Origin of the sequence: Hymenobacter sp. BT188 (assembly GCF_014333585.1) — a bacterium.
Classification (GTDB): Bacteria; Bacteroidota; Bacteroidia; order Cytophagales; family Hymenobacteraceae; genus Hymenobacter.
The window spans coordinates 691010-748680 of record NZ_JACSCW010000002.1; the positions used below are offsets into that span (position 1 = coordinate 691010).

General features: G+C 50.5%; 41 protein-coding genes (2 of these 41 running past the window's edge). 18 read left to right on the forward strand and 23 right to left on the reverse strand.

Going from position 1 to position 57671, the window contains the following annotated elements; all coding sequences use genetic code 11:
• A protein-coding gene (locus tag H8B13_RS07075; RefSeq protein WP_187310088.1) for a bifunctional metallophosphatase/5'-nucleotidase crosses the window boundary here: on the forward strand, positions 1-654 show its 3' portion. It extends 267 nt beyond the left edge of the window; the window shows 654 of its 921 coding nt (coding positions 268-921); its start codon lies off the left edge, out of view; the stop codon is at positions 652-654.
• A gap of 140 nt (positions 655-794) precedes the next feature.
• Positions 795-2288: a chromosomal replication initiator protein DnaA gene (dnaA, locus tag H8B13_RS07080; protein ID WP_187310089.1), complete on the forward strand. Its 1494-nt coding sequence runs from the start codon at positions 795-797 to the stop codon at positions 2286-2288.
• 74 nt (positions 2289-2362) lie between these two features.
• Here the strand turns inward: dnaA and H8B13_RS07085 are convergent, their stop codons facing one another.
• Complete coding sequence (locus tag H8B13_RS07085; protein WP_187310090.1) at positions 2363-2851, reverse strand: hypothetical protein; 489 nt, start codon at positions 2849-2851, stop codon at positions 2363-2365.
• A 136-nt stretch (positions 2852-2987) separates the two neighbouring features.
• Positions 2988-3413 (reverse strand): OsmC family peroxiredoxin, encoded by a 426-nt coding sequence (locus H8B13_RS07090; protein ID WP_187310091.1) that lies wholly within the window; start codon positions 3411-3413, stop codon positions 2988-2990.
• A gap of 288 nt (positions 3414-3701) precedes the next feature.
• Here H8B13_RS07090 and H8B13_RS07095 point away from each other — a divergent pair, with 288 nt between their 5' ends.
• The 8 genes from H8B13_RS07095 (at position 3702) to H8B13_RS07130 (ending at position 11691) form a co-directional block, all read left to right on the forward strand.
• The gene (locus H8B13_RS07095; protein WP_187310092.1) at positions 3702-5198 is read left to right on the forward strand and encodes a GH3 auxin-responsive promoter family protein; all 1497 of its coding nucleotides are present in this window, start codon (positions 3702-3704) and stop codon (positions 5196-5198) included.
• Between the two features lie 174 nt (positions 5199-5372).
• Positions 5373-5837 carry a DUF6036 family nucleotidyltransferase gene (locus H8B13_RS07100; RefSeq protein ID WP_187310093.1) on the forward strand — a complete coding sequence of 155 codons (465 nt, stop codon included), beginning with the start codon at positions 5373-5375 and terminating at the stop codon, positions 5835-5837.
• 125 nt (positions 5838-5962) lie between these two features.
• Entirely contained in the window at positions 5963-6391 is a 429-nt protein-coding gene (locus H8B13_RS07105) for a hypothetical protein (protein ID WP_187310094.1), read from the forward strand.
• Positions 6370-6834: a 3-oxoacyl-ACP synthase gene (locus H8B13_RS07110; RefSeq protein ID WP_187310095.1), complete on the forward strand. Its 465-nt coding sequence runs from the start codon at positions 6370-6372 to the stop codon at positions 6832-6834. Before H8B13_RS07105 ends, H8B13_RS07110 begins: the two co-directional genes overlap by 22 nt.
• A 100-nt stretch (positions 6835-6934) precedes the next feature.
• On the forward strand, positions 6935-8098 hold the full coding sequence (locus tag H8B13_RS07115; RefSeq protein ID WP_187310096.1) for a 1-deoxy-D-xylulose-5-phosphate reductoisomerase: 1164 nt from the start codon (positions 6935-6937) through the stop codon (positions 8096-8098).
• Between the two features lie 177 nt (positions 8099-8275).
• On the forward strand, positions 8276-9592 hold the full coding sequence (gene rseP / locus H8B13_RS07120) for an RIP metalloprotease RseP (RefSeq protein WP_187310097.1): 1317 nt from the start codon (positions 8276-8278) through the stop codon (positions 9590-9592).
• Positions 9593-9718: 126 nt separating this feature from the next.
• Positions 9719-10165 carry a DUF6702 family protein gene (locus H8B13_RS07125; protein ID WP_187310098.1) on the forward strand — a complete coding sequence of 149 codons (447 nt, stop codon included), beginning with the start codon at positions 9719-9721 and terminating at the stop codon, positions 10163-10165.
• Positions 10166-10263: 98 nt separating this feature from the next.
• Positions 10264-11691 (forward strand): glycoside hydrolase family 30 protein, encoded by a 1428-nt coding sequence (locus H8B13_RS07130; RefSeq protein ID WP_187310099.1) that lies wholly within the window; start codon positions 10264-10266, stop codon positions 11689-11691.
• A gap of 18 nt (positions 11692-11709) precedes the next feature.
• Here the strand turns inward: H8B13_RS07130 and H8B13_RS07135 are convergent, their stop codons facing one another.
• On the reverse strand, positions 11710-13704 hold the full coding sequence (locus tag H8B13_RS07135; RefSeq protein ID WP_187310100.1) for an OmpA family protein: 1995 nt from the start codon (positions 13702-13704) through the stop codon (positions 11710-11712).
• Between the two features lie 317 nt (positions 13705-14021).
• Between H8B13_RS07135 and lon the strand changes: the two genes are divergently transcribed.
• The 4 genes from lon (at position 14022) to H8B13_RS07155 (ending at position 20189) form a co-directional block, all read left to right on the forward strand.
• Complete coding sequence (gene lon, locus H8B13_RS07140) at positions 14022-16481, forward strand: endopeptidase La (RefSeq protein WP_187310101.1); 2460 nt, start codon at positions 14022-14024, stop codon at positions 16479-16481.
• Positions 16482-16635: 154 nt separating this feature from the next.
• Entirely contained in the window at positions 16636-17709 is a 1074-nt protein-coding gene (porQ, locus tag H8B13_RS07145) for a type IX secretion system protein PorQ (RefSeq protein WP_187310102.1), read from the forward strand.
• A gap of 225 nt (positions 17710-17934) precedes the next feature.
• Complete coding sequence (gene hslU / locus H8B13_RS07150; protein WP_187310103.1) at positions 17935-19350, forward strand: ATP-dependent protease ATPase subunit HslU; 1416 nt, start codon at positions 17935-17937, stop codon at positions 19348-19350.
• Positions 19351-19502: 152 nt separating this feature from the next.
• Positions 19503-20189, forward strand: a complete 687-nt coding sequence (locus H8B13_RS07155) for an SDR family NAD(P)-dependent oxidoreductase (protein ID WP_187310104.1) — start codon at positions 19503-19505, stop codon at positions 20187-20189.
• Between the two features lie 58 nt (positions 20190-20247).
• Here H8B13_RS07155 and H8B13_RS07160 read toward each other — a convergent pair whose 3' ends face one another.
• The 11 genes from H8B13_RS07160 to H8B13_RS07210 all read right to left on the reverse strand — a co-directional run bounded on the left by H8B13_RS07160 (position 20248) and on the right by H8B13_RS07210 (position 42252).
• Entirely contained in the window at positions 20248-20847 is a 600-nt protein-coding gene (locus tag H8B13_RS07160) for a hypothetical protein (protein WP_187310105.1), read from the reverse strand.
• Between the two features lie 31 nt (positions 20848-20878).
• Complete coding sequence (locus tag H8B13_RS07165; RefSeq protein ID WP_187310106.1) at positions 20879-22393, reverse strand: SusD/RagB family nutrient-binding outer membrane lipoprotein; 1515 nt, start codon at positions 22391-22393, stop codon at positions 20879-20881.
• Between the two features lie 9 nt (positions 22394-22402).
• Entirely contained in the window at positions 22403-25579 is a 3177-nt protein-coding gene (locus tag H8B13_RS07170; protein WP_187310107.1) for a SusC/RagA family TonB-linked outer membrane protein, read from the reverse strand.
• A 310-nt stretch (positions 25580-25889) separates the two neighbouring features.
• Positions 25890-27251 carry a RagB/SusD family nutrient uptake outer membrane protein gene (locus tag H8B13_RS07175; protein ID WP_187310108.1) on the reverse strand — a complete coding sequence of 454 codons (1362 nt, stop codon included), beginning with the start codon at positions 27249-27251 and terminating at the stop codon, positions 25890-25892.
• A gap of 22 nt (positions 27252-27273) precedes the next feature.
• Positions 27274-30354, reverse strand: a complete 3081-nt coding sequence (locus tag H8B13_RS07180) for a SusC/RagA family TonB-linked outer membrane protein (protein ID WP_187310109.1) — start codon at positions 30352-30354, stop codon at positions 27274-27276.
• Between the two features lie 347 nt (positions 30355-30701).
• Positions 30702-31139: a hypothetical protein gene (locus tag H8B13_RS07185; protein ID WP_187310110.1), complete on the reverse strand. Its 438-nt coding sequence runs from the start codon at positions 31137-31139 to the stop codon at positions 30702-30704.
• A 72-nt stretch (positions 31140-31211) separates the two neighbouring features.
• On the reverse strand, positions 31212-32702 hold the full coding sequence (locus H8B13_RS07190; RefSeq protein WP_187310111.1) for a SusD/RagB family nutrient-binding outer membrane lipoprotein: 1491 nt from the start codon (positions 32700-32702) through the stop codon (positions 31212-31214).
• Between the two features lie 19 nt (positions 32703-32721).
• The gene (locus tag H8B13_RS07195; RefSeq protein WP_187310112.1) at positions 32722-35871 is read right to left on the reverse strand and encodes a SusC/RagA family TonB-linked outer membrane protein; all 3150 of its coding nucleotides are present in this window, start codon (positions 35869-35871) and stop codon (positions 32722-32724) included.
• 208 nt (positions 35872-36079) lie between these two features.
• Positions 36080-37420, reverse strand: a complete 1341-nt coding sequence (locus H8B13_RS07200) for a c-type cytochrome (RefSeq protein ID WP_222841357.1) — start codon at positions 37418-37420, stop codon at positions 36080-36082.
• A 170-nt stretch (positions 37421-37590) separates the two neighbouring features.
• Complete coding sequence (locus H8B13_RS07205) at positions 37591-39048, reverse strand: SusD/RagB family nutrient-binding outer membrane lipoprotein (RefSeq protein ID WP_187310113.1); 1458 nt, start codon at positions 39046-39048, stop codon at positions 37591-37593.
• A gap of 78 nt (positions 39049-39126) precedes the next feature.
• Complete coding sequence (locus tag H8B13_RS07210) at positions 39127-42252, reverse strand: SusC/RagA family TonB-linked outer membrane protein (RefSeq protein ID WP_187310114.1); 3126 nt, start codon at positions 42250-42252, stop codon at positions 39127-39129.
• A 387-nt stretch (positions 42253-42639) separates the two neighbouring features.
• On the opposite strand from H8B13_RS07210, the gene H8B13_RS07215 reads away from it, so the two are divergent.
• On the forward strand, positions 42640-45639 hold the full coding sequence (locus tag H8B13_RS07215; RefSeq protein ID WP_187310115.1) for a SusC/RagA family TonB-linked outer membrane protein: 3000 nt from the start codon (positions 42640-42642) through the stop codon (positions 45637-45639).
• A gap of 32 nt (positions 45640-45671) precedes the next feature.
• The gene (locus tag H8B13_RS07220) at positions 45672-47087 is read left to right on the forward strand and encodes a RagB/SusD family nutrient uptake outer membrane protein (protein WP_187310116.1); all 1416 of its coding nucleotides are present in this window, start codon (positions 45672-45674) and stop codon (positions 47085-47087) included.
• Positions 47088-47150: 63 nt separating this feature from the next.
• Here the strand turns inward: H8B13_RS07220 and prfB are convergent.
• The 8 genes from prfB to H8B13_RS07260 form a co-directional block, all read right to left on the reverse strand.
• Positions 47151-48228, reverse strand: a protein-coding gene (gene prfB, locus H8B13_RS07225; protein ID WP_187310117.1) for a peptide chain release factor 2 whose coding sequence is annotated in 2 segments (ribosomal slippage) — positions 47151-48176 and positions 48178-48228 — 1077 coding nt in all. Because the reading frame shifts where the segments join, the coding sequence is not laid out codon by codon here.
• 118 nt (positions 48229-48346) lie between these two features.
• Complete coding sequence (locus H8B13_RS07230; protein ID WP_187310118.1) at positions 48347-49411, reverse strand: branched-chain amino acid aminotransferase; 1065 nt, start codon at positions 49409-49411, stop codon at positions 48347-48349.
• Between the two features lie 182 nt (positions 49412-49593).
• On the reverse strand, positions 49594-50142 hold the full coding sequence (locus tag H8B13_RS07235) for a cob(I)yrinic acid a,c-diamide adenosyltransferase (protein WP_187310119.1): 549 nt from the start codon (positions 50140-50142) through the stop codon (positions 49594-49596).
• Positions 50143-50217: 75 nt separating this feature from the next.
• Positions 50218-50946: an ABC transporter ATP-binding protein gene (locus H8B13_RS07240; protein WP_187310120.1), complete on the reverse strand. Its 729-nt coding sequence runs from the start codon at positions 50944-50946 to the stop codon at positions 50218-50220.
• A gap of 15 nt (positions 50947-50961) precedes the next feature.
• The gene (locus H8B13_RS07245) at positions 50962-54018 is read right to left on the reverse strand and encodes a tetratricopeptide repeat protein (protein ID WP_187310121.1); all 3057 of its coding nucleotides are present in this window, start codon (positions 54016-54018) and stop codon (positions 50962-50964) included.
• A 6-nt stretch (positions 54019-54024) separates the two neighbouring features.
• Positions 54025-54312 (reverse strand): Asp-tRNA(Asn)/Glu-tRNA(Gln) amidotransferase subunit GatC, encoded by a 288-nt coding sequence (gene gatC, locus H8B13_RS07250; RefSeq protein ID WP_084446469.1) that lies wholly within the window; start codon positions 54310-54312, stop codon positions 54025-54027.
• A 26-nt stretch (positions 54313-54338) separates the two neighbouring features.
• Positions 54339-55235, reverse strand: a complete 897-nt coding sequence (locus H8B13_RS07255; RefSeq protein ID WP_261990256.1) for a lysophospholipid acyltransferase family protein — start codon at positions 55233-55235, stop codon at positions 54339-54341.
• Positions 55236-55420: 185 nt separating this feature from the next.
• Positions 55421-55999: an NUDIX domain-containing protein gene (locus H8B13_RS07260; protein ID WP_187310122.1), complete on the reverse strand. Its 579-nt coding sequence runs from the start codon at positions 55997-55999 to the stop codon at positions 55421-55423.
• Between the two features lie 418 nt (positions 56000-56417).
• Between H8B13_RS07260 and H8B13_RS07265 the strand changes: the two genes are divergently transcribed.
• Positions 56418-56663 (forward strand): hypothetical protein, encoded by a 246-nt coding sequence (locus H8B13_RS07265; RefSeq protein ID WP_187310123.1) that lies wholly within the window; start codon positions 56418-56420, stop codon positions 56661-56663.
• Positions 56664-56799: 136 nt separating this feature from the next.
• The gene (locus H8B13_RS07270; RefSeq protein ID WP_187310124.1) at positions 56800-57375 is read left to right on the forward strand and encodes a ribonuclease HII; all 576 of its coding nucleotides are present in this window, start codon (positions 56800-56802) and stop codon (positions 57373-57375) included.
• A gap of 32 nt (positions 57376-57407) precedes the next feature.
• Here the strand turns inward: H8B13_RS07270 and H8B13_RS07275 are convergent, their stop codons facing one another.
• On the reverse strand, positions 57408-57671 hold the 3' portion of the coding sequence (locus tag H8B13_RS07275) for a response regulator (RefSeq protein WP_187310125.1). Its footprint extends 183 nt past the window's final position; 264 of the gene's 447 nt are visible here — the last part of the coding sequence; its start codon lies off the right edge, out of view — the gene reads right to left on this strand; its stop codon occupies positions 57408-57410.

Below are 57671 nucleotides of genomic sequence, written 5' to 3' on the forward strand. Positions count from 1 at the left end.
GGTACACCCTATTTCAACTTCTTCGAAGGGGAGCTGGAGTTTAAGCTGATGTCGCAGATGGGCTATGATGCTGGCACGCTCGGTAACCATGATTTTGACAACGGCTTGGAGGGCTTGGTCAAGCAGCTGCCTAACGCGAATTTCCCCTTCCTGATAGCCAACTACGATTTCTCACAAACACCGCTGGCTGGTCGTTTTCAGCCCTATAAAGTCTTCACGAAAGCCGGACACCGGGTTGGGGTCTTTGGGTTGGGCATCGAAATGGCTGGGTTGGTAGCCGATAAAAACTTTGGCAAAACTGTTTATCTCGATCCGATTGCAATAGCTCGTACTACCGTGGCTCGTTTGCGCGACACTGAGCGTTGTGATTTGGTTATTTGCCTGTCGCACTTAGGGTATCAGTATAAAAATGAAAAAGTTGATGATCATAAATTAGCTGCGCAGGTAGCTGGCATCGACTTGATTTTGGGCGGCCACACCCACACCTTCCTTGATGCACCAGTGCCGATTGATGGCCCTAACGGCCACCGGACGCTGATTAACCAAGTCGGCTGGTCTGGAATTAACCTCGGCCGTATAGACTACGAGTTCGAGCGTAAGTCGCGGCGGCCCGTGGTGGCGTCTGCTTCGGTAGTACCCGTGCGAACTGCCTGACAAAAGCAAGGAGTCAAGCGTTTTTTTGTGTCCTGACTTTTCCACATTTTTGTCTCCCCCTAAAAAATCGGGGCCCGGTTGCCCCGTGCTCTGACCCTTGTTTTCTACCCTGCACCCGTTGCTTTTGCCCTCTATTGTTGATGTTGAAGGATTGCCAAACCGTATGGGCTAACTGTCTTCGCGTCATCAAGGCAAACATTGGTGAGCAGAGCTTCCGCACTTGGTTTGAACCCATCGTGCCGGTGCAGCTTCATCATAATGTCCTGATTATTCAGGTGCCCAGCCAGTTCTTTTATGAATGGCTGGAGGAGCATTATGTGGATGTGCTCAAGAAAAGTATCTACCAGGAGCTTGGCCACGAAGGCCGCTTGGAATATAGCATCGTAGTGGATCAGGGCAACGGCCAGTCAAAGCCGCGGACGGTAAATATTCCGACAGCCCGCAAGGCCGCTTATCCTACTCCCGGTAATAATAGCGTTGCCCAGGTAGCAGCTAGCGCCCAGACTGCGTCGGCACGCAACGTGGCCGCGGCCGCTAATGCGCCCGCCAACCCGGACACGCTACGGAACCCATTCGAGGCCGCAAAGGGCATTGATCGGAATTACCTGAAGTCGCAGCTCAACCATACATATTCCTTCGAGAACTATATCGAGGGTGACTGCAACCGTTTGGCCCGCTCGGCGGGTTTGGCTGTTGCCAATAAGCCGGGCACGACGAGCTTCAATCCGCTGATGATTTATGGCGGTGTAGGCTTGGGCAAAACGCATTTAGTGCAAGCCATCGGCAACCACATCAAGGCTACAACGCCTGACAAGTTTGTGCTCTACGTGTCGGCGGAAAAGTTTACGAACCAGTTTATCGAAAGTCTGCGCAGCAACGCGGTGCAGGACTTCGCCAATTTTTACCTGTTGGTGGATACCCTGATTCTGGATGACGTGCAGTTTTTGTCGGGTAAGGATAAAACCCAAGAGATGTTCTTTCACATCTTCAACCACCTGCATCAAGCCGGCCGTCAGATTGTAATGACCTCCGACCGGCCACCGCGCGACCTGAATGGTTTGGAAGACCGGCTGTTATCACGCTTTAAGTGGGGTCTTACGGCCGACTTGCAGAGCCCGGACTTTGAAACCCGGATGGCCATTATTCAGAACAAAATGCAGCAGGATGGCATCGACATCCCGCCGCAGGTAGTGGAATATCTGGCGCACTCCGTGAATACCAACGTGCGTGAGCTGGAAGGCGTGTTGATTTCACTGGTGGCCCAAAGTAGCCTCAACCGCCGCGAGATTGACCTGGAAATGGCCAAGCAGGCGTTGCGTCATATCATTGAGGAAGTAGAAGCCGAGGTGAACCTGGACTTCATTCAGAAGACGGTGGCGGAGTATTTTAGCATTCCGGTTGATTTGCTGAAGGCCAAAACCCGCAAAAAGGAAGTCGTGACGGCGCGGCAGGTGGCGATGTACTTTGCCAAAGAACATACCAGTCACTCGCTCAAAAGCATCGGCCACAACTTCGGCGGCCGCGACCATAGCACGGTTATTCACTCCGTTCAAACCGTGTCAGACCTGATCGATAGCGACAAAAGCTTCCGCAGTACCATTGCAGAGCTACGCAAGAAATTTGCTGGCAAGTAGAACTAACCTTTACATCTATCCTCAAAAAAGCCCCCCAGACGTGTCTGGGGGGCTTTTTTGAGGATAACAAATGGCTAAGCATTCGGCTGAGGCTCACGCAGAGGTACTTGGTGTTGTTCGGCAAAGGTGCGGACCTGGTCGCGCAAGGTGCGCTTACGGCGGGCGCCTCTTACTTCACGCATACTTAAATTATACTGGTCGCCGGCTTTGAGCTTGATGCGAAGCTGTTGGGCCACAAACTCCAGGCTAGCAATATCTTCAGCAGCGAAAGCCTGTTTAGCCCGAAATAAACCGCCCTTGTGCACAATGTAGCCAGGAGTAAACTCCAAGTAGCTCTGAGTACCGAATACGGGCGCATTATGCACCAGCACGTAGCCCAGATAAAATAAGCTAAACACCAGAAATACCCAGTGCAGGAAGTGGAAGTCATTCACGCCATCGTCCGAAAACATGGAAAAGATGGTATAAGCAATCCAGAAGCAGGCAATGAGCACTTGGCCCCAAAATGGAACACGCGATGTATTGGCTGGTTGCAGACGAATGCGGGTAGAAGTAGCGGGCATAGAAAGAACAGATAGTTCGGCAAAAAGCAAAGTAAACTAAAAACCGGCAAGGCTAGGTGCTTTACCGGTTTTTAGTTGCTTCGTAATATTCATCTCATCAGTTGGATGAACCAACAAGCGCTATTGCCAGCAAACGTTACTTCAGGCTTGCACTTAGCGTCATTTCAGGCACAGCTTGCAGGAGCTGCGAAATAGGGCAATTGAGCTTAGCGTCTTCGGCGTGTTTCTGAAAGTCTTCGGGTGAAATGCCCGTTACCTGTCCTTCCGTCGTGATGTGAATCTTGGTGACTTTGGGCTTACCGTCTACCGTATCCATGGTCACCTTCGATTCGGTGTTGAGTTGTTGCACCTGCGCCCCGGCCTTGCTCAGTTGAATGGCTAAGAACATGGTGTAGCAGCCCGCGTGCGCCGCGCCTACCAGCTCTTCCGGGTTTGTGCCTTGCTTGCCTTCAAAACGGCTGCCTACCGAATACGGTGCATTTAGGGCGCCACTTTGAGTAGTGAGCGTACCACTACCTTTCTGGTCGCCGTTCCAAACGGCTTTGCCTGCATGATCTGCCATGATAAGAGATGAGTAAGGGATGAAAAAAATGGGTTATACTTCCTACCAACCTATAAAATGCATATTGGGTTGTGGTTGCGCTTACATTTGAATAATCTGGGGGGCAATTCGCAACCACAACAACAATAGGTATTGTGGCGTTACGCACTGGTATGAGTGCTTTGAGCAAATTAATCCGATAATTTGCCTTTGCTTTACCACCTACGCTATAAAATCTCGTACGTATTTGTCGGTACGACGCGCTGACTTCGTCTACGTAGTTATTTCAGAAATTCTTATTGCTTATCTATGGCCCTCAAGGCCGCTTTTAGTCGTCCCCTCGCTGCACTTCTGCATCATCGCTATCAGCAGTGGCTCCGTCGCCCGGTAGCTACGCAGAAGCGCGTGCTAGCGAGCTTAATCAGTCAGGCTCATTCTACCGCATTTGGCCGCGACCATGAGCTTAGTAGTGTCAGCAAACCTTCTGACTTGGCGAGCCAAGTACCCGTGCGCGACTACGAGGCGCTTAATCCTTATTTCCAGCGAGTACAAGAGGGTGAAGCTAATGTACTATGGCCCGGTCGCCCTCTATACCTTGCTAAGACCAGCGGCACCACCTCGGGCACCAAGTATATTCCAATTACTAGCGCCAGCATCCCCAACCACATCAACGGGGCCCGCGATGCGCTGCTTACTTATGTGCACCACACCGGCAAAGCGCAGTTTCTGGATGGAAAGCTTATGTTTCTGTCCGGGAGTCCGGAGTTGAGCATAGTCAACGGGATTCGGACGGGACGCTTGTCTGGCATTGCCAATCACCATGTGCCGGCTTACCTGCGCCGCAGCCAACTTCCCAGCTACACCACCAATTGCATTGAAGACTGGGAGCAGAAGCTCGACCGTATCGTAGATGAGACGGTTGATCAGCCGATGAGTCTTATTTCGGGGATTCCGCCTTGGGTGCAAATGTATTTCGACCGCCTCGTGCAGCACACGGGCCGTCCTATCAAAGATATATTTCCGGATTTCGACCTCTTCGTGTACGGCGGTGTCAATTTTGAACCCTACCGCACCAAGCTCTTCGAAATCATCGGTCGCCCAGTAGATAGCATTGAACTGTTTCCAGCTTCCGAAGGCTTTCTGGCTTTTCAGGATGAGCCCGGCAATCCCGGTTTGCTGCTCCTGCTCGATGCTGGTATTTTCTTCGAATTCATTCCTGCCGAACGCTTTTTTGAGCCGAATCCGCCCCGCCTCACCATTGCCGACGTGGAGCTTGATAAGCAGTACGCGCTTGTACTCAACTCTAATGCTGGCCTTTGGGGCTACAGCATCGGCGACACGGTGCGCTTTGTGAGCTTAAAGCCCCACCGCGTGGTAGTAAGCGGCCGCATCAAGCATTTCCTGTCGGCCTTCGGCGAACATGTCATTGGCGAAGAAGTAGAGCAAACCCTGCGCGAAGTAATGGCGCGATTCCCGGAGGTGGAAGTTGTCGAGTTCACTGTCGCGCCCCGTGTGAGTACTAACCCTAACGAGCCTTCACAACACGAATGGCTCATAGAGTTTGCCCGCCCACCCCAGGATACTGCCGCTTTCGCCGCTGATCTAGATGCTGGCCTGCGTCGCCGCAATACGTATTATGATGACCTGCTGGGGGGCAATATTTTGGCTCCGCTCCGGCTCACGAGCTTGCCGCAAGGAGCCTTTCAGCGGTACATGAAGAGCTTAGGCAAGCTTGGGGGGCAAAATAAAGTGCCACGGCTGAGTAATGATCGGACAGTGGCTGATGGGCTGGTCGGCGCGGGGTAAAAGCCGTATCTTGAGCTATGATTCGCTTTGACCGTACTGCTACCCGCAAAACCACCTTGCACCACGACCAGGATGCCGATGATGCAGCGTACTGGCAAAGTAAATCAGTAGAGGAACGAATGGAGGCACTGGAGTTTCTGCGGCGTCAGGCGTACGCATTTTATTTTCTTGCTAATGGCACAGGCCAACCAGCTTACCGAGGAATACAAAGAGTTTGTCGAGTTATTAAACGCCAACGAAGTTGAATATCTGATAGTAGGAGCTTACGCAGTAGCTAGATACGGCTACGTAAGGGCTACTGGCGACATTGATGTGTGGGTGAAACCGACACCAGAAAACGCACAACGCGTTATAATTACGCTTCAGCAATTTGGGCTGGGAGGATTAGGCTATACTCTTGGCGATTTTACTGAACCCAATACTATTGTACAATTAGGTGTAGCTCCTTTACGAATTGATCTGCTTACGTCCGTTGATGGTGTTAATTTTGAATCTTGCTATAGTCAGCGGGAAATTAAAGTCTTAGACGAAGTTCCTATCAGCTTCATTAGTTTAAACGATTTACGACAGAACAAAGCAAGTACTGGCCGCCTTAAAGACAAGTTGGATTTGCAAAATCTTGATAAGAACAATCGTTAAGAATAATATGCAAAGAACTTAGTAAGCTTGGGGGCAAAATAAAGTGCCACGCCTGAGCAACGACCGTACGGTGGCTGAAGGGTTGTTAGGTAGTTAATAATATTTGCTGTAGATGCTCCTATTAAATGGGTGACGATTTAATAGTAATCTCTGCAAGTAATTATTACGATGATTACTGCACATTTGATCTTACTGTTTCTACAAGCTGGGTTCGTCAGTCAATAAGCTTTTTGGGTTACACAAATACCTTTGAAGAGTTTGGTAAGTCATTGATGAACTTCCCAAGTAATACTGCGCATGAAATATGGTTTCAAGAGGGGAAGGATGAGGGCTATGGCCCATGGTATTTGTCAATTAAGGCTTACTGTTATAACGATCAAGGGCACACCGCTCTGCATATAATTATTGATAATCAAGAATCTTTGCCCAAAAAATGCAGAGTTGGATTTTCTCTTCTAGCGGAAGGGGCTTCGATAAATAGCTTGGGGCGTAGCTTATTTAATTGGGAAATAAAGCAGCAACAAACCATTGAATGGAAAGCTCAAACCAGCTAATAAAACCTCGTCTCCACGCCGCTTGCCTCGCCTACGTTCAGCAACGAGTTGCTGCTGCTACTCAAGCCATGCAAGCCGCCCAGGAATCGGCTAATTCCGAAACCAAAAGTAGCGCTGGCGACAAGTACGAAACTGGCCGCGCCATGGCCCAGGAGGAGCGCAACCGCAATGCCGTACAGATCCGCGAAGCCCAGAACTTGCAAGCCGAACTAGCGCGCATCAACCCCGAACAAGTCTGCGATACAGTGCGGCCCGGCGCGTTGGTTGAGACGAGTATGGGGGGCTTTTTCATCAGCATTAGTGCTGGTAAGCTTACCGTGGATGGCAAAGATTACTTCGCCGTATCGGCTGTAGCGCCGGTGGCAATGGCGCTAAGCGGGAAGCGGGCAGGAGAGGAGGCAGTATTCAATGGCAAGGCCGTACGAATTGTTAAGGTGCAGTAGAATCTTGTCCGTCAAAGGCGGGCTGCTTCACTGCGTTCGGCATGACCGCCTATTTACTGAAACCGCGGCTTACCTTTGCTAACGCACGTCACCGCTTCGCATGTCCCACCCACCCAAACGTCTCACCCTACTCGGCTCTACTGGCTCCATCGGCACCCAAGCTTTGGACGTGGTGCGCTCACAGCCGGGCCGATTTACTATTTCAGCGCTTTCGGCTCACTCCAATGCTGAGTTATTGATCCAGCAGGCCCTAGAGTTTCAACCAGCCGCTGTTGTTATAGGCGATGAAAAGCACTACCAAACGGTTAAAAGCGCGCTGGCGGGGCAACCAACGGAAGTTTTAGCGGGTATTGCGGCCCTAGAAGAAATAGCAAGTCGCCCCGATACCGACATCGTGCTAACAGCAATGGTTGGCTACGCCGGGTTGCTGCCTACCGTGCGCGCCATTCAGGCTGGCAAAACCATTGCCTTGGCTAATAAAGAAACGTTGGTAGTAGCCGGACAACTTATTACAGGCTTAGTCAAAAAGCATGGCGTGGGTCTGTATCCGGTTGATTCAGAGCACTCAGCTATTTTCCAGTGCTTAATAGGCGAGGAGCGGAATCCGATTGAAAAGATTATTCTCACGGCGTCTGGGGGGCCTTTTCGGGGGCGCAGCATGCAGGAATTGGCTACCGTGACGAAGGCTCAGGCACTCAAGCATCCCAACTGGGATATGGGGGCCAAAATTACCATCGACTCCGCTTCACTGATGAATAAGGGGCTAGAGGTGATTGAAGCTAAGTGGCTGTTTGGGCTGCGCGACGACCAGATTGAAGTAGTGGTGCACCCGCAAAGCATTATTCATTCCTTGGTGCAGTTCGAAGATGGCTCACTGAAAGCCCAGCTTGGCCTGCCCGATATGAAGTTGCCCATCCAATACGCTTTAGGCTATCCCGAGCGTTTGCCCAGCAAATATCCGCGCTTCTCCTTCCTCGATTATCCTCAACTTACCTTCGAACAGCCCGATAAGAGCACGTTTCGCAACCTGCCGCTGGCTTTCGAAGCCATGCGCCGGGGCGGCAATGCGCCCTGTATTCTCAATGCGGCTAATGAAGTTGCGGTCGCTGCTTTCCTGCGCGATGACATCGGCTTTCTACAAATGCCCGACCTGGTAGAAAACTGCCTGTCGAAGGTTTCGTACCTTGCCGAGCCTGCGCTGGATGATTATGTGCAAACCGACCAGGAAACGCGCCGTATGGCGCAGGATTTTTTAAAACATTAACCCAAAACCCCGTGTCATTCTAAGTGCAGTATCGCGGAACGAAGCACTACTACCGCTTCGTTGCAGTCCCATCGGGTTCTGCGTCGTGAGGCTGACTTACGCTTATCTATCGTCTGTTAGACTGACAACAACTAGCGCAGACCACCGATTCTCTTAACTCTGTAAACACAAAAAGCTTTGGATATTCTGATAATGGCCGGGCAGCTCATCTTGGGGCTGACTATTTTAGTGGGTGTGCACGAAATGGGGCATATGCTAACGGCCAAATGGTTTGGAATGCGGGTAGAGAAATTCGCTATCGGCTTTCCACCGAAATTATTCGGCAAAAAATTCGGCGAAACTGAGTACATGATTGGCGCCGTGCCGCTGGGGGGCTTTGTCAAGATTACGGGTATGATCGATGAGTCGCTCGATACGGAAGCGATGAGCCAGGAGCCACAACCGTATGAATTTCGGGCCAAGCCAGCCTGGCAGCGCCTGATTGTGATGCTGGGGGGCATTATTGTAAACGTCCTCACTGGTATCCTCATTTTCACTATTCTGACGGCTAAGTACGGGCAGAGCTATTTGCCAGCTTCGGAGGTGCGCTTTGGCGTGGTTCCCAGCAAGTTGGGGGAGGAGATTGGCTTCCGTAAAGGGGACAAGATTGTAAAAATCAACGGCCGCCCCTTCGAGCAATTCGACGACGTGTACGACCCGGAAGTGGTGATGGGCAACCAGAGCTACTACACCGTGGAGCGCAATGGCCAGCTGCTCGACATCAAGTTGCCCGGCGACTTTATGGACCGCCTGTCCGATAGCCAAAACGATCCGGCGCGCTTCGTAGAGCCGCTTAATCCGTTTGAAGTAGGCGAGGTAGTAGCTGGCCGCGCCGCCGCCAAAGCTGGTTTACAGCCCGGCGACCGTATTCTGCGCGTAGGTGACCGGGAAATTAACTTTTTCCCTGAGCTACAGCAAGCTTTAAAAGACAATGCTGGCAAAGCTACGGCCCTGCTTGTGCAGCGAAATAGCCAGCCTATTACCCTTACCGCCAATGTGGAAGAGGAAGGAACTCTCGGTTTCCTGCCCAAGTCGTTGCTGCAATATTCGACCAAAGACTACAGCTTCATTGAAGCCATTCCGGCTGGCGCTTCGCAGGCGTTTGGCATTGTGAGCAACCAGGTACAGGCGTTTGGTAAGATCTTCCGGGGCGAAGCCTCGGCTAGCAAGTCGCTGGGCGGTCCGATGGCCATTGCCCAAACCTACGGCGGTACCTTCAACTGGATTAAGTTCTGGACCCTGACCGGCATGCTGTCCATGGTGCTGGCCTTCATGAACTTGCTCCCCATTCCGGCCCTTGATGGCGGCCACGTCATGTTCCTGACCTATGAAATGGTATCAGGCCGCAAGCCTTCCGATAAGTTTCTTGAGAACTCTCAGAAGGTAGGTATGGCTTTGCTGCTGAGCCTGATGGTGTTTGTGATCTTCAACGACCTGTTCAAAACGCTGTTTTAGAACTTATTTGTCGTGTATTTACCTAGATAGAACGGAGTCCTGCTTCGTTCTATTTTTGTTTACAACCTCCTGATTATGCGTCATCTACTTGTTTTCTGCGCTTTGTGTCTGCTTAGTTTCGCTGCTATGGCGCATGCCTACCACGCCAGCATCATGGACGTGCAGTACAATCCTAAAAAGCAGCAATTGGAAGTAGCGCTCAAGGTATTTACCGATGATTTTGAGAAAGGCCTGAGCGCTGGCCAGTCAAACATGGTCACTTTCGATAAGCTTTCCCCTGCGCAGGTTTCCAGCCTGACTACGGCGTTGCTCCAGCGTTCGGTGACTTTTGGTACCAAACCCGGCGAAACCCTGCCACTCCGATTCGTTGGTATTGAAAAGGACAAGGACGCACATTGGGTGTACTTCTCCGTAAAAATGCCCCCCAAGGCTGCCACTAGCATTTATCTGCGTCACCGCTTGCTATTGGATACCTTTCAAGACCAGATGAATATCGTGAATTTGGATAGTGGCGGTAAAAAGCAAAGCGCCCTGTTTCGTGTCGGCAATGACGAGCAGAAGTTGACTTTTTAGGCAGCATTTCCGGTTCCAGCCATCGGCTAGAAGGTAGCGAGGTGAACTGGTTTTTGAGTAGTGAATAGTCCAGCTGGTTATTCATTACTTTCACCGATATGCGATCTTCCCTAACCCTGATTTTACTAAGTGCCGGACTTCTGGCCTTTGTTGTTGGTTGTGGTGTTTTACCTAGCTCCAAAAGCGACCGTGCCCATGCCGGCGCAGTGCAGGTGTGGCTTACCAATCCGACGCAATTGGAGCGCTTCGCCGCGCAGCCTGATTTGCCGATAGGAACAACGGTCCCAGCCGATGCTTCCATTATTACCGTTGACGTGCAGCAGCGCTTTCAAACTATGGATGGCTTTGGCTATACGCTCACAGGTGGCAGCGCAATGCTCCTGCACAAAATGGCCCCCAGCGCCCGTGCTAAGCTATTGCGTGAGCTATTTGACACCAAAGGCAATGCTATTGGCATAAGTTATCTACGCCTGAGCATTGGCGCCTCCGACCTCGATGACCGGGTGTTTTCCTACAATGATTTGCCCCCCGGTGAGACTGATCCGACGCTGGCGCGCTTTAGCTTAGCCCCGGATAAGGAGCATCTGATTCCGGTGCTGAAAGAGATTCTGGCCATCAATCCGAGTATTAAGCTACTTGGCTCGCCCTGGTCGCCGCCAACCTGGATGAAAACTAATGGTGACTCCAAAGGCGGCAGTCTCAAACCCGAATGGTATGATGCCTACGCACGCTACTTTGTAAAGTACGTACTGGGCTACGCGGCGGAAGGCATTCGCATCGACGCCATTACGGTACAAAATGAACCTCTGCACCCCGGCAACAACCCCAGCCTGCTCATGCTGCCCGAGCAGCAGGCTAGCTTTATCAAAACCAGCCTCGGTCCGGCATTCAAGCACGCCATGCTCAATACCAAAATCATCATCTACGACCACAACGCCGACAAGCCGGAGTACCCGATTACCGTTCTCAACGACCCAGAAGCCCGAGCTTACATTGATGGCTCGGCTTTTCACTTGTATGGGGGGCAAATTGAGGCGCTAAGCAAAGTACACGCGGCGTACCCCGACAAGCACATTTACTTCACTGAACAATGGGTGGGCTCCAAAACCAAGTTTGCCGATAACTTCGGCTGGCACATCAAAAACCTCGTCATCGGCGCGCCGCGCAACTGGGCGCGTACTGTGCTGGAGTGGAACTTGGCCGCCGACTCTCAGCAAAACCCGCACACGCCCGGCGGCTGCACGGAGTGCCGGGGGGCAATTACCATCGACGGAGATTCGGTGCGGCGCGAAGATGCATATTACATCATCGCCCACGCCAGCAAGTTCGTGCTTCCTGGTTCGGTGCGCGTAGCCTCGTCGGAAGTGGCTGGTTTGCCGAATGTAGCTTTTCGCACGCCAGCCGACAGACTTGTCGTAATAGTTCTGAATGAAGGCACTAAGCCCAAAATCTTCGGTATCCGCCGCGAGGAGCAAACCGTGAGTCATACGCTGCCGGCTGGGGCTGCTGCCACGTATGTGTGGTAGTGGTAGATCAGTTGACAGCTACCAGCCCGCGCCCGCGTCTTTATTCTCTTCGGGCTTAATCAAGCGAAACTCCACTCGACGATTGAACCGACTGTCCTCTTCGGTTTTCTCTTCCCGCAAAGGCTGGGTGCTGCCGTACCCTGTATTATCAATGCGATTAGGTTTCAGCTTGCCCTTCTGCTCAATATAATTACGAATGGCCTGGGCGCGGTCCTGCGATAGGGCAACGTTCACATCAGGGTCGCCGCTGGAGTCAGTATGGCCTGAGATGCTGAGCCGGAACGTGGGATGATCGACCATGTACAACGTAATCTGGTCCAGCGTCTTATGCATGGATGGGAGGATAGCAGATTTACCCTGGTCGAACTCAATATTGCGGAAAATTAGGGGCAGACGGTAGTCAATTGAGTTGGTAAGCAGGCGCATCAACGTGTCGCCTTTCAATTCAAATTGCTTCTCCACGCTGAAAAAATCCGGGCTTTGAATTAGCATTACATAGCGCGAGCCTTCGATCAAATCAAAGTCGAATGAGCCGTCGGGGCGCAGGTATTTACTGGCTACCTCAATGCCGTTATCAGTGTCGATAATGCTGACAATGCCCCCCAGCGGCTTTTTGGTTACTGAGTCGGCCAATACGCCTTCCACGTGTGTTGTGGCCAATGGCTGCGCTTCCATTGGGAGCGGGAAGGAGTAGAGGTCGAGGTTCTTGAGGTCTTTTATCTCCGACCGAGCATAATACAGATTCTTGGAGTCGCCATCAATGGTGAAGTAGTACTCCGAGCCTTTTCCGTTTACCAGTGGGCCCACGTTGCGCGGCTCCTGCCAGCGTCCTTGCACGCGGTAGCTCTTGTAGATATCAAAGTCGCCGTAGTTCAATAATTGCCCCCTGGAGCTGAAATACAGCATATTATACATCGGGTGGTAAAACGGGCTGACCTCACTTTCGCGCGTGTTAATCACAGGGCCCAGGTTCTGGGCTTTGCCCCACTGTCCATTCTTTTGCTTCGCGGTGTACCAGATGTCCGATAAGCCAAAGCCCCCCAGCCGGTCAGAAGCGAAGTAAAGCGTGTCCTCTCCCCGTGATAATGTCGGCTGCGAGTCCCACGACGTTGAGTTCACATTGGCCCCCAAACTCTTGGGCACCGACCATTGCCCATCCTGAAAGGTCGACTGAAACAGGTCGCAGTTGCCGTGGCAGTTTGGGCACTCGCATCGGGCAAAGTAGATGGTGCGACCATCCTTGGTAATACACGCTGACCCCTCATTATAAGGTGAGTTGATAGGCTTAGGCAGCGGTTCAGCATCAGTCCAATAGTCGCCTTCCTTGCGCGACGTGTATAAGTCCTCATCAATCACGGGAGTGGTAATGCCGCGGGTTTTGCGCTTGGAAGAGAATATAAACAAACCTGCTTCCGAATTCAGCGTCGGGCCATAGTCTTCCACGTCGGAGTTAATACCGTCGCCCATGCTCGTATACACTCCCTTGGGTGGGTGAAACGTGACGATATTTTTACGGTATTCAACCAAGTCGTAGTACGTCTTCAGGGGCACGTACAGATCCTGGGTTTTCTGCTCCAGCGAGTCGTAGTAGAGTTGAATTTTGGTAATATCGTGTCGGTGATGTTTGAGCGCCAGGCGGTAGTAAGCTTTGGCGCGCGCCTCATCGCCGGTGCGCTCACAAAGCTGGGCTAAGCGCCAAAGCATCGGGGTATCCTTGGTAAAATTCTGGATACCAAACTGATGCACATACGCTTCGAGCAGCTTGCGGGCCTGCGTCCAGTTTTTGCGCTTCTCCGCTCGCTGAATTTCTTTGAGCGCTTTCTTGTCCTGATAATATGCCACCCGATTTATGTTGGGGAAGCTGGGTGTGGCATCGGGACGTAAGCGTAGCTGGGGGGCTTTTTTGCCCGTAAGCGGCCGTACCTGCAAAGGCTTGTCCGTGGGCTGCTGTCCGTACGTATTCGTAACGGCTAAAAACCAAAGCAGTAAAACCAGACCCGTTAAGCGATGCATACGACGTTTTTTGAACCAAAGAGCCGCTACAATTGCCGCGCCAGAGACCAAAAATAAAAGTTTTTCAATGCAAGTGCTAAGCTTATTATCTGCCTGATTGGCTCGCTGCCTCCCGGTATTTATGCCGATTTGTCGGCGCGGCGCCAATGGGCTTTAGTGGCATAGCACTTGCCAAAGCCGTACCTTCGGACTACCGTTGCCCCTGGGGAGCTACGGAGCGCTGCAATTCTGTCATTCTGGCGCCGCCAGCTTTCCCCTATTGTATTATTATGAGTGAAAATCGCAATTCGCGCCGTCCCAAATCATCCGTTTTGCTAATGGCTGAAGATCCCGCCGAGATGGTGTCCATCATTGCCACTGACCCCGATCAGACTCTTTCCGGGCAGGACGCGCCCGAGGTGCTGCCCTTATTGCCCGTGCGTAATACGGTGCTGTTTCCGGGCGTGGTATTACCCGTCACCGTAACGCGCAAAAAGAGTATTCGCCTAGTGCGCAAAGCGTACCGCGGCAATAAGATTGTGGGCGTTTTGGCCCAAAAGAATACCCAAAGCGACGATCCAACTCTCGCCGAGTTATATGAAGTGGGCACCATGGCCCGGATCCTGAAGCTCTTGGTACTGCCCGATGGCAACACCACTATCATCATCCAAGGCCAAAGCCGATTCAAGGTAGAAGAAGAGCAGCAGGACAGCCCTTATCTGACGGCGCGCGTCAGCTATTTCCCTGAAACGTTTCCCAACAAGACTACCAAAGAGGTGAAAGGCTTGGTGTCGTCGCTGAAAGATGCGGCCGCCAAGATGCTTAAGCTCAACCCTGAAATCCCGCAGGAGGCTCAGGTTGCTCTGGATAATATTGAATCGCCGGCTTTCCTTACCCATTTCCTGTCCTCTAATATCAATGTAGAGGTAGGCTTGAAGCAGAAGCTGCTGGAAATCAACGATGGCGTGGAGCGTGGTACGCGCCTGCTGGAAATGATGCTGAAGGAGATTCAGCTTCTGGAAATCAAGCACGAAATCCAGAACAAGGTTCATACCGACATCGACCAGCAGCAGCGCGACTATTTCCTGCGCCAGCAAATCAAAGTACTTCAGGACGAGCTTGGCTTCGATGGTCCCGACCAGGAGTTAGACAAGTTGCGTGCTCGTGCCAAGGATAAAAAATGGCCCCCAGCCGTTGCTAAGCACTTCACTAAGGAGGTGGATAAGCTAAGCCGTGTGAATCCTGCGGCGGCCGAGTACCCAATGAGCGTAAACTACGTTGAGTTTCTGCTCGATTTGCCCTGGTCGGAGTACACCAAGGATAATTTCAACCTGAATCGCACCCGTAAAATTCTTGATCAGGACCACTATGGCCTGGAAAAGGTGAAGGACCGCATCATTGAGTATCTGGCGGTGCTGAAGCTCAAGCAGGATATGAAGGCACCGATTCTGTGCCTGTATGGTCCTCCCGGTGTGGGCAAAACCTCATTGGGTCGCTCGGTTGCCAAGGCGCTCGGCCGCAAATATGTGCGAATGAGCTTGGGTGGCGTACGCGACGAGGCCGAGATTCGCGGGCACCGCAAAACCTATGTGGGCGCCATGCCGGGCCGCCTTATCTCCCAAATCAAAAAGGCTGGCGCTTCGAATCCGGTTATAATTCTGGATGAGATTGATAAGGTAGGCGCTGACTTCCGCGGCGACCCGCAGTCGGCCCTGTTGGAAGTGCTCGATCCGGAGCAAAACTCCACGTTCACTGACAACTATCTGGAGGTAGAGTATGACCTGTCTAAGGTACTGTTTATCGCCACCGCTAACTCCCTCGATACCATTCACCCGGCCCTGCGCGACCGGATGGAAATCATTGACCTGACAGGCTACACACTGGAGGAAAAAACCCAGATTGCCAAAAAGCACCTCTGGCCGAAAGTACTCCACGAAAACGGCCTGACGCCGAAGGATGTGAGCATTACGCAGCCCGCGTTGCAGCGCGTAATCGATGATTATACCCGTGAGTCGGGGGTGCGTGGCCTGGAGCGCAAGCTTGGATCAGTAGCTCGTAACATTGCCAAGAGCAAAGCCTTGAAAGAGGCGCACGTTGCGGTGCTGGAGCCAAAGGACATCAGCCGCATTCTCGGCGCCGCTACTTTCGACCGGGACCTGTATCAAGACAACGAAACAGCTGGCGTAGTGACGGGCTTAGCCTGGACGTCGGTAGGGGGCGATATTCTCTTTATCGAGAGCCTGTTGAGTCGTGGTCGTGGCAAGGTGACGCTTTCCGGTCAGCTCGGCGACGTGATGAAGGAGTCGGCCGTTACTGCCTTGTCGTATTTGCGCAGCCGCGCCGATTCGTTGGGTATCGACCACCGTCTTTTCGATCAATACGATCTACACATTCACTTTCCGGAAGGTGCCGTTCCCAAAGATGGTCCGAGCGCGGGTATCGCTATTTTCACCAGCATTGCCTCGGTGTTTACGCAGCGTAAAATCCGTTCGCACTTGGCTATGACGGGCGAGATTACCCTGCGCGGCAAAGTATTGCCAGTGGGAGGAATCAAGGAAAAGATTCTGGCTGCCAAGCGCGCCGGCATCCGGGACGTGATTCTCTGCGATAAGAATCGTAAGGACATTCAGGAGATTTCAGCCGAGTATCTCAAGGATCTGACGATTCATTACGCTGCCCGCGTTGATGATGTGCTGAAAGTAGCCTTGCTGGACGAGCTGGTGGCTAATCCAATTAAACTCACAGTGCGCGACGAGCCTGCGCCAGCGCTATATGGCCCAAGTGTAGAGGTATCGTAAGCGAACAAGAAGATCCGTGCTCGCCGGGCGCATCCTTGCAGTAGGTGGAAATACCCCCCCAACGACTGCGTGAATGCACCCGGCGGGCACGGATCTTTCTATTTTACTGCGGTGAAGTGAAGTCGGAGTAGCCTAATCGCAGTATCTTGGAACGATGATTTGTCCATTGGCCTCACGTTTTTCACTTGCCTTATCTGGTTTGGTGCTGGGTGCAGTATTAAACAGCCAGCCAGCGGCAGCCCAAATTGGGGGGCAGCAAGCATTTACCTTCCTGAATTTGCCCCCCAGCGCTAAGCTGGCCGGTTTGGGCGGCGTCAACGTCAGCTCCCGCGATGCTGATGCGACCATGATTTACGGTAACCCCGCCCTGCTCAACGCCGACATGGATGGTCAGCTGGCGCTCGGCTACGTTGATTACCTCTCTGATATCAAGCAGAGTACGGCCGCCTACGTTTTCAATACCAAGTCACTGGGTCGGCTTGGCGTGGGGCTCACGTATCTAAACTACGGCCGATTTGAGCAGTTCGACGCGGCCGGCACAAGTCTGGGCGAATTCTCAGTAAATGAATACGCGCTGGGCGTATCGGATGCCTACACCAGTGGCAATTTTACGCTGGCCGGCACGCTCAAGCTGGCCGTGTCTGGGATTGCCGGCAATCATTCACTGGCTGGGCTGGTCGATGTGGGGGGCATTTTTCAACACCCAACCCAGGACTTTACGGTTGGCCTCACGGTGCGTAATGTAGGCTACCAGCTCCAGCCTTACGCTGGCGCCGCCCGCGAGCCTATGCCGCTCGATGTGCAGCTCGGGGCTTCCTTCAAGCCTGAGTATATGCCCTTGCGCCTCTCCATCACGGCCCACCATCTTCAGCAGTTGGATATTGTGTATCTCGACCCCAACCAGCGCGGGCAGCTCGACGAAAATGGGGTGGAAATTAAGCCGAAAAAGTCGCTGGGCGATAAAATTGCCCGGCACTTTGTAGTGGGGGGCGAATTGTTGTTCAGCAAGAACTTTCATCTGCGGGCAGGCTACAACCACTTGCAGCGCCGCGAGTTGCGCCTTGAAAATACGTCGGCGGGCGCTGGGTTGAGCTTCGGGGCTATGCTGCGCATCAGCGAGTTTCAGCTCGACTATACCCGCGCTTATTACCATGCCTCAGGGGCGGCTAATTACTTTACTGTGGCCCGAAATTTAAGCTCAATTTTCAACAAGAATAGCAGTAATTGATTTCATTATCAATTATTTAACTTACACCCAGAGTCCTCTAGGATGCCGCCTTTTGTGGGCCAATATTGTCAGCTAGCGACACACTTTTCCTATCGTAATTTGTTTGGTAAGTGGAGTCACGTCGATAGCCTAACCGGTAAGCACGACGTATAAGAGTCCCGCTTACGAGCAGCAGCTTACTTCACCACCTGTGGGTTTCACACCGGCCCACCTTTTATTTATCCCATGATCGAATCAGCTTCTTTTCTTACCCCGGCCCAGATAGTGGCCGAACTCGATAAATACATCATTGGCCAGCATGATGCCAAGCGCCATGTGGCCATTGCACTACGCAACCGCTGGCGCCGTCTGCATGCCCCCGCCGATATGCAGCGCGAAATAGTGCCCAACAATATCCTCATGATTGGCTCAACGGGCGTAGGCAAAACAGAAATCGCCCGCCGCCTAGCCAGCATCGCCGATGCGCCCTTCACGAAAGTGGAAGCCTCCAAGTTTACCGAAGTTGGCTACGTAGGCCGCGACGTGGAAAGCATGGTGCGCGATCTGGTGGAGCAGTCGGTGAATATGGTGCGAATGCGCCGCAAGGAGGAGGTAAAAGTGCAGGCCGCTCAGGTGGTAGAAGATATTATTCTGGACGCGCTTATTCCGCCTATTTCCAGCGGCTCTACTACAGTAGCTAAGCCTTCCGTCGGATTTGGTGGTGAGGGGAGCGCAATGCCCGACAGTGACCATGAGCTAAACGAGCGTACCCGCGAGAAATTCCGCCAGAAAATTCGGGCTGGTGAGCTCGATGACCGCAAAATCGACATCAAGGTTCAGCAGAGTAACGCCCCCGGTATTGGGGTAGTAGGCGGACCTGGTGGCATGGATGAAGCCTCGATGGCCGGCCTTCAGGATATGCTAAGCAGCATGATCCCTAAGAAAACCCGCAAGCGTAAAGTCACCATTGCGGAGGCACGTAAGATTCTGCTTGATGAAGAAGCGGCTAAGCTCATCGATATGGATGAGGTGAAGGACGAAGCCATTCGCAACGCCGAAAATGCTGGTATCATCTTCATCGATGAGATTGACAAAGTAGCCAGCCGCAACGGCAAAAGTGGGGGAGGTGGCCCCGATGTAAGCCGTGAGGGCGTGCAGCGCGATTTGCTGCCCATCGTGGAAGGCTCGGCCGTCAGCACCAAGTATGGCGTCATCAACACCGATCATATTCTGTTTATTGCCGCTGGCGCATTCCACGTAGCCAAACCCAGCGACCTGATTCCCGAGTTGCAGGGCCGCTTCCCGATTCGCGTTGAGCTGCAAAGCCTCACCAAAGCTGATTTCTATCGGATTCTAAAAGAGCCTAAGAACGCCCTTACCAAGCAGTACGAGGCACTTCTAATGGCCGAAGAAGTAGAGCTATCCTTTGATGACGCTGCTTTGGAGCGTGTGGCCGAAATTGCTTTTGAGGTGAATGAAGAGGTGGAAAACATTGGAGCCCGCCGCCTGCATACCGTTATGAGTCGCTTGCTTAATGACATTCTGTTTGATGTGCCCGACCGTATCGGCGCCAACGCGCACATCCTAATTACCCGCGAGCTAGTAGAAGAGCGCCTCCGCGACATGGTTCGCAACCGCGATTTGTCGCAGTATATTCTCTGATCATATGTATTGCTGAATAGGCAACATATTGCTTAACTACTACTGTAAAAAAGGCGGCTCCTCAGAGCCGCCTTTTTTATTAGACTTCCTCTGCAACTGGTTTGTCCGTATAAGAATTTCCTCCGACGGTCTCACCTTTACTTTCTATACCAATGCATTATTACATTATCACTGGCGCCAGCCGAGGCTTGGGCAAAGCACTGGCCGAAGAAATACTGCGCCAACCCGATACGACGGTGATAGGAGTATCACGCCACGCTACCATTGAGCACGCCCGTTACCATCACCGGCCCCTCGACTTATCTGATATTTTGGCTGTAGAAGCCAACCTCTTCACAGTATTTGCCCCCCACCCCGATGCATCCAGCATTACGCTGATAAACAATGCGGCAGTGTTAGGCCAGATAGGCTACGTGGGCGAGCTTCCCAATGAGCATTTTACGTTTGCCTTCGACGTGAATCTGGTAGCTCCGGCAATGCTCATGAATACTTTCCTGAGTAATTACGCCGCCATGAACTGCCCTCGCACTATCCTTAACATCAGCAGTGGGGCCGCGCAGCGCGCCGTAGATGGCTGGGCTGCCTATTCGGCCTCCAAAGCTGCCCTCGATACGTTGTCGCGCGCTATTCAGAAGGAGCAGGACTTGCGCGGTACGGGGGTGCGTGTTCAAACTATCTCACCAGGCGTACTCGATACAGGTATGCAGGAGCAGATTCGCGGAACTGACAACCGGCAGTTTAGCGAGGTCGATAAGTTTGTCGCGTTTCATACGGAGGATAAGCTCGCCGACCCGGTAGAAGTCGCCCACAAGATTTTAGCCTCGCTACAGACAAACTAGTCATAAAAAAGCCCCTAGATATGGTCTGGAGGGCTTTTTTATGACCAAGGAAAAGTGCTTAAGGCAAAATACGCACCCGAACTTCTGTTGTTATAATTTCTTGCCCGCTCTCCAACGTGACGAGAAACCAATAGCGAAGTGTAGTTGGATCTCGTTCATTAACTACTGGATTAGCTCCGGTAGTCATTCTCACTGTTGCAGCATCACCTGCAGTGTTAAGACCAGCGTTATACCCAGCTACAGTAGTCAATCGAGTACGGTAAGCTGAATATGCGCTTAAGCTAGTTGAAAAAGTGATTTCATTGCTGCCATTACCTGCAATAGGGCTGGGCGTTCTGGTGGCAGTATTGTAGTTAAGCAGGAAAGCGCCTCCGGTATTTAAGTTAGCCAGCGTATTTCCGGTAGCCACTCGGCTAATTTCTCTTATTGTGCCTCTACCAGCCGGAATCTGTAAAACAATATCAAATTGCCCCCCAGCGGCTACCGAGGTCGTAATGACTGGTACCCGTTCATGGTACTGAGCGTTTTTGACCGTCACCGGAATTTCAGCAATACTATCATCGAGGGGCCCAAGCTTATCACCATAGTCCTTTTCGCAAGAGAAAGTGACTGCCGACAGTATAAGGAGGGCTACAAAGCGGATTATGTTATTTTTCATGACTATCTCGTTTTAAAAAAAGTATCCAACCTTAATTGCTGGCCCACCATACCGGAACCGTAATATTGGGCCGGTCCGCTGGAACCTGGTTCGCATTGGCGGATATTTCCCCATTGGTGTAGAAGAAACGCTGCGGGATAGTTGGACTATCCGAACTGGGGTTTTCTACGGAAGCCAAGCGTGGGAAGCCCGTACGCCGATAGTCATTCCAGGCTTCGTAGCCATTACCAAACAAGGCAATCCATTTCTGGGTAATAATCTGGTTTTGTCTCTTGGTGTTCGAGCCAGAAAGCGTTACCCAACGAGCATTTGCGGGGTTGGCGAGATAAGCATCAATAGCCGCAGCGTCAACGCCCGCCTTTGTCATTGAAGCCCTGATGCCTTGGGTAAATAAGGCCTGGGCATCGCCGCCGGTGCCGAGCAATAGGGCTGCCTCTGCCAAAATAAACTTGGTCTGGAAGTTTGTTAGCATCCGCACGGGTGCGTCGCCACTGTTACCCAAAAGGTAGGGGCCGAGACGCGAACGGTTAGCAAGGGCTGCTACGGCGTTATTGCTGCCATTTTGAAAGCCCGTGAAAGTACCGAAGGCCGTGGTAGTAGCTGCTGCGTTAGCGGGCGACGTGGAGTAAAAGCGCGGTAGGCGCGGATCATTCCGCAGGTTCATGCTATCGATGAAGCGTTGGCTGGCTATCTGATCACCCGGACGGTTTGTGACATTGTAGGAGTAGAAGGGATTTTGATTGCCTACGGTAGTACCAAAAGCCAGCTGAAAGTCGTCCGCATTGTCTGATATGTAATTCGCCGGACCTTTTGCCAATACTTCTCTTATGACGGTGGCCGCCAGGGCTGGCTCCTTCTTGCTTATCTGAAGTGCGAACTTGAGCAGCAGCGTGTTACCAAATTTTCGCCATCTCGGAATGCTGCCTCCGTAGATTAAATCATTGGCGGCAGTTGGCACAACAAGACCCGGTGGCTGATCTAAATCACTAAGGCCCTCCCGCACCAAATCGAATAAGCTTTGGATTTCTAACTGTGAGTTGCCTTTGTAAATGTCCTCCTGTTTGTCAAATCGAGGCTGAAGCTGGGCGGATCCTTTAAGTGCTTGCGAATAAGGCACATCACCCCATATATCTGTCGCTACGGCGAAGTTATATGCTTTCAAAAGCTTAGCGATGCCCGTAAAGGCAGGTCCACTCCGATCACCAGTGTCTATGATATTTTGAGCATCAGCTAAAGCACCAGCATATATGTCGAATTCCCACTCATTATTAAAATCACCCCGAATAGCATAGCGGTCATAGGCCGGAGTCTGAATGCCTTCAGCACCTGCCATATGCTGTACAAATAGCTCACCCACTCGGCCAATCGTATTGCTATTGATGAAAGCCGTACTGGCTTGGAGCGAGCTAAGTACTACACCTGCAGGTACCTCACCTGGGCTATTAGGATCAACATTATCGCCAAAAAACTCGTCTTTATCGCAGCTTGCAGCACCTAGGAATAAAGCTCCTGCTACAGCATAACGGGCAAGAAAGGAATATTTCATTTTCATGGTCTACAAAGTGAAGCGAAGGTTTACACCATATGTGCGGGAGTTCGGCGGTCCCTGCAGGTCAAGGCCCCGAATATTGCCAGCGCCCTGCGTATTGAGTTCGGGGTCAAAATTGGCATTAGGAGCGTAGTAGAAAAGATTACGTCCTGAAAATGAAACATTGACTTCTCCGAATGGGAGGCGCTCCAACACTGGCTTGGGAAGGCTATAACCAAGCGTTACTTCCCGTAGGCGGTATACCGTGGCATCGTACACACCTAGGTCGCTTTGTAAGCCGAATGATCTCCAGTAATCCTGGGCACTTATCTGAATGTTGTTCGGGCGGTAAGACTTACTTCCATCGGCGTTAGTTTCCTCAATAACACCTGGAATAACCCGGGGAAGCTCTCGGTCTCTTGCTGTTTCTTCTAAAGCACCAGCCGATTTATAAAAGTTGTTTGTAAACGAAACTACGTCGCCCCCTTGGTTGGTATCAACCAAGAACGAAAAGGTGAGGCCCTTGTAAGAAAAGGAGTTGTTTAATCCTGCCTGCCAATCATAATTTGGGTCAGCGATGATTTCGCCGGCTACATCAGGCGCAAACAGGCCGGTGGTCGGATTAATCAGGTATTTGCCATCAGGAGAAGTTGGTTTCTTGAAGCCTACAATAACTCCATAAGGCTCCCCAACTACGAAAGAAGGTGTTGTGCCGATGAATGCCCCGCCCGCAATAGCCGATCTTGTTACTCCTTCGATCAGGGAAACAACCTCATTGCGGATACGCGTATAATTTAGAGTAGCGTTCCAGGTGAAATTGTCGCTGCTGATAGGGCTGAACGATACTAAGCCTTCTATACCCTTATTATCTAATCGGCCGGCATTGGCAATGCGGGTTCTATAGCCTGTTGAGGCTGGCGTTGCTAATGGAATGATTTGATCACGGCTTGTCTGATAGAAATAAGTGGCCTCAATACTCAGACGGTTCTTGAAAAACCCAAGGTTGACTCCGCCTTCATAGGAACGAGTGAACTCAGGTTTCAAATCAGGGTTGCCTTGCTGATTTCCTAAAGCAAACCCACCTGCTCCATTGAAGGGGAAGTTTAGGTTGGCAACGTTGTTACCAAAAGCAGCTACCCCATATACAGTTCCTAGATTGTAGGGATCTGTATCACGGCCCACTTCAGCCGCAGCTGCCCTTATTTTACCATATGAGAAAATATCCGATGAGATATTAAAAGCATCGGTAAATACGAACGCAGCGCTAGCTGAAGGATAAAAGAACGTATTGTTCTTCTTCGGTAATGTTGACGATTCGTCTATCCGGCCAGTTAAGGTCAGATACAGATAGTTATTGTAGGCCAGATCCAGCGAGCTATAATAGCCTAATAGGCGACGAAGACTGGTAGTTTCGCCGGTACCATTGGAATAGACGGAGGCAACGGAAGAGTTCTCGAAGCCACTTACAAGTAAGTTGTCAGCTTGCGATGTAATCGATTGGAAGCGACGAGAGTTGATTTGCTGACCAAGCAAAAGAGTAGCATCTAAGCCTTCCATCAGGATACCTTGCTTCTTTAAGGTCGCAATAAAGTCACCGGTGAATTCGCTCCTAAAGAAGACTTGGTCAACTATTTGGCCCGTAGGCACGCGGGCTCCACTCGGAGTAGAGACGTTTTTACGACGATCGGTATAGGTATCTAAGCCCCCCCGGTACAACACATTCAGCCAAGGCGTAATGTCATAGCTTACATTGGCTACGTTGATAAATCGAGTCAGCTTCGAGGTAGTTCGTATATTCTCACGATTCCAGCGAGGGTTATCGGTGCCCGCGAAAAAGACGTTTCTACCTGTAATTGGGTCTTTGTAAGGCAGGCCCATTAAATCATAGCTACGCGGTATACTCACCAGCGACCCGAATGCACTGGCTCCATTACCTATTGCCGAGCCGAGCTGATCAGTTGTAACGAAGTTTATAGAGGCCCCAGCTCTAAGTTTGTTGAGTAGCAAGGTATTACCACCCACATTCACATTCAGGCGGCTCAAATCGTTAAATTCCGATATGCCTTTCTGATCGGTGTTATTAATCCCCAGTACAAAGTTCTGGTCGGCGGTACCGCCACGGATGTTAACACCATTGGTGAGCAGACGACCTGTGCGGAAAAAGTCTTTTATGTTGTCTTCGTATGCTCGGTAAGGTAGTTCACTACCATTACCCAGAATTAAGCCATTAGGTACTGTTTTTGGCCCATCGAAACGAGGCCCCCACGATTGAGTACTACCCGTATTAACATCTCCGAAAGCCGGGTTAGCAGCGGAAGGTAGCGATGTTAAATTAGTGCCATTAAGGCCTTGCCCATATTCATTTTGGAAGTCCTGAATACCATATACTTGCTGAAACGCGAGACCAGAAGTAGCAGTTATCTCTAATTTCTTATTGGCATTGCGGCCTGACTTGGTCGTGATGATAACTGCTCCTGCCGCTGCCCGTGAACCGTATAGAGCGGCGGCAGCCGGACCTTTCAGAATGTTGATGCTCTCGATTGTCTCCGGATCAATATCGAGTGCTCGGTTTGCGGTTTGCGCACCACCCAACGAGCCCAGCGTACCTCCACCACTTGTCCGATCCAGATTATTACTGACTGGAATGCCGTCCACAACAAACAGGGGCTGATTACTACCCTGTAGCGATGTAATCCCTCGGATATTGATGTTTGTGGATGCTCCTGGCAATCCACTGGAATTGGTAATATTAACACCCGATACTTTGCCCTGTAGCGCATTCAAGACGTTGGGCTCTGACTTCTGCGAAATTTGCTCCGCCTTGATTTCCTGCGTGGCAATGCCTAATGAACGTGTTTCCCTCTCAATGCCAAGTGCCGTAACAACTACTTCGCTGAGTTGCTTTGTGTCGCTGGCCAGAGCCACATTTACCTCATTGCCTTGCCCAATTACTACTTCTTGCTGCGTGTAGCCGATAGAGCTGAACACCAAGCTACCCCCGGCAGCCGGTACACCCAATGTGAAGGTGCCATCTGCATTCGTTGAGACGCCATTGGTGGTACCCTTAAGAAGTACCGTTACTCCAGGCAGGCCTTCTCCCGTCTGTCGATCCGTGACCCGCCCTGATATGCTCCGGTCCTGAGCACTCACCTGCCGAAACAGAGTGAGGATGAGTACCATGCTCATCAATAGAATTTTTTTCATTCAGTTGATTGTTGTTAAGTGAGTGAGATAGACTAAGATAACGAATGCTGAAATTATTTAACATGCTTGTAATAAGTGTGTTATGTGAATTTATAAAGCTATTATGAATATTTTTCTAACCCACCAATCAGACGAATAGTACACCTCGACTATAAAAATTATAAGTTTTCTGGTCTTTTCATTTAGTAAACACAAACTGTTAGCTTAACAATTTGTGTTTTACAGGGTAGGCCTTCTTGCTGATAAAGCATAAATAAAAAAGCCCCCCAGCTAAGTAGCTGGGGGGCTTTTTTGAAGAAAATACTAAATCCTAGTAACCAGGGTTCTGAGTTATGTTCGGATTGTTAACCGTTTCCCGGAATGGAATGGGGAAAAGGACACGGTTTGGATCTACAATGCTTAGTGTACTCTGGGCTCGTCCTGTGCGTACCAAATCAAACCAACGATGTCCTTCCATCGCAAGTTCTACCCGGCGCTCTTGGGCAATAGCATCTAATAGTGCTGTTTGAGATAGAGCTACTCTTGGAGCCAGTCCAGCACGCACTCGAACTCTATTTAATAGAGTAAGTGAACCGGTCAAATCACCCAATTGAGCTTTTGCTTCTGCCCCTATAAGCAGGATCTCAGCAAAACGGATAGCACGGTAGTTATCAGTACCTGTACCTGGATCAGTGTATTTGATACCAACCCCTGAGGCAACTGTTCTGCTATTTAATTGGAACGCGCCATTAGAAATAGAGGCATCCTTACGCTGGTCACCAGCTTCGTACGCCGTGGGCAGCGTACTAGCGGGCCCAGTAGGGCTCACTTCGTTCCGGCCACCGTTCGTTCCAGGTAAAAAGAAAAAGGCCAATGAGCTTTGCGTATTGGCATCAAACTGAATTTCCCAAATTGATTCAGCCGAATTCTCAGTTGTGAATACAGTCCGGTAACTAGGTAGCAACTGAAACCGATTGCTGGCAATAATCTGATCAGCAGCAGCGGCTGCGGCTTGCCAATTCTGGCGGTACAACTCTACACGGGCACGAAGCGCAGTAGCAGCCGATTTAGTGGCTCGTCCTACGTTCACTTCCGGCAATGCTGGTTCGGCAGCTGCTAGATCAGCAAGCACTTGCTCGTACACGGCAGCTCGAGGCGTGCGTGCAACGTTCAATGTTGCATCAGGAGTAGAGGTAGGAGTGAGCACTAAGGCTACATCGCCCCAATACCGAGTTGCATCAAAGTGCGCATAAGCCCGCAAGAACAAAGCTTCCGCTACGAATGCATTGCGCTGGTCTTCATTAATGCTAGTTATAGATGGAACCTGAGCAATGACGTTGTTAGCGCGGTTGATGGTGCGATAAATCGCGAAATAGATATCCTGGTTATTAACGTTATCAGTCAGGATATTACGGTTTTTAACCTGGGCGTAAGTCGGGAAGGTACCAATGTGAGCCAAGTTATCCGCAGCCAAGTCGGCAAAAACAGGATAAAGCAGTCCTAGGTAGTTGGCACTAGTTAACGCTCCATAGATGCCAATTACTGCCCCACGAGCACCTTCTAGGTCAGTAAATACATCGTTGCGGTCAACTGAAGTTTGAGGAGTAGGTTCAAGAAAGTCAGAGCAGCTACCTGCACTCAAGCCCAATAGCCCAAGCATTGCTAGTGTTGCTAATTTGGAACGAACGGTCATATAGTCAGAGAAAAAGAACAAGTTAGAGACCCAAGTTAATGCCTACCTGAACGGTGCGGGCTTGTGGGAAAGTCAAGAAATCAGTGCCCAAAGAAGTGTTGCTACCGCTGAAAGTATTGATCTCAGGGTCGAGGCCAGAGTAGTCAGTGAAGGTTAATAGGTTCTGACCTGAAACATAGATACGAGCGGTCTGCAAGCGAGCCAATTTGGTAATGCCTTCAGGAATGTTGTACCCCAATGTCAACGTCTTCAGACGTACGTAAGAGCCATCTTCGAGGAAACGCGTCGAGGTCCGGCGGTTATTGTTGGGGTCACCTTGCGCTGCCCGGGGCATTGTAGTGCTGGGATTGGTAGCCGTCCAACGGTCTCTGACAGCAGCAAGCTGGCCAAACTGGCCATTCATGCCCTCAGCAAACGAGCGAGTGCTGTTATAAATCTCATTGCCGTACTGAAACTGGAAGAAGAAGCCTAAATCAAAACCTTTAAAGCTCAACTGGTTGTTGATGCCGCCGAAGAATTTTGGCTGGGCTGAACCAATAATATCTTGGTCTGCTGCCGTAACAAGACCATCACCATTCAAGTCGCGGAAGCGAATATCGCCAGGGCGAGTGCCTTGAGCCTGATAGAATACAGTTTGGCGACCAGCAGCCTCACGGGCCGCAGCGTTATCAGCATCAATCTCTGCTTGAGTTTGGTAGATGCGGTCAACTTCATAACCATAGAAGCTACCCAGTGGTGAGCCTACCTGCACGCGGTTAGCAAAGCCAGACAAAAAAGGAGCGTTGTTAACCAGCGCCTTCACTTCATTACGAATAAAGGACAGGTTGAAGTTAGTAGTCCAGTTAAACGCCTCACTTTTTATGGTCTGTGAAGTCAACTCAAGCTCCAATCCTTTATTCTCAAGGCTACCAATGTTTTGAGTAACCGAAGCAAAACCAGAAGTTAGCGGCAGTTGACGGTTCAGCAGCAAAGCATCAGCCTGCTTACGAAACACGTTAGCCGAGAACATAAAGCGGCTATCTAAGAAGCCTAAGTCTACGCCAACGTTGACTTCTTTCGACTTTTCCCAAGTCAAGTCACTTACACCGATTTGGGTAGGTACAAGGCCTGCTAGTTGATTATAATTAGCTAAGTTGTCGCCACTTACACCATAAAGGTTGCGCGAAGCAAAGTTGCCAATCTCGAAGTTGCCCGTTTCACCGTAGCCACCACGCAGTTTCAACTCGTTGAGGAAAATCTCTGGAAAGAAAGCCTCTTCCGAAATACGCCAGCTTCCTGAGATTGCAGGGAAGATGCCGTATTTGTTTTGCTCACCAAAGCGTGATGAACCATCACGACGTAAAGAGCCGCTTACTATATAGCGCCCCTTGTAGTCGTAGTTAGCGCGGCCGAAATACGAAAGCAGCGTCCAGAGAGTACCATCCGAAGAAGCTTCAGTTCTGACTGAACCCGCAGCCAAGCGAGTGATTTTGTTCGTAGCGAATCCTGAAACAGTCGTAGTAATACCCTCTTGGGTAGATTTAATAGCGCTTTGACCAGCCAATAAGGTGAGGTTGTGGTCACCAAATGACTTATTAAACGTCAGGGTATTCTCTGTTTGCCAAAGCACATCGTAACGGCTGTTAGCATTGCCCAAGCCGTTGCTGCCTGTAGCCTGCAACAAAGTACTTGGCAAGAATCGATCTTCCTTCAGGTTTAGATAGTCGGCACCTAAAGAAGTGCGGAAGCGTAAGCTCTTAAGGATATCTGCCTCAGCATACACGCTACCAATCAGACGATTGTTACGCGCTTCCAGAATAGGCAAGGTCGCAGCTGCGACGGGGTTCTCAACCGAGGAAAAACGGTCCCGGCCAAAGCTACCGTCGGCATTGTAAATAGGAGTCTGGGCACCCAGTAATACGGCAGCACTCAGGACACCGTAAATGTTGTTGTCATTAGCAATACGGTTGTTGAGTGAACGGCTGCCCGTTACATTCATCCCGATCCGAACACGATCAGAGATCTTGTTGTCAAGATTAAACCTTACGCTGCCACGCTTAAAGCCTGACGCAATGATAATACCTTCCTGATCGAAGTAGCTACCTGTAATCAGGAAACGAGTGCGCTCGTCCCCGCCAGATGCCGTAAGGGTGTAGTTGCTAATGCGAGCTGAACGGAATATTTCATCCTGCCAGTTCGTGTTAGCGCCGGTGAATAAGGATTGTGAGGCTGTTGGGGTAGCGGCTACATATAATGGTGCCTGTCCAACGTTAGCGCGCTGTTCATTAATCAAGTCCTGAGATTCCTGACCAGTAAGAACATCCAAGCGCTTAATGGTTTGCTGAACACCCTGATAAGTATCAAAAGTTATTTTGGTGCGGCCAGCCTGACCACGCTTGGTTGTAATCAGCACAACACCATTGGCAGCCCGGGAGCCATAAATAGCAGCAGCAGCGGCATCTTTCAGAATTTCAATTGAAGCAATATCATTCGGGTTGATATCAGAAAGCGCGTTCAATTGCTGGTTACCAACCCCGATATTAGAATAACTACCGGTATTGATTGGCACACCATCTACTACATAGAGTGGGTCGCTACTAGCGGAGATGGAGTTATTGCCACGGATACGCACCGCAATGCCACCGCCAGGCGTTCCGGAGTTTGCCGTAACCTGAACGCCCGACGCCCGACCTTGTAGAGCCTGATCAACGCCAGCGATGGGCTGACCTTGAAACTCTTTCGCATCAACTGAGGTGATAGCGCCAGTAACAAGCGCCTTAGATTGGCTACCATAGCCGACTACAACTACCTCACTTAGTGCTTTGGTATCGGCTGCCAGCCCTACATTAATTTGGCTATTGGTACCAATTGCCTGTTCTTGGGTAGTATAACCAATAGAACTGAATACCAACGTACCTCCAGTACTAGGGACTGAAAGGGTAAAGCTTCCATCCGAATTAGTTGAAATACCATTACTAGTACCTTTCACAAGGATGGTTACACCTGGCAATCCTTCCCCGGTCTGTCTGTCTGTAACCCTACCAGAGATGCTTCGATCTTGGGCTGTCACCTGCTGCAACAGGGTGACAATGAGCAGAAAGCTCATTAGTAAGATTTTTTTCATGCAATAGATTGATTAATGGAAAAAGGTGAGTGTTGAGCTAAAGTAATTATAAATTAAATGAGATAATATTATCGTAACATGTTTTTAACATGATTTTTTGTAAAAGATATTACATATTATAATAATTATACAAAAATTGTATTTTCAGAGTAAATTAAAATATTTATATGAAAAGGGTTATATATAATAATGCCTTTAGGGATTAAATAGATTGTTGTACTTTATAGACATGATATCATAAAAGCCTGAATCTGAAAGATAACGCTCACAAAAAAGCCCCCTAGAATTTTCTAGGGGGCTTTTTTAAGGGGTAATACACATTTATGTATTACCTCTATAATATTTAACTATTGCACAATCACAGCAGTAAAGTAGCGAGTAGCTACAGTGCCATCTGGCATTGTAGCATCAACTTTAAACGTGTAAGTGTTAGCCGCACGAGTTGAAGTGGGGTTAGTGCCTGCACCTACAACAGTGCCAGTAGCACGCACTGACCTTGCTGGAATATTGAGTGTAGCACTACCGTCAGCTACGGCAAGCGTACCTAGGTCTTTTGTGCCACCCGTGTAAGTGCTTAAAACACGTACAGAGCTGGCACCCGGTGCTGATATTTTTAAGACAATATTACCGGCTACTTTATAGTCGGCTGTGTTCTTGTCGATAAAGTCGTCAAAGACGATTTGAGTAGGAGGGGTAACCCGAAAGTTCTCTTCCTCTTTCTCGCAGCTGGCTAATGTTATTGCTGTTACGAGTAGCAATAGCATGTGATAAATGGTTCTTTTCATGAAAGTAATCTTATTAAAGAGAAGGGAAAGTGCCTCGTGAATAGATATGCTTATTCACGAGGCGACTAATTGCTAGCGACCTGGATCCCAGAAGACTGCTGGAGCCGTCAAGTCTGAACGCTCAGGCGTGTTAGTTGGATTAGCGACACGCTCCAAATCAGAGTAGGGCAGAACTCTAGGTATCTGAGGGAGAACAGCGTTAGCAGCAGGGTTTAGAACAGGATATTTGGTGCGGCGCCAATCCGTCCAAGGTTCTACAGCAACACCAAAGTTAGCTACATACTTCTCCTCTATAATAGCCCGTAGAAGCGCTTCAGCCCCGTTAGATGCAGTATAAGCAGCAATTTGAGCTGGCAAGCCTGCTACATAAGTGTCAATGGCAGTAGTAGCTACTCCTGCCATTTGCATGGAAGTGCGAACACCAGTAGTCAGGGAAGTAGTAGCACTAGCTACGTTACCTGTACGGAAGTAATATTCAGCCAGAATGAAGTGATACTCAGGAGCAATCAACATTCGGATAGGAGCAGCTCCTGTATAGGTAGTTGTAGTACCTACAGTTGTGGCTTCTCCTCGTAGGTAAGTATGCATCCGAGAGAAAGCGGTAGAAGGCGCACCAGATGCTCCTGTGCCATTGCCAGCACCAGTGTACTGACCAGCTACTGGAGAGGCCGTAAAATAAGTAGCACGGCGTGGGTCTGACTTAGTATTCATCAAGCCAACCAATGTTGAACTCGGGAAAAACTGGTTAGGACGGCGACCCTCGAATTGATGAATTGGGTTTTCATTGTTCGAAACGGCGGCAAAATCCATCTGGAAGTTATCAGCTGCTGTGCTGATGAAATTCGTTGGACCCTGTGCAATCAGAGTAGCAATATTGCTAGTGGCAGTGGCTGATACTTTTGGGTAGTAATGTACATACAACCGCAATTTTAGTGTATTAGCAAGCTTCCTCCACTTATTTAGATCACCACCATATATTAGGTCATCAGTGAGGGGAGATAAATCAGAGGCTTTTCCTAGATCCTCAACCCCTGAATCAATAAGGGCTAGAATGCTAGTATACACAGCATCTGATTTATCATATTTAGGCTGTACGTTTCCAGCAAACTTCAGTGCATCTGTAAACGGAATATCACCCCAAGCATCAGTAGTAATGGCAAAGGTGAAAGCCTGCATAATCTTGCTGATACCAGCGTAGCGAGGGCTATTCGTTTGCGTCTGCTCAATGAGCTTCTGCATATCGGACAAGGCACCACCATAAATGTTTGTACGCCAGACGTTGTTCATGTCTGTTGCAGTTACATTGTAACGGTCGTACTCCGCACTCTGTATACCTGCGCCACCCTGACCTGAGAATTGCTGTACAAACAGAGAGCTATAGCGGTGAATATCGGAGCCCATTAAGAAGCCGAGATGACTTTGAGCAGCCACCAGCACGTTAGGTGCAGGAGCAGCTAGCACCGCATTCGGACTCTGGTTCACGTCTAGAAAATCGTCGCAGGCACCCAGCAACCCTAGCATGGCTGTGAATGCGACATATTTAGTAAAGCGGAAAAATCGCATGTTATAAGAATTAAATCAATTAGAAGGTTAGGCGAATCGAAGCGCCATAAGTGCGTGCTTGTGGCAACGCATTAAACTCCAGACCCTGTGAGTTGCTTTGGCCCTGAGCATTTACCTCTGGGTCAATGTGAGGCACATTAGGAGCATACAAGAATACGTTGCGAGCATTAATGCCCAACTCAACGTTACCTAAGAACGTCCGGTCGGTTAGTGCCTTAGGCAGTGAATACGTCAAGGCTACTTCACGCAAGCGGATCCAAGAGGCATCAAATACCACGAACTCTGCTTTGCCAAAACCATAAAGGTCATCGAAGTATTCCTCTGCAGTAATCTGAACATTGTTTGGAGCGAAGCTTCCATCTGCTTGCTGAATCACACCCTTTGTAACATATACATTGTCACGATCGGCGGTTTCTTCTGCTGCACCCTGACGACGCAAGTCACTTACGTTACGAGAGATAATGTCGCCACCATAACGAACGTCCAATAGGGTGTTTAAAGTAAGACCCTTAAAGGTGAACGTGTTTGTGAAACCACCGGTCCAGTCTGGGTTTGGGTCACCTACGATTTTGTTGTCCAAAGCTAGCTGAGTACGACCTTGAGCATTGAGCAACAAGTCACCCTGTGGTGAGCGCTGGAATACGCTGCCAAACAGAACACCATAAGGCTGACCAGCAATCAAGCGAGTACTTGGCGACACGAAACCACCCAAAGTAATTTGCTCTACACCGGGCGCTAACGATACAACTCTGTTACGAATGCGTGACCAGTTGATCGAGTTGCTATAAGTGAAGCTACCTGCTTTTATTGGAGTAGAAGTAACAAGAATTTCTATGCCTTTTGCTTCTGATTTACCAATGTTCTGGAAGATATTAGTGAAACCTGAAGCACCAGCTACTGGTACTTGGAAGATGATGTCTTTACTCTGCTGGTTATAAACAGTGCCTTCGAAGCCTAGGCGACCACCGAAGAAGCTCAGGTCAAGACCACCTTCATAAGTAGTCGTAAATTCTGGACCTAGATCAGGGTTGCCACCTACGTTACCCAAGGATTGACCTAGTTGACCACGGAAAGGGAAATTGATAGCAGGACCAAAGCCATCTGCTGGGTTGTTAGTAGATGCGTAGTAAGTATCTGTAGAATATACTGGAGCCTCACGACCTACAGTAGCAGCAGCACCTCTGATCTTACCCGAAGTGAAGATTTTGTTGTCTTTCAATACAGGAATAGCATCAGTGAATACAACGCTAGCAGATACACCTGGATAGAAGTAAGAGCGATTCTCTCTGCTGAAAGTAGAAGAGTAGTCATTACGACCTGTTAGGCCCAAGAAAGCGAAGTCTTTGTAGCCTACGTTCAGGTCGCCATAAAAGCCAATCAAGCGTGTTGCTGTCTTGTTGCCGAAGGGAATGAATGTTCTAGTGTTGGCGATGTTGTTGAAGCCACGCACTTGAATATCGCTACCCGTTACACCCACATCACTGGTGCGACGTTGGTTAATCTCATTACCCAACAGCAAACGCACATTTAAATCCTCCGTGATGTTCCGGTTCAAAGTGAGGTTCAAATAGGAGCTAAGCTCACGACGGGTGAAAGTCTCATCCAAGATGTTACCTACAACGGTCGGGTTCGTATTAGATATGCTAGTTCCGCGGCTATCGCGGGCGTTTACATATTTAAACTCCTGAGCATAAGTGTCAGTACCGAGTTTGTAGTCCAAAGACAACCAATCAGTGAAATCATAGCCAAGGCTAACGTTACCTACAACACGGTTGATTTCGTCATCGTACGTGTTGTTCTTAATAGTCCACAATGGATTGTCATCATTGCTGTACCACGTGTTAGAAGGAACAAATGTACCTGTAACAGCTGCACCTTGCTGCCCACCGTTTGGCAACTCGAAAGGATACTTGTTTACATCGTAGCTACGGGGCAAGAACCAGGTCCGGAAGAAGGGGTTAGACAACTGGTTGCCTTGAGGAGTACGTTGAGAAACGCTATTAGAGAAAATGACGTTTACGCCAGTACGCAGTTTCTCAGTGAGTTGAGCGTTACCATTAAAGGTAACAGTGTTACGCTTAAGGTCGTTTCTGTCCAGAACGCCTACTTCATGTAGGTTGCCATAGGAAGCGAAATAGCGGGTCCGCTCAGTAGCTCCAGATAGAGAGACGTTATTTTGGAAGTTAGAGCCCGTTTTGAAGATATCTTCAATAACATCAGGGTTAATAGTCAAAGCCTCCTCTTCGCCGCGGAAGTTGGTGATTGTTTGACCAGTTGCACGAGGTCCCCAAGATCCTTGGCTAATTACGTTAAATACGCCACGGTTACCTTGACCATAGATGTTCTGATAATCGGGTAGGCGCCCAACTTTTACCACGTTGTAATTTGAGGTGAAGTTCACCGACTGTTTCTTAGACCCTAGAGTTGCACCTCTCTTAGTAGTAATAAGAATAGCACCTGAAGCAGCACGTGAGCCATAAAGTACGGCAGCAGCTGGCCCCTTCAGGATAGAAACCGTCTCGATGTCATCTTGGTTGATGTCAATAGCGCGGTTAGAGTTTGATACACCACCCTGTAGACCGTTGGTGCCACCGCTGTTGTCGATCGGAATACCATCCACTACGAACAAGGGCTGGTTGCTACCATTGAACGTGGTTAGACCACGAATGAAGATGTTGGAGGATGAACCCACCATGCCGTTAGAGGCCTGAACGCGTACACCAGCTACCTTACCAGCAAGCGAGTTTACAACGTTGGTCTGACGCGCTTGTGTAAGCTCTTCAGCCTGAACCTGGGACACTGAGTAGCCTAGTGATTTCTTTTGAGTTTCCTGACCGAGTGCCGTCACAACTACTTCGCTAAGTTGTTTAGTGTCGCCGGCCAGAGCCACATTTAGCTGAGCATTTGTACCTATCTCACGCTCTAACTGAATATAACCGATAGAACTGAATACAAGAATGCCTCCTGTAGCGGGCACTGTCAAGGTGAAGGTACCATCAGAGTTTGTTGAAATGCCATTGTTAGTGCCTTTTAACAATACTGTGACACCTGGCAATCCTTCCCCTGATTGACGGTCTGTTACCCGTCCCGATACATTTCGGTCTTGAGCCGTGACTTGCTGTAGCAAGGTGAACATGAGCAATATGCTCATGAGTAAGATTCTTTTCATGCAAAAAAGGTTTGGGTAAGAAGAATTGTGAAACTTAACTTTTGCTCCGCTAAAAATAGCGACGAAATGTTTAAAACAACATTTATAATCTTTTTTCGTAGCGATCTAATAGTTGAGCTATTGTATTTAAATGATGTAAAAAATTACATTTCTTATAAGATATCATACTGAAAATTGGCAAAATTATACAGATGAGTCTCGATCCCTATCAGATTCGTTTTTCTTGATCTCCTTTTTCATAGGGAAGAAAAAGCATTATCAGGTTCAGCATTTCGCTTCGGCTTTCCATCAAATCCTGTGAGATAATAGTTTGGGGGGGCGAAAAGGGGTTGTTTGGGTTGTTAGCCGTATTGTCGTAAGTGCCCTCTACTTGAATTACTGACCCTTTAGGAATTAGCGTCAAATGGCGAAATTGATAGGACTCCTGCCAGCGGAAGTCCCATTCTGGAATACTGACCAATGGAATTTGCTTTCCTCCAGGAGTTGTTGCCCACGCTTTGAATTTTTTGCCAATCAGGTGCATATGCGGCCAGACGTAGAGCAGCGATAAATCGGTACTTGTCTTTAGCTCAACCCGAAACTTTTTGACGCTGTCAGCAGGAATAACCAGCGGTGGCTCAATGGTGCCCAAGCCACCTGAACCAATGCTGGTGGCTTGAATCTCACGTGTGATAGGCGTCTTAGTAAAGTAGAGCTTGATTTGAGACCAGTCGGTTGTATCTACGCCAGAAGGGCCATAGTGAGCAGTCAGGAGAATGACTCCCCGCTTAGGCATTGTAAAACCTATCCCGGTCGGAAACTCCTGTTTGCTTGCCCCAGGTATCCAACCACCATAATAGGCCACATGCTGCATGAGCGGTTGAAACTCTTGCAGATTGGTCAGGAACTGATCTGATAGCACATAGTCTTGACCAGCATTGATGTCGATTTCGGGGCCTACCGACTGTACGGCATAATTAGCGTGGTGCAAAAGAGCACGATTACCCGGTACAAATTCCACTGCCTGTACATTCTGATTAGCAGGTATCTCAAATGGAATCTTGAACATGACAAAGTTCTCTGTTCCGTTTCCGCGAATAGCAAAAGCCTTTTTAGGTCGTAAAATCAGGTCAGGCTTACGCTGGGGGGCTTTTTCGGCGGTTGGCACCGAAGCCGTACGTGCTACTTCAGGTCCACGCTTGGCTCCTGACTCGGTCCAGCGGCGAATGAGGGCTATTTGTTGGTCGGTCAGCCGCCGCTCATTGGCAAAGGAAACGTAATGCGGATCAGCCTTCCAAGGGGGCATATACCGGCTTTGTGTCACCGACTGAATCGTGCGTGCTCGGCGTGCCACATCCTGAAAGGTGAGCAGCGAAAAAGGCGCCGCGCCGCCGGGTTTATGGCAGGAAGTACAATTGCTCTGAATGATGGGAGCAATGTGCTCATTGTAGGTTACTGCCTTCTGTCCTAGGGCGCCGGATATGCTTAATAAATTGAGTAGGATAAAAAGTCCTATATAGTTAGCGCGTGTCCGACGCTGAGCCGCACGACTAAGAAAGGGAAGATACATAACAGTGGGTGGGGAGCAATTCTATCTAAAGCAACAGCACAAGGGGAAATTTACGGACAAATATTTAGGCTTCTGACTTCTACTAACTCAAATCATGTTGAGTCTGGATTTTAATAGCACAAAAAAAGCCCCCCAGATGGCTGGGGGGCTTTTTTATAGAAGAGATAAGATTAAAACTTATCCCACCAAAGTTTAGTCGTCAAGTTGTCAGCGCCTTGGTTAGCAACTGCCGCTTGATAGTTGGCCAAGTTCACCGACTGTTCGTTGCCGGGGTAGCGGAAACGAGTTGGGAGCTTAGTCAAAGCAGCTTCTGGGCCGGGCTTCAAATCATTCGGGTAATCCAAACGACGATACTCCGACCATGCCTCCAAACCTTGTTGAAACAAAGCAATCCACTTCTGATTACCAATGCTCTGCTTGTAGTTAGCAGCATTATAAGCAACAGCGGGTTGAGCTAGGTAAGTTGTGATTGCTGCAGATTCGATTCCGAACTGCTCCATCGAGGCACGAATAGCAGCGGTATAGGTAGTAGCAGCATTGCCAGCAACGATACCACGAGCAATTGCTTCAGCTCTGAAGAATAACACCTCAGCGTACGTCATCAGTACACCGGGAGCATCGCTACGAGTGAAGTAGCTACCAAGTCTAGAGGTTTTGCTTAGACCCAAACCATTAGCTGTTTCGGCGTCAATACCATTTGGTACACCTACATAATCACCGCCAGCTTCAGGCTTCTGTGCATAAACTGCCAAGCGAGGATCATTCAAAGCGGTGAGCTTCGTTACCAGCGTCTTACTTACCCGGTGATCATCGCGTGTTTTGCGGTTTTCGTTGATTGGGTTGTTGTTCGGCGCCGCGCTACGATAAACAAGTTGGGCATTATCAGCATTGCTCTGGAAAAGAGTAGCAGGGCTAGCTAATACCTCTTTGATGATCCCCTCTGCGAAAGCTTTATTTTCAGGTTCAGTATCTGTCATACGCATAGCGAGGCGCAGACGCAGCGAGTTGGCAAACTTCAGCCAATGCGTCATATCGCCATCGAAAAGGATATCGCCAGAGATGGCGCTTCCTGATGCATCAATCAGCGTAGTAGCTTGCTTCAATTCACCCAAAATGCCCTTATAGACATCTTGTTGCTTATCGTATTTAGGTTGCAAAACTCCCTCTTTTGCACGCAAAGCGTCAGAATAAGGAATGTCACCGTAAATATCCGTTAGCAGTGAGAAGGTGTAAGCCCGCATGATCAGACCAACAGCCTGATAGTTTGGATTCTTCTGCTCTACACCCAGTTTTGTGATGAGATTGAAGTCCTCTAGGCCTTGCGCATAGAAACCATTCCAGATATTCTGGTAGGTAGTAGTGCGGAAGAAATAAGCATCCTCATCCGGATACTGAATCTTCGCCATGTGTTGAACGATGATATCGCCACCATCCATGCTTGCCTCTACACCAAATTGACGGTCTATCGTCGACTCAAGTGCATTGGTCAGGATAAAAGACGGCGTAGCAACCTCCGCTACGTTGGGGTTCTTATTGAGTTCTTCGAAGTCTTTTTCGCAAGCCCCCAATCCCAACATAAGTGTAAAAGGGACTATCAGAGTTAGCTTCCGATACTTAGAAATGTTCATATAATATTTGATTTTAGAAGTGATAACCAATTGTTGTGACGGATTAGTCGCATACAACAACCAGTCATTTATGATTCCTTACAGCGTGAGGTTTACGTTGAAGCCAATGCTGCGCGTTGAAGGAATCTGACCGAACTCCAAACCTTGGGCGTTGCCGCTGCTGAAAGAAGTCTCTGGGTCGATGTTAGGAGCATTAGACTGAAGGATAGCCAGGTTACGACCAACTACAGACAGTCCAATCGTGCTGAAAGGCGTTTTGCTGATCAGGCCTTTTGGCAGCTGGTAGCCCACTTTAATCTCACGCAGCTTAACGAACGAAGCATCATAAATGCTAGACTCAGCTACGCTGTTGCTGTAGTAACGCTTCGTGTAGCTTTCAGCCGCTCTAGTAACGTCGTTCGGACGGTACGTGCCATCAGCATTTGCAATTACACCTTCACCAATGATACCGTTTTCACGGCCGCGGAGTGAGTTGGCAAATGTACCAGCATAGTTACCCCAAGTGTTACTTACTGAGTAAACATCACCACCCTGACGGGTATCGATCAATACGCCGAGGTTAATACCTTTAAAGCTGAACGAGTTACTGATACCACCAGTCCAGTCTGGGTTTACATTGCCCAATACCTTGCGGGTTGGATCAACGATCGGACGGCCAGAAGCATCGTTGATGATTTGACCTTTGTACTGGCCTTCCTCTACGCGACGGAAGCCGTTACCAAACAGCACACCGTAAGGCTCACCTACGCGAGCTTCTACGTTTGCATTCCATTGTCCACCAAGTACCAAGGTTTTCAAGTCGCCATTCAACTCTTTCACCTCATTACGGTTCAAGGCGAAGTTGGCTGTCACATTCCATTGGAATGGGTTCTCCGGGTTCAAAGGAGCGAAGTTCAGAATAGCTTCAATGCCTTTGTTCTGGATGACACCAGCATTTACAAGTGCCGTTGCAAAGCCCGTAGAAGAAGATACTAACTGATTGAAAATCTGGTCAATTGAGTTGGTGTTATAGCCAGTTAATTCCAAGCCAATACGATTCTCGAGGAAACGCAATTCGATACCAGCTTCTAACGACTCCGTACGCTCAGGCCGCAGATCGGGATTGAGCAGGTCATTGCTGGTTGTAATGGCTGGGTTGCTGCCGAAGGGCGTATTGAAAGGGTAGATGTTAACCAGTTGGTATGGATCCTGACCACCGTTACCCACCTCTGCATAGCTAGCACGCAGTTTAGCAAACGACAGGAACGAGTTTTCAATACCCAGAGCTTCAGTCACGATCAAGCTACCATCAATAGAAGGATAGAAGAGGCTGTTGTTCGCGTCAGCAAGCGTCGAATACCAGTCATTACGACCGGTTACTCCAAGGAATGCAAAGTTCTTAAAGCCCAACTTAGCTGAACCGTAGACGCTATTCACACGCAGTCTGTTGTTTACGCTAGAAGGCTGAGTGGCAATAGCAGAGTTGGCCAAGGTGTAGATACCTGGTACTGCTAGTTCTGGAGCAACACCGCTGATCCGCTCCACTTTGTTATCGCGACGGTTTGCACCTAAAGCGAAGTCGATGTTGAAGTTTTCATTCAAGTCTTTGTTAGCAGTAGCCAGAATCTCTGAGTTACGCTCATTCACGTAGTACTCATCTTCTGCGTAGCTGCCTCTCAAATTCTCGATATCACCTACAGCAATACGACGCTGACGCTTCTCAGTGTAAAGGTCATTGCCAGTACGTGCCGTGATATTCAGCCAGTTAGTCAGCATGTAAGTTGCCGAAAGCTGGCCGTTGATACGGTCACGCCGATCATCGTTGGTGTTCTCGTTGAGCGTGAAGTATGGGTTGTTGTGGTAGTTGTAATTCCAGTTATACTTCTCACCATCACGCTCGTAGTCCTTCAACTCCGAAATGTCTACCTGACGGCCGAACCAGCTGAACTGCTGCATAACGTTCTGACCACTGTAGCCTAAGCCGGGACGACGACCACGGTTCTGAGTATAGGTGATGTCAGTAGATACTTTGAATTTCTTGGTGATGTCTGTGCCACCACTTACCGAAACGGTGTTCCGCTTCAGGAAGGTGTTTTCTAGGATGCCCGTCTGATCTAGGTTAGTATAGGAAAGACGGAAATTAGCCTTTTCAGAAGAACCCGATAGAGAAACATTATTATTGAGAGTGCGGCCAGTGCGGAAGAAGTCACGCACATTGTCGGGGTGAGCTACCCAAGGGGTAGGAACACGGTTGCCAGCAGCATCTACTGGTGAGTTAAACTGTGGGATCAAACGGCCATCGAGGCGTGGGCCCCAGCTTTCGTCCGAACCATCATTCACGCCACCGCCAGCACCATCCACGAATTCAAATTCACCGCCGTTGCCCTGGCCGTATTCGTTCTGGAAATCAGGTAATTTCAAAACAGAATCAAAGGTAGTCGTGCTATTTACGCTGACACCTAAGCCCTGCTGCTTACGACCAGATTTGGTCGTGATTAACACTACGCCGTTAGCAGCCCGTGAACCATAAAGAGCAGCTGCGTTAGCACCTTTCAGTACCGTGATAGACTCAATGTCATCAGGGTTGATGTCTGAAGCGGCATTACCGTAGTCAACACCGCCGTTTCCGTTGGCGGGAGAGAAGTTGGAGTTGTCGATTGGCAAACCGTTCACTACGAAGAGTGGCTGGTTGTTGCCGGTTATCGAACGGTTACCACGAATAACAATACGCGACGAGCTGCCAGGTGAGCCACCATTGCTATTGTTGATAGCAACACCAGCAATGCGGCCTGACAGTGAGTTAACCACGTTCGACTCACGAGCCTGGGTTAGAACTTCACCTTGAACGTCCTGTACGGAATAGCCCAGAGACCTTTTTTCCTCGGTACGACCCAAAGCTGTTACGACTACTTCGCCTAGCTGCTTGGTATCGGTGCCTAAGCTAACATCGATAACTGACTCAGTACCAATAGCGCGCTCCACGTTTACATAGCCGATAGAGGAGAAAGTTAAGGTGGTAGCTGAGGCAGGTACACTAATAGAGAAAGCACCTTCAGAGTTGGTAGAGCCACCCACAGAGGTACCCTTCACGAGTACCGTAACGCCTGGCAAGCCTTCGCCAGTGCTGCGGTCCGTAACCCGACCAGTAACGGTTCTATCCTGCGCGATAGCCTGCTGCAACAAGCTCGTCATCAACAGAATGACCATAAATAAGAGTTTTTTCATTGGGTTAATAATTTGGTGAGAGAAAGGAAAAAATTGAATTAGTGAGTGAATAACTATAGCAAGTATAGGTTAAAATGATAACTCAGCAAAGGTTGAAAATTAAGTATAGTGCTAGCAGGGCCACTTTTTAGATTAAAAACATGAATTATCATGTAAAATATAGTGGTTCTGTAATTTTGAATATTTCGAATAAGAAGTTGCTTGTTTATATAATTTTAGCGTGTTGACATATTGGTTCCAAGATGGTTTATCAGTAGTCTATATAAGGGAAACATAATTCTTGAAAACTTTTTCTTAGCTTGTCGGGGAAAACCATACTTTTCACTAATTTATTTCCATCCCTCCCACCAAACTGCTTTTTTAAAAAACCAAACAATCTTAACTCACATGAAAAAAAATCTATTCATTATCTTCTTGATGGTCACTGCGCTGTTGCAGCAGGTGGTGGCCCAGGATAGAAGTATTTCCGGAAGGGTAACCGACGCGTCAAGCGGCCAGGGCCTACCGGGAGTAACCGTTCTCGTTAAGGGCACAACAGTAGGTGTCTCAACTGATACAGATGGAAGTTTTAGCTTGAGTGCGCCTGCTTCAGCCTCCACCTTGACTTTCTCCTCTATTGGTTATCTGACGGTTGAGCGGCCAATTGGTAATTCCAGCACAATCAATGTGCAGCTAGCAACCGATACCCGCCAACTGGAAGAGGTAGTAGTAACGGGCTTAGCTACCTCTATTAAGCGGTCCAACTTAGCTAACGCTGTAACAACCATTTCTGCTAAGGAGCTAGTGGGCAGTACCCGCCCAGTAACAGTGGATGCTGCTTTGAATGGCAAGGTGGTAGGCGCTAATATTTCTCAGACGTCAGGTGCGCCAGGTGGCGGTGTCGCTATTCAGCTACGCGGCATTTCCTCGCTTACTGGCGGTACGCAGCCACTCTATATTATTGATGGTGTGTATGCCGTAAATGCCGAAGTGGGCAATGGAGCTGGAGCCGCCGCTTTTTCGGCCGCCGCTTCTACCACTGCCGGGCGTAGTACGCAGGATAACCCAGTTAACCGCCTTGCTGACCTAAACCCCAATGATATTGAAAGCATTGAGGTGCTAAAGGGTTCGAGCGCGGCGGCTATCTATGGTACTCGCGCTAACGCTGGCGTAATTATCATCAAAACGAAGCGTGGGGTAGCTGGTCAAACCCGTGTTAGCTTCAACCAAGATTTGGGCTTTGCCAAGGCCTGGAATCTGCTGGGTAAGGAAGACTGGACGAATGAGAAGATTGACCTCAACTATACCGGTGCCCGCGCTACTCTTGAAAAGCAACGTTTGGCAGACGCGCAAGCTAGTGGTCAGATATACGATTACGAAGAGCAGATTTTCGGCAATACTGCTTTTCTGCGCAATACTTCGTTGAGCGTCTCGGGCGGTTCGGAGAAAACGAAATTCTACGTGGCCGGTACCAGCACCGATGAGGGTGGTATCGTTGATCGTACGGGTTTCAAGCGCAACTCTATTCGCGCCAACCTTGATCAGAAAATAGGAGAGCGTATTGACATTGGTATCACGTCTAGTTTCATTCGTTCGCAGAACCGCCGCGGATTCACGGGTAACGATAACCGTGGTGTAAGCCTCGGCTATACCTTAGGCTATCTGCCAAGCTATGCTCAATTACAGCCCAATGAGGCAGGTATATTCCCAGACAATCCATATGGTGGTGACAATCCATTGGCAATCGTAGCGCGGGCTGTAAACGAAGAAAATACGAATCGTACGGTCCAAGCCGTTAACGGTACGCTTCGCATACTGGAGAATGAGACATCTTCCCTGCGTCTGGCTGTACAAGGCGGTATTGACTATTCCAATAGTGACGCGATATTGGCATTGCCTGCTGATCTACAGTCGCAGCGCAACCTGCCTAACCCAGGTGCAGTGCGTGTGCTGAAGAATCAGTTCTTTAACTATAACCTCCAGGGATTCTTAGTGTATGACTGGCGCTTGGGCGAAACTATCAACCTCACTTCGCAGGTTGGAACGGTTCGCTTAGGGCTTGATCGTAACTTGAGCTTTAGCCAAGGACAAAATTTGGCCCCCGGCGAACCGCTAACTCCGAACCGTAGCTCACTGGTAACCCAAGAAGTGGAACTTGGCTCCGAGCGTGATATCGGTCATGTGGCGCAGCAAGAGGTTAACTTCAACGACCAGATCATCGCTACTGCTGGTGTGCGTTTCGACAAATCGAGCCGCAATGGGGACCCTAACAAGTACTATGCTTTCCCCAAGGCTTCATTGGCAGTTAACATCGCTAAGTTTGGCTTTTTCGATCTGCCAGCAGTGAACTTAGTAAAGCTACGGGCAGCTTACGGTGAAACCGGTGCTCCTGGCTTCTTCGGCTCTACTTTCTCACCCTTGGTTAACACAAGTACTGGTGGCCGCGTAGGCTTCCTGCCATCAACCCTAGTAGGCAACCTGGATATCGGGCCAGAGCGCGCCACAGAGTTTGAAACTGGCATAGATCTCGCCTTTCTTGAGAGCCGCATCACTTTGGAGGCAACCTACTATAATAAGGTAGCCAAAGACCTGATCAATTCGTTTGTATTGGCCCCAAGCACTGGAGTAACTTCTATTCGTGCTTTCCCAGTAGGTGACTTGCAAAACCGAGGCATAGAACTGTCTCTGGGTGTTACCCCTATACGCAGCGAAAACTTTAATTGGGTATCAACTACTCAATACTGGTTTAACCGCACGGAGGTGACCCGGATTGTGGTACCAGCCTTTAATACTGGTTTAGGTTTTGGCAGCGGATTTGGCCGTAACGTATTCACGTTAGGTGAGTCGCCCTCGCGCTGGTATGGCACTCCCGTAAATGCCGTCGACAATGCAACTAATCCTAGCTTCCTGACTCGCTATCAAGAGGCTCAACCCAAGTTTCAAATGTCCTTCTTAAACAACTTTACACTGTTTAAGAATATAGAAGTATCCTTCCTGCTGCACTGGCGCAAGGATAGCTACACGAGCAACCTAAGCCGTTTGCTACAAGACGAAGGCGGCACCACGAAGGATTGGAGCCAAGATGACGACAATGATGGCCAAGTGAATGGTTTGCAGCGGCCAAACTTGCCGGCTAGTGAGTACATTCAAAATAGTGGCTATGTACGCCTACGTGAGGCCAGCATTTACTACTCAGTACCGGCTAGCATACGCACGGCCATCTTCAAGGACTTCGTACGCAACATTCGGATAGGTGCATCAGGGAACAATTTGATCACCTGGACTGATTATGTCGGCTACGATCCGGAGGTTTCGAACTTTGGTTCAACCTCCAATGGTGCTCAAGTGGATGTTAGCAGCTTCCCCAATACTCGGCGTGTGTTCTTCCACATAGGCCTTGATTTTTAATCTTTCCTTGATCTAATCTACTTATGAATAATATGTTGAAGTTTCAAGCTCGGCCCTTGCTGATGGCGGGCGCTCTGGCTACTTTGCTTAGCGCAAGCAGTTGCAGCCTTTTTGAAATTGATGAGGTAAACGACCCCAACAATGCTAGCATTGAGAGTGTAGTTGCCAATGCCAGTCAAGCGCAACTGAATGCGTTGGCGGTAGGGGTAGAGGCCTCACTCCGTTTAGGACACGCGAATAATAGCTCGTATAATCAGATAGTGGGAACGTTGGGTCGCGAGGTTACTGTGCTGGCCCAAACGGAAAGCCGTTGGTATCTGGAGCTACAAGGTCGTCGAGGAAGTACGGGCAATACAAGCGTGGATGTACTCGACGATGCAGCCTTCTACAACGGGCAGTACACTGATTTTGCGCGCGTAGGTCGGGCTGCCCGTATTTTCCGGGCTTCTGCTGAGGCAAGCAATGTCATTAATGCGGAGCAGAAGAGTGGTGTCGCTGGTTTTACTCGTACCTATGAGGCGCTAAGCAAGCTGCATCTTCTCAATTTGCAGGGAGAGAATGGTATCCGAGTTGACTTGGACGATATCAGGCGCCCTGGCAAATTTGTTACGCAAGCCGAAGCACTAACCAACATTCGTCAGCAGCTCGATCAGGCTGACCAAGATTTGGCAGGGGCTGGTGCTGCCTTCGCCTTCCCACTCTCGAGCGGCTATACTGGCTTCAATACGCCTGCTACCTTCCGGCGCTTTAACCGAGCATTAGCAGCCCGGGTAGCGCTTTACCAAGCTGATTATGCTGGCGCCCTGACTGCCCTAAGCGCATCTTTCTATGATCGGGCGGGTAGCCTAACTTTGGGTCCAAAGCTTGTGTTCAGCCCAACTACTGCTAGCGATGTAGGTAACCCCTATTTTCAAGTAGCCAATGGTGACCCCTCCACCCTAGTGGCCGTGCCTAGCAACTTCGTAACTGAAGCTGAAGCTGGTGATTTGCGCTTGTCGAAAGTGGCACTTCGCACGAATCCTCGGACGTTGGGTGGCGTGACGGGAGCTTATGAGGCGCGGGTATTTGCGTCGCAGACTGCGCCCCTCGATATCATTCGCAACGAAGAGCTGATTCTGATTGCGGCTGAAGCGCGGGCCAATACGGGTGATCTGACAGGTGCCCTGGCTGATATCAATGCTATCCGGACCCGGGCGGGCGGGTTGCCAGCCCTTACAGCTGGCTCGCTTGCTGGTGCCCCTCAATACATCAATGAGATATTGAAGCAACGCCGCTATTCCTTGTTCTATGAAGGTCACCGTTGGATTGATCTGCGTCGTTTGAATCGGTTGAATCCGAATCCAGCGCCGGGTCAAACGCTTGCTTTCACAGATGCTCCTTTCCGGTTGTTTCCCCGTCTTGAGCGGCCAGCAGCCGAAAAGCAGTGGGATATTGCTAACCCTCAATAAGCTTATTGAGTAACAAAAAAGCCCCCCAGCCATTGGCTGGGGGGCTTTTTTATGCGTTGTGGTTTAATTCTGCATCAGGAAACCCTTGATGTACTCGTCGAGGTCGCCATCCAGTACGTTTTGTACATCGGTGCGCTCTATTCCGGTACGCAGGTCTTTGATTAGCTTGTAAGGGTGCAACACGTAGTTGCGGATCTGCGAGCCAAAATCAATACGCTTCTTGCCAGCTTCTACCTTGTCACGCTCTGCGTTGCGCTTATCAATCTCAATCTGATAAAGCCGCGACTTCAGCATGCGCAAAGCGTGCTCTTTGTTCATGAGCTGACTGCGCTCAATCTGGCATTCGATGATGATGCCGGACGGAGCGTGCTTGAGACGAACGGCAGTCTCCACTTTATTTACATTTTGCCCCCCAGCACCGCCAGCCCGGTAGGTATCCCAGGTAATGTCGGCCGGATTTATCTGAATATTGATCGTATCATCAACCACAGGGTAGGCGAATACCGAAGCGAACGAAGTATGGCGCCGGCCGCTTGAGTCGAAAGGGGAGATACGCACCAAGCGATGCACACCAATCTCGCTTTTGAGGTAACCGTAAGCAAAGTCACCGCTGATTTCCAGTGAAGCTGACTTAATACCGCCGCCTTCACCGGGCTGGTAGCTGACCTGGCGCACCTCAAACTTGTGCTTTTCGCCCCACATGATGTACATGCGCATGAGCATCTCGGCCCAGTCCTGGCTTTCGGTGCCGCCCGCGCCGGGGTTGATATCGATAATGGCCGAAAGCTGGTCTTCCTCATCGGAAAGCATGCGCTTAAATTCAAGCTCTTCCACAGCTTTCTGGGCCTTGTCGAACTCACGCTGCATTTCCTGCTCAGTGGCTTCGCCTTCGCGATAAAAGTCGAATAGTACTTCGGTGTCGGCTACGGAGTTGGCTACGGCTTCGTAGTCATCGGTCCAGACCTTAATAGACTTGATATCTTTCAGAATGGTCTCAGCCTTTTTGGAGTCATCCCAAAAGTCGGGAGCAGTGGTTTGCTCCTCGGCAGCTTCTATTTGGGCTTTGCGGTTATCGTAGTCAAAGATACCTCCTCAGGGCCTCAGCGCGGCCCTTCAATTCCTTAACCTGATCTTGGGTCATGTGGGAACAGAAAAATGGATACTAATTAGGAAAGCGGCAAAGGTCCGCAAAATAAAGCGGTCAGCCTTGTAGTAGGCTGACCGCTTCACGAATAAGCTGTAACTAACTGACCAGCGCGTTATACGCTTACCATCCAGCCGTGCGTATCGGGGGCTAAGCCATTGCGAATAGCATCCAAGGCTTTAGAAACCCGCTTCGAAACGGACTCGGGGCCGCTGGGGGGCAAATTGTAGTCTTGGTCGCGGTAGCCGATGGTAGCAATCGGCGCGATGGTCGCCGCGGTGCCTACTCCAAAGGCTTCCTGCAACGTGCCTTCGGCCTGCGCTTTCAATATCTCATCAATTGAAATCTTACGCTCCTCTACTGGCAAGCCCCAATCGCGGGCTATTTGCAGCACGCTTTTGCGCGTGATACCATCCAGAATAGAGGTGCTCAGAGCAGGTGTAATGATGCGGCCATCAATGACGAACATCACGTTCATCGTGCCCGATTCCTCTACGTAGCGGTGCTCTGAGGCATCGGTCCACAGCAATTGCTGGTATCCTTCTTGGTTAGCTTTTTTGGTGGGCAGCATAGCCGCTCCGTAGTTACCGGCCGCTTTTGCATAGCCCGCACCGCCTTCAGCCGAGCGAACAAACTTCTCTTCAAACCGAACCCGCAATGGTTTATTATAATACAAGCCTACAGGGCAGGTAAAAATCATGAAGCGGTAAGAGTTGGAAGGACGAACCCCCACGAAGCCATCGGTGGCAAACATGAAGGGGCGGATGTACAGCGCACTGCCCGGTCCGTCGGGAATCCAGGCGGAATCGAGACGAACGAGCTGGGTAAGGCCCTGCATGAAAAGCTCCTCGGGCAGCGTAGGCATGCACATGCGTTCGGCCGAGGCATTGAGGCGGTGAAAGTTGTCGAGGGGGCGAAACAGCGCTACTTCGCCATCAGCATTCTTATACGCTTTCATGCCCTCAAAAATAGCCTGACCATAGTGCAGAGCTGAGTTGGCAGGGCTGACCGCCATATCACCGTAAGGAACAATCTGAGGCTCCTGCCACTCGCCATCGTGGTAATCTACCGCGAACATATGGTCGGAGAAAATCTTGCCGAACTCGAGCGTGCTAGCGTCAAGGTTCGACAGGCGAGAAGCTGTGGTACGCTGCGTCCGAATGGTCAAGGTATCAAGCATAGGGTGGATGATAGAAAAGGGTGGGTAAAGTATGAAACGGCGGACTGGGGTGGGCAGTTGCCACCGCTCGTGGTACAAAGATAATCTACTAAAAGCCGACACTCATGAATGTCTACTTTGGGGATAAAGCGGGCTTTTTAAACTCAATATAATAAAAATGTCCCCTAGCTACCCTGAGCCAACTACAATCGCGCTTTCCAGGTTACTTCTTCAGCACCAAGGTCTTGCGCCATCTGTCGGCTTAGCACAAACAGATAGTCGGATAGTCGATTCAGGTAGATAACAACCAACTCGGCCACGAAAGATTCTTCGCTCAAATGGATAGCCAGCCGCTCGGCACGCCGGCATACGCAGCGCGCTACGTGGGCATACGATACCGCCACATGGCCGCCCGGCAGGATAAAGGCACGCAACTCCGGCAGCTGCTCGTTCATGCGGTCCATCTCGCTTTCCAGCAAGAGCACATCTTCCTCGTGCAAATCCGGAATCTTCATCTTCGACTTCTCCGGGTCGGAGGCTAAAGAGGCGCCGATAGTAAAGAGGCGGTCCTGAATTTCCTTGAGCAAGTCGCGGCGGGGAGCATTTACTTCCTGGTCACGGACCAAGCCGATGTAGGAATTGAGCTCGTCCACGGTGCCGTAGGTCTCGATGCGCAGACTAGCTTTTGAAACACGGGTGCCGCCGATAAGGGAGGTAAGTCCTTTATCGCCGGTTTTAGTATAAATCTTCATTATTTTCAATCAACAGTAGCGCGACTAGCAATGCCCTATAAGGATGCTGGGGGGCAAATTGTTGCCAGCTACTTACTACTTGTTCATTGTCAGTTGGTTGTGATGCGTGGCAATGTCGGTGTTTTCCATATCCGACTCTACCAATCCGTCGCGCAGGCGCACAATACGGTGAGCGTAGCGGGCGATGTCCTCTTCGTGCGTCACCATAATAATGGTGTGTCCTTTGGCGTAAAGCGCCTCAAACAGATCCATTATTTCATGGCTCGTTTTCGTATCGAGGTTACCAGTAGGTTCGTCGGCCAGCAGGATGCTTGGGTCGTTGACCAAAGCGCGGGCAATAGCTACCCGTTGCCGCTGACCACCCGATAGCTCATTGGGCCGGTGCTTGGCACGAGTGTCGAGGCCTACGCTCCGTAGTGACTCCATGGCTTTTGCCTCCCGGTCGCGCTTGTTGTAGCCGGCATAAATGAGGGGCAGAGCCACATTATCCAGGGAGCTAGCGCGTGGCAACAGGTTAAAGGTTTGGAATACGAAGCCAATTTCCTTGTTTCGAACCTCCGCCAGCTGGTTGTCCGACATGCGGCTTACATCTTGGCCATTAAGGATATACGTGCCATCAGTAGGCGTATCCAGGCAACCCACAATGTTCATCAGCGTAGATTTGCCGGAGCCCGATGGACCCATAAAAGCTACGTACTCGCCGCGCTGTATGCTGATCGTGACAGACCGTAGCGCGTGAATGCGCTCAGCACCCATCTGATAGATTTTGGAGATGCCAGTGGTTTCAATGACAGGAGGTTGCATGAGCAGCGAGCCAGGTTAGTTCCAGGGAGCAAGCTCAGCGGCCTGAGCGGCGCGCTGAGCTTCGTATTTACTACGAAAGGTAGCATATTCCGCCGGGGCGAGCAATGTGCGCAATTTCTTAAGCGGGGCTTCCGTATAAGCCACCAATCCAGCCGGCACAGCCGCTAATACATAAGCCTTTAGCAGTTGCGTCGATTCAGGATTATAATCTAATCCTTTGAGCAAAACATCATAAGCAGTTGCATAATCGCGCTGCCGTGTATGGAAATCGGCGGCGGCCAGAATGCCATCGGTTACGTAAGGCGCTTCCTTCACAAGCTTCGCATAAAGTTGTGCTGCATCGGCGGGCTTATCGGCCAGCGTAGCTTGAAAATAAAGTTGATAAGGCTGATGCTGGGGGGCAAAATAAGCTGTGCTTACTAGTTGGCGAAGATTTGTGGCCTGTCTGGCTTGCACGTAATGCTTACCTCGAAGCACGTTCCAGTCGGAAGCCGTAGCATTTTTAGTAGTTGGGGAAGGTGCGTGACGCTGCAAAGCAGCGCGCACTGCCTCCACATCACCTGTAGCTAAAACGCGCGGTAGTTGAGCGAGCAACGCTACCTGCCGCGCTGCGGGCGTCGCAATAGCCTCGGCTGCGGTGAGTAGAGTTGTAGGGTTGGTTTCCGCGGCTCCTCTGACTACGATATACTGAGCCTTTATAGAGTCGGGCGCCGATGGGTATTGAGTAGCAAAATCCAGCGTAAGAATGCTTCGCAACCGTTGGCCCTGTCGAGCTAAGGCAGGATTTGGGTCGCGGGCAGCTACAGCAGCTTGCGCTTGGGCCGAATCCAGTTGACCGGCTAAAGCAAATGCGTAAGCGCGTGGGAGAGCGGCTTCGGTAAATCCATTGCGGGCAGCTTCCGCGAAGTAGGCTGCTGCGGTGGTGTAAAGCCCTTGGTCCAGGAGCCACATGGCTCGCACTTGCTGGTAGTAGGCTGCGCTGGGCGAGTTGCCAATGACCAGTGGAAGCAGCGTTGCCTGCGCCCTTACCGGTCGGCCACCATAGTATTGTGTTAAAGCACGCAAAAACGTGAGTTGCTCTGAATAAGCACTATTGCCGTGACGATTGCTTACCTCATTGAGAGCAGTGAGCAGGGTAGTATCACGGGAAGCGAGTCGGTGAAGGCCAGCGTGGTAAAGACGACCAAACTCGGCAGCGCTCAAATCTTGGGTACTGTCGACGAGTAGTGGGTTTGCTGTAGCCTCTTTATCACCTATGAGTTGGGCTAACAGTAGCGCGTTGCTTTGCAACGCCACATCCTCAGGCTGGGGAACATTTTCTCGCAAAAAGTCCTGCGCCGCTTTCAATTCCTGATTCTGCACCAAAAAAGCCAGCTGGTTAGCTCGCACGACGGCATCATCGGGGGCCAGCGCGGCAGCTCGTTGCTGATAAAACAGGACGGAGTCGGTGAGGGCGGAGCGGGTGTACAGTTGGGCTAAATCGTTAGCCAGTCTCGCACTCTGAGGGGCATTTTTGATACCTTCCTGCAAGGTTTTCTGGCGGTCGAAGAAGTCGGAAGGCTCGTTGAACAAAGCCGCTAACCGCAGGGATATCTTCTCAGAAGGCGCGCGACTTAAGGCCCGACGCAGGGCGTTGATTTCGTTCTGTCGCTGGCTGCGAAACCGATACAGGGCCGCCCGGCCCATGCTGGCGCGATGGTTGAAGCGGTCATATACGTCGCTTTCGGCGTAGTAGCGCTCTGATAAAAGGGCCAAACCATCATTGGTCGGCTGCTCTTCGCTTTGAAGCCGACTTAAGTCGCCGAGATTGTTGTAGAAAGCCGCCCGTACTTGGTCGAGCACAAAGAAATTGTTGCGCATAGACACAATTCCCAATGCCCCAATTCCAATTACATAGACAGTATAGAAAGGTAGCCGCCGGGGCTCATATACTACAAGATATACGCGCAACCGCTGCCGGATGAGAGGAGCGAAATTGAGTAAAACATAGAGCAAAAAAGCCCCCCCACAGGTCAGCAACGCCAAAGCCGTAAAGTCGCGGCCGGCGGTAATAAGCGGATCATTAGCGGTAGCCAGGGCATAGCCCAAGCTACCGGCCGCCAGTGTCACCAGCACCAGATAAATATGCGCCGCACCGGGCCAGTAGCCAACCCAAGTACCGTATGTAGCCGCCCGCCGCCGCAGCCCCAGCCAGCCCACCAACACCGCTGGCAAGAGTAACAAGTAAGGGTCTAAACGAATATTAGGCAGAATCAGAACTTCGCCGTCGTTGAGATAATACAGCAGCAGTGTGCCTAGGTAAAGCCCACTAGCTAGCACAAATGGCAACAAACCAAACCGGCTGCCCGGATTTTCAGCCTGCGTATTCAACCACAATAGCCCGTGAATATTCTCGAAGGCTACCCACAGCACCAGCAAAGCAAAAACCACTGCGCCGCTTACGGTAGCGTAGCTGGCTAAATGTAAGGCCGTGAAAGCAGGCGAGAAGTTGCTTTGCAGAAGCAGAATGGCACTCAGCGCACTTACTAATACCGCAAACGTGAGTAGCCGCTGCCCGAGCGTAGCCGCGGGCCAGAAAGCGTGAAAAGCAAAAGCCGGCAGCCCCAGCAGCGCCAAGGCCAGCACCAGAAAATACTGCTGTAACGAGTCAAACACGCCGAGCAAGTCGGCATTCAGCGACATCAGCAGGAAGATGACCAGCGCCATGCCCACCACAAAAGCCGGGCGGGCTAGGGTGCTTACCACGGCCAAAAAATACACCAGACAAACCGCCAGCAGCCCCAGCCAAGCCATTGCTGCCTCAGGCTGCACATAGGGTCCAGCTACATCATACGTCTGCGTGACGAGGTAACCGTTAAGCCGCAACACCAGCTCATCAAGGCCAATTTTGAGTGGCGCGAGGGTGGTGGGGACGGGCGTGAGCTGGGGCACTGTAACCACGGGCAGAGTCCGCTCGGCGCCGGTGAAGTAATGAAACAACGCCAGCCCGACGGCCAGCAACGCCACTAAACCTAAAATAAGCAGGGCAACACGCCGGCGCGGAGCGGGCGGCAAAGCAAGCGGAGCAGGCACCAACGGTTATTCCAGCACTTTTGGAACGCGGAAGTAATCCGAATCTTTGCGCGGCGCGTTGCGCAAACCATCCTGATGATTGATGGTGTTCTGGGCTTCGTCGGGGCGCAATACGTTAATTTCCTGGGACAAATGCACCAGAGGCTCCACATCGGTCGTGTCGAGCTCGCGCAGCTCAGCTACCCAATCCAGAATTTTGTTCAGGTCGCCGAGCATTTCCTGCTCCTTGGTAGCGTCGAATTCGAGGCGGGCCAGATGGGCAAGTTGGCGTAGGGTGGCAAGGTCAGTACTCACTATAGTAAGAGAATTAGAAGGGATACTTAAGAATTGGGGAGGCTTAGCTCGGCGTTGCCGTTGGTTAGCGTCTGAGAGGCGTTTGGTGCGGAGCTAGAAAGCTGCTGGGGGGCTTTTTTGTTGTCTTCCGTTTTGCTGGAGCGCCAAAATGGTCGGGGAGATGGCTCTGGCAGGCCAGCCGCATCGGGGCGAAACTCGCTGGCAATAATAGCGAATGCGCGCTGCTTGAGGGCTTCCACATCAGCCAGCGTCATGTTATGTGTCGGAATAGGGTCGTGGAGGACGATACGTAAAGGTGAATAGCGTACCCGCAACTCTCCATCCAGATCGGGCAGAAAACGATGGTTGAGCGGCATCGAGACGGGTACGATAGGTACGCCGGCGCTAATAGCGAGCTGAAACGCACCATCTTTGAAGGGCATCATTTCCTCACCGGGCTTCTTGGAAATAGTGCCCTCCGGAAAAATAACGACCGAGCGGCCCTGCGCCAGCCCGTTGCGGGCATGTACAATGGCCCGGCCCCGGCTCAACGCACTTTCCCGGTTTACCGTGATGTAGACGCGCCCAAATAATGGCCCCCAGAACGGCACTTTAGCCAAAGAGCTTTTACCCACGATATTCAGGAAGCCCGGAATGGCTTTGAACAGCATCGGAATGTCGATGTAAGAGCTATGGTTGGCTACGTACACGCAAGGCTGGCTGGGGGGCAATTGGTTTTTGCGCACCACCTCCACAGGCATTCCCCACATCCGAATCGAAATAATCGACCAACTCCGATTGAACGTGTGCAGGTGGCGGTACCACGTTGGCCGCCGCCCCAGCACCCACTGCGCCGGATACGTGACCACGAAGGGCATCACAAACCAAAACGTACTCCAGGTAGTGTATAGCCGATGTCCGAGAAAACGCAGCAAGTCACGCATAGCGCAAATTTAGGAGATAGGAGTTAGAAGCGCGGAGATGAGCCTCTTTTTAGAATAACAGGAACGAGCTTACTCGATTTTGCTCACGCGAATTATTAAACGAATGAAGGGAATAATTTCCAGCAGAGGGTTGATAAGCAAAATAGCGTATTCAGCGCGTAGCCGCAAGCTCATGCTTCGGCGGCTTACCCTCTACTTGTCAGTACTTTCTCTGCCTTGAGCAGGCCGGCTACGCTGATGGCATCGGTGATGCGGTCATCCATTACCATCTGGATGGCTTCGGCTAACGGCAGCTTCCACAGGCGCAGGTCTTCAGTTTCCTCTGGCTCTACATCACCCTGTTCTAAGTCTTCGGCCAAAAAAATGAATCCTTCCTCGTCTGTAACCGAGTTGGAAGTATGAATGCGCGAAATGGTAGTCCAGCGCTGAGCCAGCAAGCCTGTTTCTTCGCGCAACTCCCGCTGCGCCGATTCCAGCACGTCCAGCTCAATGGGTCCGCCACCCATCGGGATTTCCCAGGAGTACTCATTCAGCGTGTAGCGATACTGGCCCACCAGCCACGTATTGCCATCCGCATCCAGCGGTACAATGCCGATAGCCTTGTTTTTCATGCTTACCACTCCGTAAATACCCCGCCCACCGCCAGGGTTTATTACTTGGTCTTCGCGCACCGTAATCCACGGATTCTGGTATTGCAGCGCGGTGCTGATTACTTGCCAGGGGTTATGATTGGGGTCGAAATCGGAGGGTGCTGAGTGCGACATGAGAATGTATAGCGACGAGGAATAAGAAGCGCAAAGGTAAGGCGCTGATCGAAGAGAGACCAAGCAAGGCGTCCATCGGGAGAAAGAGCGAGTTGGGCGGGTGATAGCCGGAGTTGGTCCAAAAACTTTCGCTTAAATGACTGATAGATAATACTTTTGTACCAATATTATAAGTACCTGCGGGGGGAGGTTGTGGAAAGGAAGAATCTTCCCGCGGGGCGCCGGTCGGACCTAGGAGTAGGGTGAATAACAACAGACCGTCGGCGCACAAAAAAGCCCATTGCACTATGCAATGGGCTTTTTTGTGTTTAAGGCCAACTGGCCGGATGGCCGTAATCGTGCACTAACCTCGGGTGGAGAACGCTCGTACCAAGTATATAACCGCCCGCAAACATCCCGGACGGTCCCTTATATTTCTATGGCTAACCAACCCAAAAAGCAAGCAGCTCAGCCCCAGCCCGGCGACCCGCTTTTCAACCTCAAGCACGCGCAAGCAGAAGCCGAACTGGCTCAAAAAACCGGTGGCCTCGGCCCACTCACCAACGAGTACATCACCACTGAAGAAGACGAAGCCTTAGACGAAGGCCCCCGCGATAGCCAAGGCTTCCGGCGTGGCGAAAATGATGCTCCCGTAATCGGCAGCAACGCCGGCGACCACAAATAACCTGCTCTGCCTTCCGGCAGATCTATAGTTAGTTACCTAAAAAGGCTTTCCCCGCGGCGCTATTGGCCGTAGGGAAAGCCTTTTCTGTTGTCACAAATGCCGCAAGCAAAGCCGACTGCTTACTTTCGCTGCTACTATGCTCCTTATTTCTCATACGCACGAACCGCTCGAAGCTGGTCTCGACGAAGCCGGTCGGGGTTGTCTGGCCGGACCGGTGTTTGCGGCGGCGGTAATTTTGCCCCCCAGCTTCACCTCTGCATTCCTTAATGACTCCAAGCAGATGACGGCCCGTCGTCGCGAACTGGTGAAAGCTGAAATATGTGCGGGCGCGGTGGCGTGGGCCGTAGCTGAGGCCTCACCCGCCGAAATCGCCAGCATTAATATTGCACAGGCCAGCTACTTAGCTATGCATCGGGCGGTGGCTGCGCTTCCCGTAGTACCAATGCATCTTATTGTGGATGGCAACCGGTTTCGGGCTTATCCGGAGATTGAGCATACGTGCTTTGTGGCCGGTGATGGACGCTATGCCAGCATAGCAGCAGCAGCCGTGCTGGCCAAAACGTTTCGGGACGAGCGAATGCGGGCTCTAGCTGCAGAATGTCCGGAGTATGGCTGGGAGCAGAACGCTGGCTACCCCACCAAAACGCACCGTGATGCTATTCGAAAGCACGGCCCCACGGAGCATCACCGCATGGGCTTCCGGTTGTTATAAGTCAGCCTACTACGTTTATCCAGAGCGAAGTCTTACCCCTTCATCTGCAACAAATCCAGAAAAAGGCTAAACCCATCTACTGTCGTGGCGCCTTCACCGAATTTATCAAAGCTCAGGGGCTTCACGATGTAGCCGCTTACGGCCAGCTCGCTGGCTTTGAGACGGTCGGCTTCGAGGTCGGAAGTGGTCATGATGAAGACGTTCAGCCCCACGAATTCGGGGTCGGAGCGGAGAGCTTCGAGCAACTCCAAGCCGTTCATGCGCGGCATATTAATGTCGAGCATCACCACGTTGGG

Excerpts from the sequence above, each read along its gene's own strand:
- dnaA (WP_187310089.1), top strand. The coding sequence starts at position 795 with ATGTTGAAGGATTGCCAAACCGTATGGGCTAACTGTCTTCGCGTCATC.
- H8B13_RS07085 (WP_187310090.1), bottom strand. The coding sequence starts at position 2,851 with ATGCCCGCTACTTCTACCCGCATTCGTCTGCAACCAGCCAATACATCG.
- H8B13_RS07090 (WP_187310091.1), bottom strand. The coding sequence starts at position 3,413 with ATGGCAGATCATGCAGGCAAAGCCGTTTGGAACGGCGACCAGAAAGGT.
- H8B13_RS07095 (WP_187310092.1), top strand. The coding sequence starts at position 3,702 with ATGGCCCTCAAGGCCGCTTTTAGTCGTCCCCTCGCTGCACTTCTGCAT.
- H8B13_RS07100 (WP_187310093.1), top strand. The coding sequence starts at position 5,373 with ATGGCACAGGCCAACCAGCTTACCGAGGAATACAAAGAGTTTGTCGAG.
- H8B13_RS07105 (WP_187310094.1), top strand. The coding sequence starts at position 5,963 with ATGGGTGACGATTTAATAGTAATCTCTGCAAGTAATTATTACGATGAT.
- H8B13_RS07110 (WP_187310095.1), top strand. The coding sequence starts at position 6,370 with ATGGAAAGCTCAAACCAGCTAATAAAACCTCGTCTCCACGCCGCTTGC.
- H8B13_RS07115 (WP_187310096.1), top strand. The coding sequence starts at position 6,935 with ATGTCCCACCCACCCAAACGTCTCACCCTACTCGGCTCTACTGGCTCC.
- H8B13_RS07125 (WP_187310098.1), top strand. The coding sequence starts at position 9,719 with ATGGCGCATGCCTACCACGCCAGCATCATGGACGTGCAGTACAATCCT.
- H8B13_RS07130 (WP_187310099.1), top strand. The coding sequence starts at position 10,264 with ATGCGATCTTCCCTAACCCTGATTTTACTAAGTGCCGGACTTCTGGCC.
- H8B13_RS07135 (WP_187310100.1), bottom strand. The coding sequence starts at position 13,704 with ATGCATCGCTTAACGGGTCTGGTTTTACTGCTTTGGTTTTTAGCCGTT.
- lon (WP_187310101.1), top strand. The coding sequence starts at position 14,022 with ATGGCTGAAGATCCCGCCGAGATGGTGTCCATCATTGCCACTGACCCC.
- porQ (WP_187310102.1), top strand. The coding sequence starts at position 16,636 with ATGATTTGTCCATTGGCCTCACGTTTTTCACTTGCCTTATCTGGTTTG.
- hslU (WP_187310103.1), top strand. The coding sequence starts at position 17,935 with ATGATCGAATCAGCTTCTTTTCTTACCCCGGCCCAGATAGTGGCCGAA.
- H8B13_RS07155 (WP_187310104.1), top strand. The coding sequence starts at position 19,503 with ATGCATTATTACATTATCACTGGCGCCAGCCGAGGCTTGGGCAAAGCA.
- H8B13_RS07160 (WP_187310105.1), bottom strand. The coding sequence starts at position 20,847 with ATGAAAAATAACATAATCCGCTTTGTAGCCCTCCTTATACTGTCGGCA.
- H8B13_RS07165 (WP_187310106.1), bottom strand. The coding sequence starts at position 22,393 with ATGAAATATTCCTTTCTTGCCCGTTATGCTGTAGCAGGAGCTTTATTC.
- H8B13_RS07170 (WP_187310107.1), bottom strand. The coding sequence starts at position 25,579 with ATGAAAAAAATTCTATTGATGAGCATGGTACTCATCCTCACTCTGTTT.
- H8B13_RS07175 (WP_187310108.1), bottom strand. The coding sequence starts at position 27,251 with ATGACCGTTCGTTCCAAATTAGCAACACTAGCAATGCTTGGGCTATTG.
- H8B13_RS07180 (WP_187310109.1), bottom strand. The coding sequence starts at position 30,354 with ATGAAAAAAATCTTACTAATGAGCTTTCTGCTCATTGTCACCCTGTTG.
- H8B13_RS07185 (WP_187310110.1), bottom strand. The coding sequence starts at position 31,139 with ATGAAAAGAACCATTTATCACATGCTATTGCTACTCGTAACAGCAATA.
- H8B13_RS07190 (WP_187310111.1), bottom strand. The coding sequence starts at position 32,702 with ATGCGATTTTTCCGCTTTACTAAATATGTCGCATTCACAGCCATGCTA.
- H8B13_RS07195 (WP_187310112.1), bottom strand. The coding sequence starts at position 35,871 with ATGAAAAGAATCTTACTCATGAGCATATTGCTCATGTTCACCTTGCTA.
- H8B13_RS07200 (WP_222841357.1), bottom strand. The coding sequence starts at position 37,420 with ATGTATCTTCCCTTTCTTAGTCGTGCGGCTCAGCGTCGGACACGCGCT.
- H8B13_RS07205 (WP_187310113.1), bottom strand. The coding sequence starts at position 39,048 with ATGAACATTTCTAAGTATCGGAAGCTAACTCTGATAGTCCCTTTTACA.
- H8B13_RS07210 (WP_187310114.1), bottom strand. The coding sequence starts at position 42,252 with ATGAAAAAACTCTTATTTATGGTCATTCTGTTGATGACGAGCTTGTTG.
- H8B13_RS07215 (WP_187310115.1), top strand. The coding sequence starts at position 42,640 with ATGAAAAAAAATCTATTCATTATCTTCTTGATGGTCACTGCGCTGTTG.
- H8B13_RS07220 (WP_187310116.1), top strand. The coding sequence starts at position 45,672 with ATGTTGAAGTTTCAAGCTCGGCCCTTGCTGATGGCGGGCGCTCTGGCT.
- H8B13_RS07230 (WP_187310118.1), bottom strand. The coding sequence starts at position 49,411 with ATGCTTGATACCTTGACCATTCGGACGCAGCGTACCACAGCTTCTCGC.
- H8B13_RS07235 (WP_187310119.1), bottom strand. The coding sequence starts at position 50,142 with ATGAAGATTTATACTAAAACCGGCGATAAAGGACTTACCTCCCTTATC.
- H8B13_RS07240 (WP_187310120.1), bottom strand. The coding sequence starts at position 50,946 with ATGCAACCTCCTGTCATTGAAACCACTGGCATCTCCAAAATCTATCAG.
- H8B13_RS07255 (WP_261990256.1), bottom strand. The coding sequence starts at position 55,235 with ATGCGTGACTTGCTGCGTTTTCTCGGACATCGGCTATACACTACCTGG.
- H8B13_RS07260 (WP_187310122.1), bottom strand. The coding sequence starts at position 55,999 with ATGTCGCACTCAGCACCCTCCGATTTCGACCCCAATCATAACCCCTGG.
- H8B13_RS07265 (WP_187310123.1), top strand. The coding sequence starts at position 56,418 with ATGGCTAACCAACCCAAAAAGCAAGCAGCTCAGCCCCAGCCCGGCGAC.
- H8B13_RS07270 (WP_187310124.1), top strand. The coding sequence starts at position 56,800 with ATGCTCCTTATTTCTCATACGCACGAACCGCTCGAAGCTGGTCTCGAC.